This window comes from Streptomyces lunaelactis (genome assembly GCF_003054555.1).
GTDB classification, from domain to species: domain Bacteria; phylum Actinomycetota; class Actinomycetes; order Streptomycetales; family Streptomycetaceae; genus Streptomyces; species Streptomyces lunaelactis.
Genome location: NZ_CP026304.1, coordinates 6830985 through 6888239, shown reverse-complemented (window position 1 = coordinate 6888239; position 57255 = coordinate 6830985). Strand labels below are relative to the sequence as shown.

50 protein-coding genes and 1 pseudogene (2 of these 51 running past the window's edge) are annotated in these 57255 nt (G+C 69.6%); 25 read left to right on the top strand and 26 right to left on the bottom strand.

Annotated features, from left to right (window positions below; genetic code table 11):
• Positions 1-1104, bottom strand: a protein-coding gene (locus SLUN_RS31555; RefSeq protein ID WP_108153356.1) for an IS3 family transposase whose coding sequence is annotated in 2 segments (ribosomal slippage) — positions 1-840 and positions 840-1104 — 1182 coding nt in all; it reaches 77 nt to the left of the window's first position. Because the reading frame shifts where the segments join, the coding sequence is not laid out codon by codon here.
• 72 nt (positions 1105-1176) lie between these two features.
• Here SLUN_RS31555 and SLUN_RS31550 point away from each other — a divergent pair.
• The 5 genes from SLUN_RS31550 (at position 1177) to SLUN_RS31530 (ending at position 8125) form a co-directional block, all read left to right on the top strand.
• On the top strand, positions 1177-2340 hold the full coding sequence (locus tag SLUN_RS31550) for a metallophosphoesterase family protein (protein ID WP_257153830.1): 1164 nt from the start codon (positions 1177-1179) through the stop codon (positions 2338-2340).
• Between the two features lie 286 nt (positions 2341-2626).
• The gene (locus SLUN_RS31545) at positions 2627-4516 is read left to right on the top strand and encodes an ATP-binding cassette domain-containing protein (RefSeq protein ID WP_108153354.1); all 1890 of its coding nucleotides are present in this window, start codon (positions 2627-2629) and stop codon (positions 4514-4516) included.
• 229 nt (positions 4517-4745) lie between these two features.
• Positions 4746-5102 carry a VOC family protein gene (locus tag SLUN_RS31540; RefSeq protein ID WP_108153353.1) on the top strand — a complete coding sequence of 119 codons (357 nt, stop codon included), beginning with the start codon at positions 4746-4748 and terminating at the stop codon, positions 5100-5102.
• Positions 5099-5551, top strand: a complete 453-nt coding sequence (locus tag SLUN_RS31535) for a pyridoxamine 5'-phosphate oxidase family protein (RefSeq protein WP_108153352.1) — start codon at positions 5099-5101, stop codon at positions 5549-5551. The genes SLUN_RS31540 and SLUN_RS31535 overlap by 4 nt, the downstream gene beginning before the upstream one ends.
• 165 nt (positions 5552-5716) lie before the next feature.
• Positions 5717-8125: an ATP-binding cassette domain-containing protein gene (locus SLUN_RS31530; RefSeq protein WP_108153351.1), complete on the top strand. Its 2409-nt coding sequence runs from the start codon at positions 5717-5719 to the stop codon at positions 8123-8125.
• Positions 8126-8228: 103 nt separating this feature from the next.
• Here SLUN_RS31530 and SLUN_RS31525 read toward each other — a convergent pair whose 3' ends face one another.
• Complete coding sequence (locus SLUN_RS31525; RefSeq protein ID WP_108153350.1) at positions 8229-9149, bottom strand: aldose 1-epimerase family protein; 921 nt, start codon at positions 9147-9149, stop codon at positions 8229-8231.
• Positions 9150-9648: 499 nt separating this feature from the next.
• Here SLUN_RS31525 and SLUN_RS31520 point away from each other — a divergent pair, with 499 nt between their 5' ends.
• Complete coding sequence (locus tag SLUN_RS31520; RefSeq protein WP_108153349.1) at positions 9649-11229, top strand: GMC oxidoreductase; 1581 nt, start codon at positions 9649-9651, stop codon at positions 11227-11229.
• 39 nt (positions 11230-11268) lie between these two features.
• Here the strand turns inward: SLUN_RS31520 and SLUN_RS31515 are convergent, their stop codons facing one another.
• From SLUN_RS31515 to SLUN_RS31500, 4 genes are all read right to left on the bottom strand, one after another.
• Positions 11269-12312, bottom strand: a complete 1044-nt coding sequence (locus SLUN_RS31515; RefSeq protein ID WP_170146626.1) for a cytochrome d ubiquinol oxidase subunit II — start codon at positions 12310-12312, stop codon at positions 11269-11271.
• A complete protein-coding gene (locus SLUN_RS31510; protein ID WP_108153347.1) occupies positions 12309-13793 on the bottom strand; it encodes a cytochrome ubiquinol oxidase subunit I in 1485 nt (494 codons plus the stop codon). Before SLUN_RS31510 ends, SLUN_RS31515 begins: the two co-directional genes overlap by 4 nt.
• Before the next feature lie 95 nt (positions 13794-13888).
• Positions 13889-15229 (bottom strand): NAD(P)/FAD-dependent oxidoreductase, encoded by a 1341-nt coding sequence (locus tag SLUN_RS31505; protein ID WP_108153346.1) that lies wholly within the window; start codon positions 15227-15229, stop codon positions 13889-13891.
• A gap of 6 nt (positions 15230-15235) precedes the next feature.
• A complete protein-coding gene (locus SLUN_RS31500) occupies positions 15236-16075 on the bottom strand; it encodes an SDR family oxidoreductase (RefSeq protein ID WP_108153345.1) in 840 nt (279 codons plus the stop codon).
• A gap of 1047 nt (positions 16076-17122) precedes the next feature.
• Here SLUN_RS31500 and SLUN_RS31495 point away from each other — a divergent pair.
• Complete coding sequence (locus tag SLUN_RS31495) at positions 17123-18274, top strand: hypothetical protein (RefSeq protein ID WP_108153344.1); 1152 nt, start codon at positions 17123-17125, stop codon at positions 18272-18274.
• On the opposite strand, the gene SLUN_RS31490 is transcribed toward SLUN_RS31495, so the two are convergent.
• Both SLUN_RS31490 and SLUN_RS31485 read right to left on the bottom strand, forming a co-directional pair.
• Positions 18255-18935: a tetratricopeptide repeat protein gene (locus SLUN_RS31490; protein ID WP_257153829.1), complete on the bottom strand. Its 681-nt coding sequence runs from the start codon at positions 18933-18935 to the stop codon at positions 18255-18257. The genes SLUN_RS31495 and SLUN_RS31490 overlap by 20 nt on opposite strands.
• Before the next feature lie 82 nt (positions 18936-19017).
• A complete protein-coding gene (locus SLUN_RS31485) occupies positions 19018-21054 on the bottom strand; it encodes an APC family permease (protein WP_108153342.1) in 2037 nt (678 codons plus the stop codon).
• A 253-nt stretch (positions 21055-21307) separates the two neighbouring features.
• Here SLUN_RS31485 and SLUN_RS31480 point away from each other — a divergent pair, with 253 nt between their 5' ends.
• Complete coding sequence (locus SLUN_RS31480; RefSeq protein ID WP_108153341.1) at positions 21308-22249, top strand: nucleoside hydrolase; 942 nt, start codon at positions 21308-21310, stop codon at positions 22247-22249.
• Between the two features lie 78 nt (positions 22250-22327).
• Here SLUN_RS31480 and SLUN_RS31475 read toward each other — a convergent pair whose 3' ends face one another.
• Positions 22328-23701, bottom strand: a complete 1374-nt coding sequence (locus tag SLUN_RS31475; RefSeq protein ID WP_108153340.1) for a pyridoxal phosphate-dependent aminotransferase — start codon at positions 23699-23701, stop codon at positions 22328-22330.
• A 455-nt stretch (positions 23702-24156) separates the two neighbouring features.
• On the opposite strand from SLUN_RS31475, the gene SLUN_RS31470 reads away from it, so the two are divergent.
• The 3 genes from SLUN_RS31470 to SLUN_RS31465 are packed head-to-tail and all read left to right on the top strand — an operon-like array spanning position 24157 to position 25212.
• Positions 24157-24516: an HflX-like GTP-binding protein gene (locus tag SLUN_RS31470; RefSeq protein ID WP_257153828.1), complete on the top strand. Its 360-nt coding sequence runs from the start codon at positions 24157-24159 to the stop codon at positions 24514-24516.
• A 17-nt stretch (positions 24517-24533) separates the two neighbouring features.
• Positions 24534-24704 (top strand): hypothetical protein, encoded by a 171-nt coding sequence (locus SLUN_RS39650; protein WP_159100356.1) that lies wholly within the window; start codon positions 24534-24536, stop codon positions 24702-24704.
• A gap of 10 nt (positions 24705-24714) precedes the next feature.
• Entirely contained in the window at positions 24715-25212 is a 498-nt protein-coding gene (locus SLUN_RS31465) for an SRPBCC family protein (RefSeq protein WP_257153827.1), read from the top strand.
• Between the two features lie 119 nt (positions 25213-25331).
• On the opposite strand, the gene SLUN_RS31460 is transcribed toward SLUN_RS31465, so the two are convergent.
• The 5 genes from SLUN_RS31460 to SLUN_RS31440 all read right to left on the bottom strand — a co-directional run bounded on the left by SLUN_RS31460 (position 25332) and on the right by SLUN_RS31440 (position 32154).
• Complete coding sequence (locus SLUN_RS31460) at positions 25332-26468, bottom strand: XdhC family protein (RefSeq protein ID WP_108153339.1); 1137 nt, start codon at positions 26466-26468, stop codon at positions 25332-25334.
• A gap of 53 nt (positions 26469-26521) precedes the next feature.
• On the bottom strand, positions 26522-28003 hold the full coding sequence (locus SLUN_RS31455) for an NCS2 family permease (RefSeq protein WP_108153338.1): 1482 nt from the start codon (positions 28001-28003) through the stop codon (positions 26522-26524).
• A 274-nt stretch (positions 28004-28277) separates the two neighbouring features.
• Positions 28278-30686, bottom strand: a complete 2409-nt coding sequence (locus SLUN_RS31450; RefSeq protein ID WP_108153337.1) for a xanthine dehydrogenase family protein molybdopterin-binding subunit — start codon at positions 30684-30686, stop codon at positions 28278-28280.
• 5 nt (positions 30687-30691) lie between these two features.
• A complete protein-coding gene (locus SLUN_RS31445) occupies positions 30692-31276 on the bottom strand; it encodes a (2Fe-2S)-binding protein (RefSeq protein WP_108153336.1) in 585 nt (194 codons plus the stop codon).
• Entirely contained in the window at positions 31267-32154 is an 888-nt protein-coding gene (locus SLUN_RS31440) for an FAD binding domain-containing protein (protein WP_108153335.1), read from the bottom strand. Before SLUN_RS31440 ends, SLUN_RS31445 begins: the two co-directional genes overlap by 10 nt.
• Positions 32155-32444: 290 nt before the next feature.
• Between SLUN_RS31440 and SLUN_RS31435 the strand changes: the two genes are divergently transcribed.
• From SLUN_RS31435 to SLUN_RS31425, 3 genes are all read left to right on the top strand, one after another.
• Positions 32445-34187 carry a PucR family transcriptional regulator gene (locus SLUN_RS31435; RefSeq protein WP_108153334.1) on the top strand — a complete coding sequence of 581 codons (1743 nt, stop codon included), beginning with the start codon at positions 32445-32447 and terminating at the stop codon, positions 34185-34187.
• 569 nt (positions 34188-34756) lie between these two features.
• Positions 34757-35545 (top strand): hypothetical protein, encoded by a 789-nt coding sequence (locus SLUN_RS31430; protein ID WP_175314469.1) that lies wholly within the window; start codon positions 34757-34759, stop codon positions 35543-35545.
• Positions 35546-35950: 405 nt separating this feature from the next.
• On the top strand, positions 35951-36463 hold the full coding sequence (locus tag SLUN_RS31425; RefSeq protein ID WP_108153333.1) for a protein-tyrosine phosphatase family protein: 513 nt from the start codon (positions 35951-35953) through the stop codon (positions 36461-36463).
• A 141-nt stretch (positions 36464-36604) separates the two neighbouring features.
• Here SLUN_RS31425 and SLUN_RS31420 read toward each other — a convergent pair whose 3' ends face one another.
• Positions 36605-37384 (bottom strand): GntR family transcriptional regulator, encoded by a 780-nt coding sequence (locus SLUN_RS31420; protein ID WP_108153332.1) that lies wholly within the window; start codon positions 37382-37384, stop codon positions 36605-36607.
• Between the two features lie 181 nt (positions 37385-37565).
• On the opposite strand from SLUN_RS31420, the gene SLUN_RS31415 reads away from it, so the two are divergent.
• On the top strand, positions 37566-38411 hold the full coding sequence (locus SLUN_RS31415; RefSeq protein ID WP_108153331.1) for a (2Fe-2S)-binding protein: 846 nt from the start codon (positions 37566-37568) through the stop codon (positions 38409-38411).
• 210 nt (positions 38412-38621) lie between these two features.
• Positions 38622-39725 (top strand): DUF2637 domain-containing protein, encoded by a 1104-nt coding sequence (locus tag SLUN_RS31410; protein WP_108153330.1) that lies wholly within the window; start codon positions 38622-38624, stop codon positions 39723-39725.
• Between the two features lie 65 nt (positions 39726-39790).
• Here SLUN_RS31410 and SLUN_RS31405 read toward each other — a convergent pair whose 3' ends face one another.
• The 3 genes from SLUN_RS31405 to SLUN_RS39645 all read right to left on the bottom strand — a co-directional run bounded on the left by SLUN_RS31405 (position 39791) and on the right by SLUN_RS39645 (position 42244).
• Positions 39791-40249 carry an ATP-binding protein gene (locus SLUN_RS31405; RefSeq protein WP_108155042.1) on the bottom strand — a complete coding sequence of 153 codons (459 nt, stop codon included), beginning with the start codon at positions 40247-40249 and terminating at the stop codon, positions 39791-39793.
• A 234-nt stretch (positions 40250-40483) separates the two neighbouring features.
• Complete coding sequence (locus tag SLUN_RS31400) at positions 40484-41968, bottom strand: protein phosphatase 2C domain-containing protein (RefSeq protein WP_108153329.1); 1485 nt, start codon at positions 41966-41968, stop codon at positions 40484-40486.
• Between the two features lie 123 nt (positions 41969-42091).
• A complete protein-coding gene (locus SLUN_RS39645; RefSeq protein WP_159100355.1) occupies positions 42092-42244 on the bottom strand; it encodes a hypothetical protein in 153 nt (50 codons plus the stop codon).
• A gap of 234 nt (positions 42245-42478) precedes the next feature.
• On the opposite strand from SLUN_RS39645, the gene SLUN_RS31395 reads away from it, so the two are divergent.
• From SLUN_RS31395 to SLUN_RS31380, 4 genes are all read left to right on the top strand, one after another.
• On the top strand, positions 42479-43468 hold the full coding sequence (locus SLUN_RS31395) for a helix-turn-helix transcriptional regulator (RefSeq protein ID WP_108153328.1): 990 nt from the start codon (positions 42479-42481) through the stop codon (positions 43466-43468).
• A gap of 23 nt (positions 43469-43491) precedes the next feature.
• Positions 43492-43974: a DUF456 domain-containing protein gene (locus SLUN_RS31390; RefSeq protein ID WP_108153327.1), complete on the top strand. Its 483-nt coding sequence runs from the start codon at positions 43492-43494 to the stop codon at positions 43972-43974.
• Positions 43947-44303, top strand: a complete 357-nt coding sequence (locus tag SLUN_RS31385) for a hypothetical protein (protein WP_371413933.1) — start codon at positions 43947-43949, stop codon at positions 44301-44303. Before SLUN_RS31390 ends, SLUN_RS31385 begins: the two co-directional genes overlap by 28 nt.
• A 78-nt stretch (positions 44304-44381) precedes the next feature.
• Positions 44382-44747 (top strand): PPOX class F420-dependent oxidoreductase, encoded by a 366-nt coding sequence (locus SLUN_RS31380; protein WP_108153326.1) that lies wholly within the window; start codon positions 44382-44384, stop codon positions 44745-44747.
• A gap of 126 nt (positions 44748-44873) precedes the next feature.
• Here SLUN_RS31380 and rsgA read toward each other — a convergent pair.
• The 3 genes and pseudogenes from rsgA to SLUN_RS31365 form a co-directional block, all read right to left on the bottom strand.
• Positions 44874-46008 (bottom strand): annotated as a pseudogene (gene rsgA, locus SLUN_RS31375) (ribosome small subunit-dependent GTPase A); the annotation flags it as partial.
• A 297-nt stretch (positions 46009-46305) separates the two neighbouring features.
• Positions 46306-47025 carry a DUF4190 domain-containing protein gene (locus SLUN_RS31370; protein ID WP_257153826.1) on the bottom strand — a complete coding sequence of 240 codons (720 nt, stop codon included), beginning with the start codon at positions 47023-47025 and terminating at the stop codon, positions 46306-46308.
• Positions 47026-47525: 500 nt separating this feature from the next.
• The gene (locus SLUN_RS31365; RefSeq protein WP_257153825.1) at positions 47526-48542 is read right to left on the bottom strand and encodes an agmatine deiminase family protein; all 1017 of its coding nucleotides are present in this window, start codon (positions 48540-48542) and stop codon (positions 47526-47528) included.
• A 219-nt stretch (positions 48543-48761) separates the two neighbouring features.
• On the opposite strand from SLUN_RS31365, the gene SLUN_RS31360 reads away from it, so the two are divergent.
• Complete coding sequence (locus tag SLUN_RS31360; RefSeq protein ID WP_108153322.1) at positions 48762-49337, top strand: TetR/AcrR family transcriptional regulator; 576 nt, start codon at positions 48762-48764, stop codon at positions 49335-49337.
• Between the two features lie 111 nt (positions 49338-49448).
• On the opposite strand, the gene SLUN_RS31355 is transcribed toward SLUN_RS31360, so the two are convergent.
• Positions 49449-50066 carry a hypothetical protein gene (locus SLUN_RS31355; protein WP_108153321.1) on the bottom strand — a complete coding sequence of 206 codons (618 nt, stop codon included), beginning with the start codon at positions 50064-50066 and terminating at the stop codon, positions 49449-49451.
• 477 nt (positions 50067-50543) lie between these two features.
• A complete protein-coding gene (locus SLUN_RS31350; RefSeq protein ID WP_108153320.1) occupies positions 50544-50963 on the bottom strand; it encodes a ricin-type beta-trefoil lectin domain protein in 420 nt (139 codons plus the stop codon).
• 317 nt (positions 50964-51280) lie between these two features.
• Between SLUN_RS31350 and SLUN_RS39640 the strand changes: the two genes are divergently transcribed.
• The 3 genes from SLUN_RS39640 (at position 51281) to SLUN_RS31335 (ending at position 53008) form a co-directional block, all read left to right on the top strand.
• A complete protein-coding gene (locus SLUN_RS39640; RefSeq protein ID WP_159100354.1) occupies positions 51281-51577 on the top strand; it encodes a hypothetical protein in 297 nt (98 codons plus the stop codon).
• Between the two features lie 136 nt (positions 51578-51713).
• A complete protein-coding gene (locus tag SLUN_RS31340) occupies positions 51714-52013 on the top strand; it encodes a hypothetical protein (RefSeq protein WP_159100353.1) in 300 nt (99 codons plus the stop codon).
• A gap of 578 nt (positions 52014-52591) precedes the next feature.
• Positions 52592-53008, top strand: coding sequence for an SHOCT domain-containing protein (locus SLUN_RS31335; protein ID WP_108153318.1), 417 nt, complete (start codon positions 52592-52594; stop codon positions 53006-53008).
• A gap of 15 nt (positions 53009-53023) precedes the next feature.
• Here SLUN_RS31335 and SLUN_RS31330 read toward each other — a convergent pair whose 3' ends face one another.
• Positions 53024-54337 carry a cation:proton antiporter gene (locus SLUN_RS31330; RefSeq protein WP_108155041.1) on the bottom strand — a complete coding sequence of 438 codons (1314 nt, stop codon included), beginning with the start codon at positions 54335-54337 and terminating at the stop codon, positions 53024-53026.
• A gap of 386 nt (positions 54338-54723) precedes the next feature.
• A complete protein-coding gene (locus SLUN_RS31325) occupies positions 54724-55008 on the bottom strand; it encodes a hypothetical protein (RefSeq protein ID WP_108153317.1) in 285 nt (94 codons plus the stop codon).
• 392 nt (positions 55009-55400) lie between these two features.
• Here SLUN_RS31325 and SLUN_RS31320 point away from each other — a divergent pair, with 392 nt between their 5' ends.
• Positions 55401-56819, top strand: a complete 1419-nt coding sequence (locus SLUN_RS31320) for a DUF2252 domain-containing protein (RefSeq protein ID WP_108153316.1) — start codon at positions 55401-55403, stop codon at positions 56817-56819.
• Between the two features lie 141 nt (positions 56820-56960).
• On the opposite strand, the gene SLUN_RS31315 is transcribed toward SLUN_RS31320, so the two are convergent.
• On the bottom strand, positions 56961-57255 hold the final stretch of the coding sequence (locus SLUN_RS31315; RefSeq protein WP_257153824.1) for an urease accessory protein UreH domain-containing protein. 992 nt of this gene lie beyond the right edge of the window; only the last 295 of its 1287 coding nucleotides appear in the window; its start codon lies beyond the right edge, outside the window; its stop codon occupies positions 56961-56963.

Below are 57255 nucleotides of genomic sequence, written 5' to 3'. Positions count from 1 at the left end.
GTTTGCGATTATACCAGAATTCGATGTAGCGAGTGATGTCCTGCCGGGCGGCCTCGCGGGTCAGGTAAGTCACCCTTGATACACGCTCGTTCTTCAGGGAGCCGAAGAATGATTCGGCCATGGCGTTGTCGAAACAGATCCCGGTGCGGCCGGAAGATCTGCGGAGCCCGAACCGGTCGAGCGTCTTCCCGAATTCGGCTGACATGTAGTTGCTTCCGCGGTCGGAGTGAAATATCGCGCCGGCCGAGAGGTTCCTGTTCCGTGCCGCGTTGCGGATCGCCCTGGATATCAGTGGGGTTTGGTAGTGGTCGTCCATCGCGTAACCGATGACTTCCTTCGTGCAGCAGTCGATGACCGTTGCGAGGTACAGCCAGCCTTCCCCGGTCGCGATGTAGGTAATGTCGCCGACGAGTTTTTCGCCGGGTGTGTCAGCGGTGAAGTTGCGGCCGACGAGGTCCGGCACCTGGCCGACTGTGGCCTGGGTGAGGCTGAACCTCTTCGGCCGCGGCTGGCAGGGCTCAAGGCCCAGCTCGCGCATGAGCCGGCGGACCAGTTCCAGGCCGGTGGTGATGTCCCAGCGGTCCAGCTGTGCCTGGATGCGCCGGTGGCCGTAGGTGCCGTCGGACATGTCGAAGGCTTTCTCGATGAGCAGTTTCAGTTCGTCGCGCCGTTGGGCCGTCGCGGATTCCGGGCGGGATCGCCAGTCGTAGTAGCCGGATCTGGATACGCCGAGTCGGCCGCACATGAACTCGACGCTGTATGCGTACTCCTCGGTGTCGAGCCGCATCTCGTCGATGAACTCGTACTTGCTTGCTACCGGGGATCCTTCGCGAAGTACGCTGCGGCTTTTTTCAGGAAGGTAACTTCCATCTCCAGCTCGCGGTTGCGTCGTTCGAGTTCCTTCAGACGCGCCCGCTCGTTCACCGTCAGTTCCGCGTCGGGAGCCGGTTCCTGCTGCTTCTGGTGCTTCTTGACCCAGCCGCGTAGCGTCTCCGGGTTCAGCTCAAGCTCCCGGGCGACTTCGGAGATCGTCTTGCTTGACCTCAACGCGATCTGGACGGCTTCCTCGCGGAACTCCGGCGAGTACTTGCTGGGTGGCGCCACTTCTTCCTCGTTTCCTGTTCAGGACAACCCTATTGGGTCCCTGTCCGGAAACTTCGTGGCCCCTCACACTATGTGGAGCTGACCGATCTGGAACCCGGCCAGATCTACTACTACCAGGCCCGCTCCCGGGGTTCGGCGGCCACGCCCACACCACTACACCTCGTGAAGGGCAACGCCGTGGGAACCTCCCTCCACGGGTTCGGCTCGCGCGGCGGCCCCTACTCGTTCACGACGCCGCAGCCACCGCCGGGCCGCCATCTGCTGTCGATCGCGCTCTGCAACGACCTGCACCTCGGTGAGACCACCGCCGGGCTGGTGGCCGGTGTCCCGCTGCTGCGCGGTGTCTCGCAGCGGCTCGGCCTCGCCCCGTATCCGGAAATCATGGGCAGGGCCCTGGTCGACGAGGCACACCGACGCGGAGCCCACCGTCTGCTGGCCGCGGGGGACATCTCGGCCGGTGGCGCGCCGCGGGATCTGACCGAGGCCAAGCGGATCCTGGACGGGTTCGGCACCCATGGGCAGGACTACTTCGCCGTACGCGGAAACCATGACCGGCCCAGGCCCCACAACAGCCATGGAGGGTTCGGTGACGGCTTCCGGGACGGCTTCCTCGGCGGCGACAGGCCCGCGTACTTCGCCCGTGACCTCGGTGGTCTGCGGATCGTCGGACTGGACACGTACGAGAAGAGGGGGAACGGCGGCGACGCGGGCGGACTCTCACCCGACCAACTGTCATGGTTTCGAGCCCAGTTGAGGGAGCACAAGGAGCAGCCCACCGTGGTCTTCGGGCACCATCCGCTGACCGTACGCAACTCCCTGTTCCCCGTGATGAGCGGGCAGCGCCTCAACCGCCGCCAGGCGCGTACGATCCTCGACTCCTACGCCGCCGCCCCCGGCGTCTTCCTCCACCACGCGGGTCACACCCACCGCAACAAGCGCACCGTCCTTCCGCAGGCGCGGCACGTCACGCTGCAGGAGGTCAGTGCCGTGAAGGAGTACCCCGGCGGCTTCTGTCTGCTGCGGATCCACACGGGCGGCTACGCCCTCAACTACTACAAAACCAGCAGTGGACCGGCCCGGGAATGGAGCGAGCGCAGCAGACATGTGGCGGCGGGCCTCTGGCCGCAGCACGCCCTCGGCCGGTCGGTCTGCGACCGCAACAGTGTCGCTGCGCACGACCTCTCCGGCATCACTCCGCCCGCATCGCGGCCAACGGATTCCCTACCGGTTCACTGAGCCGCCCGGGACTCCGCAGCGCACCGGGTCGTGGACCGGCCGACCGCCAAGGGTCCGTCGAACATCACCGGCTGCCTGTCCCCTTGCCGAGCCTCGGCGTTTCGGCCACCGACGGGTCAGAGGTCGCCCCCTACGCCCCAACGGTGGTTGCACCGCGCACCTTGCCCGTCCCGCGCCCTCATGCGGAATCCACTCCGGCTCAAACACGTGTGTTCGATATCGCTGCCCTCGTCGTTGACCCCGGTGGCACCGAACCGATGACAACGACCGTGCAGGAGATGTGCAGTTGACTTCAGCCGATACCCAGGACGCGCAAGCCGTACCGCCTCCGCCGCCGCCTCCTGCCGAGATCACCTACGCGGGGGAATACTCCGTGAACCCGCTCGGCGAGGTGTCCTTCCGTAAGCTGTGTGCGCAGCTTCCCTCGGTCCTGCGCCGGATCGCCAGGATGTCCTGGGACATCGACCGCCGGGCCGTCCTGCTGCTGCTGGTCTGCCAGTTGGCCACCGGTGTGGCAGCCGCGGTGCTGCTGACCGCCACCGCCAAGGCGATGCGTCCGATTCTCGGAGGCGGTGCCGTCTCTGACCGGTTGCACCAGGCGCTGCCCGCCCTCCTCGTCGTGGCCGGTGCGACCGCCCTCAGCCGCGGCGCGGGCGCCCTGGCCACGTACGCCGAGCGGCGGATCACGCCCAAGCTGACGACGGTGACGGACACCGCCCTGGTTGAGGCGGTCTGCCGCGTCGAGGCGTCGGCCTATGCGGTGGACGGGTTCGCGGACCGGCAGGAGGCCGCGGAGATGGGGGTGCTTCGCACGCATGTCATGGTGATCGACGCCCAGCGCTTCATGTCGGCCCTGGTCAGGATGGTCACGGCCAGTGGCGTCCTGTCGGTCCTGAATCCGCTGATGCTGCCTCTGCTTCTCCTTGCAGTGCTCCCGGCCGGCGTCGGCGCGGTGCTCACCGCCCGGGTCGACTACGAGATCCACTACGCGAACATCGCCGACCGCAATGTGCGGGGCATGATGCGGTGGTGGTCGACGACCCCCAAATACGCCGATGAGGTCCGCGCCAACGGCATGACGGACTACCTGCTGTACTGGTACCGGTCCCTGTCCGAGCGAGTCGACGAGCGCACGCTGGCCGCGGCCCCTCGGACGCTGCGGATCGCGTTGGTGTCCTCGCTCGTGGGCGGGGTGTTCCTGGTCGCCACGTGGGTGGCCCTCGCCTGGCTGGCCGTGACCGGCCGGGTCGCACTCGCCATCGCAGCCACGGCGGTCGTCGCCGTCCAGGCAACACTGGCCGCACTGTCACAGGTCATCATCAACGGGGCCGCGGTGTTCCACACGAGCCTCTACCTGAGCGACATGCAGGCGTTTCTCGACGACGCCGACGAGCGGGCGCCCAAGCGCGGCAAACTGGCAGTGAGTGCGCCGGTGGAGGAGATCCGGCTGGAGGAGGTCACCTACCAGTACCCGGGGAAGGACAAGCCGGCCGTCGACGGCGTCTCCCTGACGCTGCGGCGCGGGGAAATCCTCGCGATCGTCGGGGTGAACGGCTCAGGCAAGTCGACCCTCACCCGGCTGATCACCGGGATCTACCTCGCCGACAAGGGCCGGGTGACCTGGAACAGTGATGATCTCGCCTCAGTGGACCCGGCCACCGTCTGGGCCTGCACCGGGCTGGTCCCGCAGATCTTCGCGCAATGGCCGCTAAGGGTCCGCGAGAACGTGACGCTGGGACAACCCCGCACCCTCGACGACGGGCCGGTGTGGGAAGCGGTCGACGCGGTCGGCATGCGAGAAGCCGTGGAGGACCTGTCGAACGGCCTCGACACCCTCCTCGCCCGGGAAGTGTTCGGCGGGGCGGAACTGTCCGGAGGACAGTGGCAGCGCCTGGCCTGCTCCAGGGCCCTCTACCGACGCCCGCCCCTGCTGATCCTGGACGAGCCCACCTCGCAGATGGACCCCCGCGGCGAACACCAGATCTTCGAGGAGATCAAGGCCATCGCAGGCGACCGCATCACGATCGTCGTCACGCACCGGCTCGAGAACACGAAGGTCGCCGACCACATCGTGGTCATGGAGCAAGGCCGCATTACCGAACAAGGCCGGTACGACGACCTCGTACACGCGGGCGGCACCTTCGCCGAACTCCTCGAACTCTCGCAGGACCGGTAGCCCTGAAGATCCACTGTTGCAGGGTCCTCGATTCGATGGGGAGGTGACCAGACCGATCAGGAATCGAGAAGCGCCGGCCCCGAGCCGCAGCTAGCGTGACCGCCATGGCGACGACGAGCGCCGCACCATCACCGAGATGACGGCCAAGGGCAATGTCCGGGCTTCCCGTTCGACTTCAATCCCGGCAATCCCACCGGGGGTGATGTGACCCACGACTTCAGGAGTGACCATGACCGGCAATTCCACCCAGGGAATCAAGACCGTGCTGCATCCCGTGTCCGACCTGGCGACGGCCAAGGCGGTGTACGCAGCACTGCTCGGCGTACCGCCGCAGACCGACGAGTCCTACTACGTCGGCTTCGAGGCTGCGGGCCAGCACATCGGGCTGGTGCCGGGCGGTGGACCGCAGAGCATGACCTCGCCGGTGGCCTACTGGCACGTGCCGGACATCGAGGCGAAGCTGGCCGAGGTGACCGCCGCGGGTGCCACCGTGAAGGAGCCCGCGCACGACGTCGGTGGCGGCCGCCTGGTGGCGACCGTCACCGACCCCGATGGCAATGTCCTCGGCCTGCTTCAGGACCGATGAGCGCCGACCCCCGCTCCCGCGCTCAGCGTCGTCGCGACACCGAGCATCGGCTCACCCACGACATCGATGTGTGGGTGGCAAGTGCCTCGGAGGACGGTGCGCCGTATCTGGTGCCGCTGTCCTTCGACTGGGACGGCGAGGCGCTGCTGGTGGCCACGCCGACGGACAGCCCGACCGGCAGGAACCTGGCCGCCACCCGAACCGTTCGGCTGGGGCTGGGCGACACCCGCGACGTGTCCATGATCGAGGGCGAAGTCGAGGTCCTCGAGATCGACGCGCTGCCGCAGGAGCGGGGTGACCGGTTCGTCGCCCACACCGGCTTCGACCCGCGTGCGCCGGCCACGCCGTACCGCTGGTTCCGCATCTCCCCGCGCCGCATCCAGGCTTGGCGCGAGGTGAACGAGCTGCCCGACCGCGAGCTGATGCGCGACGGCCGCTGGTTGGTCTGACGCCTCGGCCGGGCGCGCCGCGTGGCCGGGGAGGTGGACAGCGGACCGTTGCAGCGACCGCGCCGACGAAGTAGAACCAGACGTACTGCTCGCAGCTGGTCAGATCGAGCCAGGCGACGCCGACGGAGACCGCGAAGGCGGCCCCGCCCGACAGATGGAGTCACGATGAGCATGGCCACGAGGACGGACACGCAGTCGCCTGCGCCGCACGTTGCCGACAGCCACGACCTGATCCGCGTGCACGGCGCGCGCGTGAACAACCTCAAGGACGTCAGCATCGAGATCCCGAAGCGCCGGCTGACGGTGTTCACCGGCGTCTCCGGCTCGGGCAAGAGCTCGCTGGTGTTCAACACGATCGCCGCGGAGTCGCAGCGGATGATCAACGAGACCTACAGCACCTTCGTGCAGGGCTTCATGCCGACCCTGGCGCGGCCCGAGGTCGACGTACTCGACGGGCTGACGACGGCGATCATCGTCGATCAGCAGCGGATGGGTGGCGACGTCCGCTCCACGGTCGGCACCGCCACCGACGCCAACGCGATGCTGCGTGTCCTCTTCAGCCGACTCGGCAAACCGCACATCGGCTCGCCCCAGGCGTTCTCCTTCAACGTCGCGTCGATCAGTGGAGCGGGTGCGGTCACCCTGGAGCGTGCCGGACAGACCGTGAAGGAGCGTCGCGACTTCAGCATCACCGGCGGCATGTGTCCGCGCTGCGAAGGCCGGGGCACGGTCTCCGACATCGACCTCACCCAGCTCTACGACGACTCCAAGTCGATCGCCGAGGGCGCGTTCACCATCCCCGGCTGGAAGTCGGACAGCTGGTGGACCGTGCGGACCTACGCCGAGTCGGGCTTCCTCGACCCGGACAAGCCGATCCGCGAGTACACCAAGAAGGAGATGCAGGACTTCCTCTACCGGGAGCCCACCAAGGTCAAGGTCGAGGGCGTGAACCTCACCTACGAGGGGCTCATCCCCAAGGTCCAGAAGTCGTTCCTCTCCAAGGACCGGGGGGCGATGCAGCCGCACATCCGGGCGTTCGTGGACCGGGCGGTCACCTTCACCGCCTGCCCCGAGTGCGGCGGCACCCGGCTCAGCGAGGCTGCCCGGTCGTCGAAGATCAAGGGGATCAGCATCGCCGACGCCTGCGCGATGCAGATCAGCGACCTGGCCGAATGGGTCCGTGGCGTCAACGAGCCGTCGGTGGCGCCACTGCTCGCCACGCTGCAGCAGACCCTCGAGTCGTTCGTAAAGATCGGGCTGGGTTACCTCTCGCTCGACCGGCCGTCGGGCACGCTGTCGGGCGGCGAGGCGCAGCGCGTCAAGATGATCCGCCACCTCGGCTCCTCGCTCACCGACGTCACCTACGTCTTCGACGAGCCCACCATCGGCCTGCACCCCCATGACATCCAGCGGATGAACGACCTGCTGCTGCGGCTGCGGGACAAGGGCAACACAGTGCTGGTCGTGGAGCACAAGCCGGAGACGATCGCGATCGCCGACCACGTCGTCGACCTCGGCCCCGGCGCCGGTACGGCGGGCGGCACCGTCTGCTTCGAGGGCACCGTCGAGGGGCTGCGGGCCGCCGGCACCGTCACCGGCCGCCATTTCGACGACCGGGCCGCCGTCAAGGAGACGGTGCGGAAGCCCACCGGCACGCTGGAGATCCGCGGCGCGACGACGCACAACCTGCGCGACGTCGACGTCGACATCCCGCTCGGGGTGCTTGTCGTCGTCACCGGCGTCGCCGGCTCCGGCAAGAGCTCGCTCGTGCACGGGTCACTGCCACAACAGTCGGGGGCCTCCGGCGAGGGTGTGGTGTCGATCGACCAGGGCGCGATCCGCGGCTCGCGACGGAGCAACCCGGCGACGTACACCGGACTGCTCGACCCGATTCGCAAGGCGTTCGCGAAGGCCAACGGCGTGAAGCCGGCGCTGTTCAGTGCCAACTCCGAGGGCGCCTGCCCCAACTGCAACGGCGCCGGCGTCATCTACACCGACCTCGCGATAATGGCCGGCGTCGCCACCACCTGCGAGGAGTGCGAGGGGAAGCGGTTCCAGGCATCGGTCCTTGACCACCACCTCGGCGGACGCGACATCAGCGAGGTGCTGGCGATGTCGGTGACCGAGGCCGAGGAGTTCTTCGGCGACGGCGAGGCGCGCACGCCGGCCGCGCACCGCATCCTCGGCCGGCTCGCCGACGTCGGGCTCGGCTACGTCAGCCTCGGCCAGCCGCTCACTACGCTGTCCGGCGGCGAGCGGCAGCGGCTCAAGCTGGCCACCCACATGTCCGAGAAGGGCGGTGTCTACGTCCTCGACGAGCCGACTGCCGGCCTGCATCTCGCCGACGTGGAGCAGCTGCTCGGCCTGCTCGACCGGATCGTCGACTCCGGCAAGTCGGTCATCGTCGTCGAGCACCACCAGGCGGTCATGGCGCACGCCGACTGGATCATCGACCTCGGCCCCGGCGCCGGCCACGACGGCGGCCGGATCGTCTTCGAGGGCGCACCCGCCGACCTCGTCGCCGCCCGCTCCACCCTCACCGGCGAGCACCTCGCGGCCTACGTCGGCACCTGACCGAGGCCCTCGCGGACCCCGTGAGGCGAGGCCTCCTTGAACAAAAGGCCGAAGGGTGGTCCTCGGCCCGAGGAGGATCAGGCCGAGGACCATCTCGGCGCCGTCACTCCCCCCACGGCGTGATCCCCCACCGGACCGTGTGCCGCTCGCCGGGGCCGAGGCTGACGAGCGCCGTGCCGCTGCGGAAGGCGCCCGGCGGGCAGGTCATCGGTTCGACGGCGACCGCGCGGCGGCGCTCCCCCGGCGGGAGGGTGTCGCCGGTGAAGAGCTGCACGTAGTTGGCGCCCTCACCGAGCCACACGTCCGTACCGAACGCACCCGACGGGTGGGCCAGGCGGACCATGGCCCGCCCGTCCGCGTCCCGGTCGAGGTCACTGAAGGGGGTGTCGAGTCGGCGCGCTCCGACAGCCTGCGGCGTACGCAGGTCGTACGGCGTCCCGGCGACCGGTTCGGCGGCAACCGGCAGGCCGCGCTCGTCGGTGCGCAGCCACGTACGGGCGGGAACGGTCAGCACCGCCTGGTCGACGACCGCGGTGCCCGCCGTGACGTAGGGATGCTGGCCGAAGCCGTAGGGGGCGGCGCTCGCGTCGAGGTTGCGCGCCGTGACGGCGACCTCGAGACCGCCCTCGCTCAGGGCGTACTCGGCGCGGACGTGGAGGTGAAACGGGTAGCCCGGCTGCGGCCACAGCGGAACATCCAGAACGGCCCGGCGCTCGCTCGCCTCCACGACCCGCCACGAGGTCCACCTGAGCAGCCCGTGGATGGCGTTGCCGCCGGCCGGCTCGGTGAGCGGCAGCTGCAGGTCCTGCCCGTCCCAGCGATACCGGCCGTCCCGGATCCGGTTGGGCCACGGCACGAGGATCTGGCCGCGCCCGCCGGCGATCCGGTCCTGTGCGGCGAATCCGTCGACCACGGCGCGCTCACCGACCGAGTACGACCGGAGCGCCGCGCCCAGTTCGACGACGACGGCAGTATGAGCTCCGTGGCGCAGGGTCAGCTGCCGTCCGGTGCGGCTCTCCTGCACGCGTGGCCTCCTCGGTCCGCCCGGCCGGCGTCCTCGGACGCGGGCGTACTGGTGGGCCTGTGGTGTCGGCCTCCTCGTCGGAAGCGTGCGGGCCCGCAGCGGCCCGGTCAAGCGCCACACGTTCCTGCGGGTGGAGTCGCCCGGCACATTCGCCCACTCGGGTCAGAGGCAGCGTCCGTCGGAATACCCTGTGCCGGTCCCTCCGGGCGGCGCACGGTCGCTTGTGCCGCCTCCCGGACGAGCCCGGGGCCGACCGTCGATGCGGCAGCCGGCGCGCAGGCCGTCGTCGACGAGGCGGCGAACGCCGTGCGGGCGATCGGCTGAATGCGCACCCGTTCGGCTCCCGGCGGGTCGCCGCTGCCGGGACCGCCCGATAGCTTCCGCATGGCACTGAATATTCCGATTGCCCGGGCGCGCGTGCGACGCAGTGCAGCACAGGGGCCATCCGGGCGCGCGCTACGGCCAGGACAGCCATCGACTCCTAGAACGGGATCTCCGCATGGCCGACGATCACCACTACGACGTCATCATCATCGGTACGGGAGCGGGCGGCGGTACGCTCGCCCACCGGCTGGCCCCCACCGGCAAGCGGGTCCTGATCCTGGAGCGCGGCGACTACCTGCCGCGGGAGCGGGACAACTGGGACTCCACCGCCGTCTTCGTCAAGGGCAAGTACCGTGCCCCCGAGTTCTGGTACGACAAGCACGGCAACGAGTTTCCCCCGGAGGTGAACTACTACGTCGGGGGCAACACCAAGTTCTACGGCGCCGCGCTCTTCCGGCTCCGGCCCGAGGACTTCGGCGAGCTGCGCCACCACGATGGCATCTCACCGGCCTGGCCGATCCGCTACGAGGATCTGGAGCCGTACTACACGCAGGCCGAGCAGCTCTACCTGGTGCACGGGCGCCATGGCGAGGACCCCACGGAGGGTCCGGCCAGCGGCCAGTATCCACACCCTCCGGTGGAGCACGAGCCGCGCATCCAGCAGCTCAGCGACGACCTGGAGAAGAGGGGACTGCACCCCTTCCACCTGCCCATCGGCGTGAACCTCACGCAGGACGAGAACGGCCGTGCCACCCATTCCAGCGTCTGCATCCGCTGCGACCGGGTCGACGGCTTCCCCTGCCTGCTGGGCGCCAAGTCCGACGCACAGGTGATCTGCGTCGATCCGGCGCTGAAACACGACAACGTCACGATGGTGACGGGCGCCAACGTGCAGCGCCTGGAGACCGACCCGGCCGGACGCACCGTCACCAGGGTCGTCGCCGAGCTCGGGAACGGAACGACCGAGGGATTCAGCGCCGACATCGTGGTGGTCGCCTGCGGCGCGGTCAACTCGGCCGTCCTGCTGCTCCGTTCGGCCAACGACAGACACCCCGGCGGCCTGGCCAACAGCTCGGACGTGGTGGGCCGCCACTACATGCGGCACAACAACCTTGCGCTGATGGCGGTGTCGAAGGAACCGAACCCCACGAGGTTCCAGAAGACCCTGGCGCTGAACGACTGGTATCTGGGTGCGGACGACTGGGACTTCCCGCTCGGCGGCATCCAGATGCTCGGCAAGTCGGACGCCGACCAGATCCACGGCGAGGCGCCTCGCTGGGCCGGCGCGGTCTCGCCCGACATGCCGTTCGAGATGCTGGCGCACCACGCCGTCGACTTCTGGCTGTGCGGGGAGGATCTCCCGCTGCCCGAGAACCGCGTCACCCTCGACAAGGACGACGACATCCACCTGGCTCTCGACGAGAAGAACAACACGGCCGGCCTGAAGCGGCTCCAGCACAAACTGCAGGGAATGCTGGGCCACCTGGGTATGCACGAGCATCATCTGCTGTCGCACAGCATCTATCTGCACAAGGGCATGCCCATCGGCGCCACCGCGCACCAGGCCGGTACGGTCCGTTTCGGCGACGACCCGAACAGCTCCGCCCTGGACGTCAACTGCAAGGCCCACGACCTCGACAACCTCTACGTGGTCGACACGAGCTTCTTCCCGAGCATCGGCGCGGTCAATCCGTCGCTGACGGCCATCGCCAACGCTCTGCGGGTCGGCGATCACATCGCCGCCCGGCTGCGCTGACGGGGTGTCGCACGCGGCGACGGAGCAGGCGGAGTGCCGCTACAGGTTGTCCCCGGGTGTTCTGGCGGCCCGGGTGTCGGCGTCGGTGAGCGGCTCCAGCTCACCCAGTGTGTCGAGCCGGTAGAGCAGCACCAGCGCCGGGCCGACCAGCACGATCGCGATGACCGTGACGATCGCCAGCCAGCGCAGGGTGTGAGCAGCGCCGGCCGCCTGGGCCACCGTCAGCGAGGTGGGCAGTAGGTAGGGCCGCTGCGCGAAGCCCCAGGCGCCGACGGTCAGGGCGACGCTTGCCACCGAGGTGTAGCGGGACCAGCCGTAGGACCGGCGCAGCAGAGCCAGCACCGTGGCCAGACCGCAGACTGCGGCCAGGACGATCAGCAGCAGGCCCAAGCCCCCGGTGAGGCCCTCCCAGACGTACGGGGCGTCGCTGTGGGTGACGGGCAGTCCGATGAGTGCGAGGAGGACGACGGCGGCGAAGGCGAGCAGCGCCCGCAGTCGGAAGTAGTCGACGAGGTCGTCGGCGCCGAACCGCCGGGCGTCGGAACAGAGGAACACCGCCCCGAGGAACGCGGTGGCCGCGATGGCCAGCAGACCCGCGAGGACGGAGGTCGAATTGGCCCAGGCGTCCGCGGAGGCGGTGGTCCCGACCGCGACCCGACCGGAGGCGATGCCGCCGAGCGCCGCCCCGAGGAAGAACGGCGTGAGCAGCGATGAGATGGCGAACATCGCACCGTAGATCCGTCGTTGGGCCAGACGGCGGGTCGGCTTGCGCAGGGCGAATCCGGCGCCGCGGAGCACCAGTCCGACGGCGGCGAGGGCGAGCGGCAGCCACAGCGCGGCGAAGACGGCCTGGAACATGGTCGGGAAGGCTGTCCACATGATGATCAGGACGAAGATCAACCAGACGTTGTTGACCTCCCAGACCGGGGCCATGGCGTGGTCGATGAGCCAGCGGGGCCGCTTGCCCCGCTCCGCCCCTCCGGCCAGGAGGTCCCAGAAGCCCGCGCCGTAGTCGGTGCCCCCGGCGCAGGCGTAGGCGGCGATCACGAGCACCATGACCCAGGCGATGAGATCGGCCATCATGACGCACCGCTCGAGGTGCGGTCGGACCCGCCGCCGGGCGCGGCCCCGGCGGCTGTGGGCTCGGGCTCGCTTCTGGGCCCGTAGGGGGTGTCGCTCTCAGGGGGCAGTGCGGCGCGCGCGGAGGCCGAGCCTTCATCCGCGATGCGCCAGCGGGTGCGCATCTTCAGGATGACCGCGAGAAACGCGCCGAAGACGGCTACGTAGACGGCCATGATGATGCCGAGCATCGCCCACAGGGATCCGGCGCGGGTGTCGGTCACCGCCTCCGAGACCCTCATCTGGTTGTAGACGATCCAGGGCTGGCGGCCGACCTCCGTGGTGATCCAGCCGCACTCCACGGTGACCAGGCACGCGACTCCGGCGATTGCGGCGCAGCGGAAGAACCAGCGGCTGCGAGGGAGGTCCCGATGTCGCAGCCAGGACCAGGCGTACCAGAGCGCGAGCAGGATCAGCAGGCTGCCGACGGTGACCATGATGTCGAAGGCCCAGTGGGCGATGGTGGCCTGGACCGCGGTGGGGCGGTCGGCGGCCGGCACCGAGGTCAGCCCGGTCACCTGGGTGCTGGGCTTGAAGCCGGCGAGGATCGAGTCCAGTTGGGGGATCTTGAGTCCGCCGGAGATTGTCCCGTCGGTGTTCAGTCGTCCGAACAGGTACTCGGGCACGTGGGTGTCGGTCTTCCAGACGATCTCCATGGCGGCGAACTTGACCGGCTGCTTGTGGAAGACGGCGCGAGCGGCGGAGTCGCCGAGCATGAACTGGACCGGTGTGAGGATCGCGGCAACGGTGAACGGCAGGGTGAAGCCGAGCCGGTGGTAGCGGTCGCGGCGCCCGCGCAGCCAGCCGACCGCGTACACGCCGGCGACCACGTATCCGGCGGTCATGAACATCGCGACGACGAAGTGCCAGTACTCCGGGCCGAACATCGGTGTGAAGATCGCCTGCCGTACGTTGACGTCGACGGGATTGCCCTGGGCGTCGAGGCGGAACCCCTGTGGGGTGTTCATCCAGGAGTTGGCCGCGATGATGCCGAACGCTCCCATCAGGGCGGTCAGCGGCAGCGGTACGGCCAGCCAGAAGTGCGTCCAGGGCTTGAGCCGGCGCCAGCCGTAGAGGTAGATCGCGATCAGGACGGCCTCCAGGAAGAACGCCCATGCCTCGATGCCGAACCCGAGGCCGAAGACGTCGCCCCAGCGGCCCATCATGCCGGGCCAGAGCAGGCCGAGCTCGAAGGACAGCACGGTGCCGGTGACGACGCCGATGGCGAACTGGACGGCCATCACCGCCGACCAGCGCCGCGCGAGCTGAAGGGCGACGGCGTCGTCGCGGCGCAGCGCCCGGTGGTGCATCAGCAGCGTGATGAGCGGCAGTGCCACGCCGAACGGGACCAGCAGGATGTGCGAGGCCAGGGTGAAGGCCATCAGCTCGCGAGCAGGCAGGAGTTGGGGCGGGGTGTTCGCCAGAAGGGCCGCTGTGCTGAGCATGTGCGCCTCGATGGTCTGCCCCGCGGGGAGCGGGGGCTGAGGAACGACAGGATGCGGAGGGGTGACGGCAGGGAGGTGCCGGCCTGCTGACGTCGTCAGGGAGGCGACAGGGGCGGCTTCGGCCCGGGCGCCCGGCCGGCCGGCGCGTCTGCGTCGGGCTGCGTGAAGGCGCGTTCGCGTCGCGAGCTGGTGGCGAAGGCGACGGACCAGCTGAGCACCGCTCCCAGCCTGCTGCGGAATCCGGTGAGGAAGGCCAGATGAATGAAGAGCCAGGCCAGCCAGCCGGTCGCGCCGGACAGGTGCAGCGGGCCGGCCTTGACGACGGCGCGGCCGCGGGCGATGTACGCGGCGCTGCCGAGGTCCCAGTACTTGAAGGGCTTCGGCTGTTTCGTCCGGCCCTCCACGGCGTGGCGCACGACCCGGCCCGCATATGCGCCCGACTGCATGGCGACCTCGGCCAGCCCCGGCAGCCGGTTCAGGCTCATCACGTCGCCCGTGACGCGGATCTCCGGATGGCCGGGGATGGTGAGGTCGGGTTCGACGGCGATGCGTCCGGCCCGGTCCTGGGTGACGCCGGTTGCCCGGGCCAGCGCGGCGGCGATGGGCGGCGCCTCGACGCCCGCCGTCCACAGCACGGTGCGTACCTCGAACCGGGTGGTCGCGCCGTCCCGGTCTTGTACCGTCAGGCCGTGCGCGTCGACGTCGGTGACCTTCGTGCCCAGATGCAACTCCACGCCGAGGCTCTGCAGGGTTCGGGCCGCGCGATGGGCCAGTGGGCGGCCGAACGCGCCCAGCACCTCGTCGGAGCCCTCGAAGAGCAGCACCCGGGCCTGGGCGGAGTCGAACGTCTGGAACTCCCGCTCGAGCGTGTGGCCGGCAATCTCCCGGATCTGTCCCGCGAGTTCGACGCCGGTCGGGCCGCCGCCGACGAGCGCGAAGGTGAGCCACTGCTGCCGCTCCTCGGCGTCCGGGGCCGTTTCGGCCATCTCGAACGCCCGGTAGAGCCGTCGGCGGATGTCCAGCGCGTCGTTCAGGGTCTTCATGCCGGGGGCGTGCGCGGCGAACTCGTCGTGCCCGAAGTAGGACTGGCGCATGCCGACCGCGACGATCAGATCGTCGTAGGGCAGCGCGAGGGCTCCGCCGTCCGGTCGCCGGGCGTGGACCAGGCGGGCTTCGACATCCACGTCGGTGGCTTCGGCGAGCAGGCAGCTCACGTTGTGGTGGCGTCGCAGGACCGCGCGGAGCGGTTGCGCGATCTGGCCCTCGGACAGGATTCCGGAGGCGCACTGGTAGAGCAGCGGTTGGAAGAGGTGGTGGGCGCGGCGGTCGATCACGGTCACGGCGACCGGTGACCGCCGTAGGGCGCGGGCGGCGAACAGCCCGGCGAACCCCCCGCCGAGGATCACCACCCGGCGGGGTGTGACATGGTCCTGCATCGGAGATCAGCCTCCGGTGGCGAAGCCGGGGAAGAGCGTCATTCCGCCGTCGACGAAGAGCGTGGCGCCGACGACGTAGTCGAGCAGGTCGGACGCCATGGCGACGACGGCGTTGGCGATGTCGTCCGGGTCGCCCACGCGGCGGTACGGGATCAGGCGCAGCAGGTCGGCCTCGGCCTCGGGCGTGGACCAGGCGTCGCGGTTGATCGGCGTGCGAATAGCTCCGGGTGCAACCGCATTGACCCTGATCCGCTGGGGAGCCAGCTCCTGGGCGAGGGTCTGCATCAGCATGCCCACACCGCCCTTGGAGGAGGCGTAGTTCACGTGCCCCGCCCACGGGATGATCTGGTGGACCGAGCTCATGCAGATGATCTTCCCGGCAGAACGGGACACCTCCGGCACCACACCGCGCCGCACGAACTCCTTGGCGGCCTCCCGAGCGCAGAGGAACTGGCCGGTCAGGTTGACGTCGATGACCTTCTGCCACTGTGCGAGCGTCATCTCCGCCAAGGGCGCGTCCCGCTGGAGGCCCGCGTTGGCGACCATGATGTCGATGGTGCCGAACTCCCTCACCATCTGCGCGACCATGGCGGCCACCTGGTCCTCGTCGGACACGTCGGCCTCGTGGGCGTAGGCACGAACCCCGAAGTCCTTGATCTGCGCCACGACCTTCTCGGCCTCGTCCGCACCGACGACGTAGTTCACCACGACGTCCGCTCCGGCCCGGCCCAGCGCAATGGCGGTGGCCTTGCCGATGCCCGAATTGGCACCGGTCACCAGCGCCCTCTGGCCCTTGAGGAGCTGCGCGGTCGTCGTCCCGCGGTTCTCGTCGACACTTCCTGCCACCACGATCTCTCCTTCGGCGTTTCGGGGCGGCGCGCCCGCCGCCCCGACATACCGACGGGCGTGCCGCCGGGAACGGGCGACGCATACGAGGGAGGCCCAGCGTCGGCCGGCCCACCAGGGCGGGCACGAAAGCCGTCGCGTGCCCGGCCCCCAGACGAAAGCACCCTGTGCTGCGGGCAGGACGGACCGGCGCGCCACGCAACCGTGTTTCGGCCGGGCACGTCACTCGGCCGGGCTACGGTCTGCACCGAACCCTCCCCGGTCGAGACGGGGGCCGGTCAGCGTCCCGGGCAAACGCGCGCGTTAGGCTTCGGCAGCCAATTCACCAGCGACGTCACCACGGCAGGATCCCTTCGAACGCGCCGGCGCCTTCCACCCTGCCGACGCTCGTCGCAGCCACGGGGGCCAAACCGAGGAATGGTAAGGCGCGGACACCAAGGGACACTGAATGGGCGAGGGACGGACCGACTGGATACGCGTCCCGGTCGGCGATGACGCCGTTCGGTGGGCGACTCGGGGCCGGTGCCAAAGGGTGCTGTTCGTAGCGCACAATGTCACCTCGGCCACGCGGTTGCTGGACGTTCTCCCGCTGTTCCACGACGACTTGCGCGTACAGCTGCTGGCCACCTGTCCTGGATCATCGGCGTTCCGTGCGGGAGTCGCTGAACTCCTCGCGGACACTGGCGTGCCGGTACTGCCCTGGGATCAGGCGTGCGAGACACCGGTGGATCTCGCGATCTCGGCGAGTTTCGGAGGTCAACTGCGGGCGCTGCCAGGGAAGTTGCTCGTGCTTTCGCATGGTATTGGATACACTAAGAGGCTCGCGAAGCCGGAAGCCGGAAGCCGGAAGCCGGAAGCCGGAAGCCGGAAGCCGGAAGCGCGCCTGTCTTTGGGCTCTCCCCGGAGTGGCTTCTGTCGGAGGAAACCGGTCTTCCCTTCGCGGACGCCCTGGTTCTCTCCCATCCCGAGCAGCTGAATCGCCTGCGTGCCGCGTGCCCTGAGGCTGTCCCTACGGCCGTGCTCGCCGGGGATCCCTGCTTTGACCGGATGTTGGCGGCTCGTCCGTACCGGGAGCGGTTCCGCAGGGCATTGGGTGTGCGGCGTGGGCAGCAGCTCGTCGTGCTCAACTCCACCTGGAACCCGGAGTCGCTCTTCGGCGACAGCGGCGATGACGTTCTGCCATCGCTGCTGCCACGCCTGAGTGCCGAACTCCCGGCGGATGAGTACCGTCTCGCCGCCATCCTGCACCCGAACATCTGGCACGGGCATGGTCCGGGTCAGGTTCGTGCCTGGCTCGACCGGGCCCGGCGCGGCGGGCTGGCGCTGATGGATCCGCTGGAAGGCTGGCGGCAGGCGCTGATCGCGGCTGATGCCGTGATCGGCGATCACGGAGCGGTCACTTACTACGCGGCGGCCCTCGGCACTCCGGTACTGCTGGGTGCCGCTCCCTTGTCCGGGCTCGACCCGCTGTCACCTGCTGCCGATTTCGTTCGAAGGGCGCCGCGCCTGGACCCGTGCGCCCCGGTGCTGCCTCAGCTGGTATCGCTGCGTGCGGAGCACAGTCCGGTGCCGGGTCCGCAGGAGTTCACCAGCTCACTGCCCGGCGAGTCCGCGGTCCGGTTGCGTGAGCTCTTCTACGACCTGATGGATGTTCCCGAACCCTCCTGGCCTGCGCTCCTGGAGCCGCTGCCGCTGCCGTTGTACGAGCCGGTCTCGCGCACTGCGCCCTTGCGTGTTCTGACGCGGTTGCCGGGGGCGTGCGAGGTTGTGGTGGAGCGCTATGCCGGTGCGGCGTACGAGCCGGAAGGCGACGGCGAGGTGCATACGGCTGTTCATGAGGACACCCGTGACCCGGACGCTCTCGCCCTCGCCGATGTCATCCTCCGGTACGGCGCCCCCGACGACCCCCGCCTCGGCTCCCCGGCACAGTGGTCGGCCGAGGTGCTGGATCTGCACCCGCATTGTGCCCTCGCCGCTTACGTCACCGGGCCCGACGCCTGCACGGTCCGCCTCCGGGACGGTCGTCTCCTGCGCCTGGCTTCCGGCCCTGGAGCGGACGTCGATCCCGCGGCCTGCGCCTCCGCGGTGCATGCGTGGCTGGCCGCCGGCAATCCGCCGGACACGCTCGTCGCACAGGGACTGATCGTCCGGACCGGCACCGCCGGTCACCGCATCACTGTCACCCCGGGAACCGGCTGAGGCAACGCTCACGCATGGCCCGCAGGTGGACGAGGTGATACTCGGCCCGTTCGCCCGCGAGTTTCGCGATCGCTTCGTCGACGAGCGGCAATGCGGCGGCGTGGTCCTGTACGTCGAGGCAGGTCTCCGCCAGATCGGTCAGTACGCGTGCCGAGTTGTACGCCTCCCCACTCTCCCGGAACCACCGCAGCGCGCCCTCCAGATGCTCGCGCGCCTCCTGGTGTCTTCCCATGCCGCGCAGCGCCCGGCCCCGGTGCCGTTCGAGCAGGGCACCGGCGCGGGGAAGGTCGGCCGCGCCCTCGTCGTCGGGCCCGATCGCATCGTAGATCTCTCCCGCTTCGTCGAAGCGGGCGTACGCCTCGTCGAAACGCCACTGTCGCAGTCGCAGCAGCCCGAGGAACTCGACCGCTGAGGCATGTCCTCGCACGTGGCCGGCTGTGCGCTCATCCGCAGCCGCCGCAAGCGCCAGGGCCTCTGCCTCCTCGTAGCGCCGCAACTCAGTGAAGCTGTGGGCAAGTTGTGCCTTCAGCGCTCCCGCGGCGCGGGTGCCGGGCTTGCGGGCGGTAGCCGTGCTCGACGCGAGCTGCAGCGCGGACAGCAATTCGTCGTGGTGGCCGGCCTTGAGCTGCAGCGGCCACAGAGCCCGGCCGAACGCGCGCACCGAGCACCGCATCCGCCATCAGGCCCCAACGGTAGCTGCTGCGGCGGTCGAGCACCCCGCCGCCGAGCCCTCGCTGCCGCTACTACCGGAGCGTGCCGGCGTCGTCGCTCGTGCGCGTCTTGACGGGTTCCCCGCGGCGGACTGAGCCCGGGGCGCGGGCGGCCGGGTGGTCGGCGATGGCGGAGGAGCTCAGCTGCCAGGGGACGCTGGTCACCATGACGCCAGGGGTGAACAGCAGACGGCTCTTGAGCCACAGCGCGGACTGGTTGTGCAGCAGGTTCTCCCACCAGTGGCCGACGACGTACTCGGGGATGAAGACCGCGATCACGTCCCGAGGGCTTTCACGCCTTATGGAGCGTACGTACTCCAGGACCGACCCGGTGATCTCGCGGTACGGGGAGTCGAGGATCTTGAGCGGCACAGGGATCTGGTACTCCTCCCACTGCCGTTGGAGCGCGACGGACTGGTCGCGGTCGACCGCGACGGTGAGTGCCACCAGCTGGTCCGGCCGGAAGGCGCGGGCGTAGGCCAGTGCCCGCAGGGTCGGCTTGTGAATGGTGGAGACCAGCACGATGGCCAGCACCCGGGAGGGCGGCACCATCTCGCTGCGCGGGTCGGTGACCGCCAGTTCGGCCGCGGTGGAGTCGTAGTGACGGCGGATGCCGCGCATCATCACCCACAGCACGATCGCGGCGAGCACCGCGAGCCAGGCACCCTGCGTGAACTTGGTGGCCAGCACGATGACCAGGACCAGGCAGGTGACGACCGCACCGGTCGCGTTGATCACCCTCGCCACCTGGTGCCGACGGCGAACGACGGGGTCGGTCTCCGTGCGCAGCTCACGGTTCCAGTGCCGGACCATGCCCGTCTGCGAGAGCGTGAAGGAGGTGAACACGCCCAGGATGTAGAGGTGGATGAGGCTGGTGACATCCGCCTTGTACGCCCACAGCAGGGCTCCGGCCACGACCGCCAGGGCCAGGATGCCGTTGGAGAAGGCGAGCCGGTCACCGCGGTTGTGCAGCTGGCGCGGCAGATAGCGGTGCTGGGCGAGGATCGAGGCGAGCAGCGGGAAGCCGTTGTAGGCGGTGTTGGCGGCGAGGATCAGCACCAGGGCGGTGGCGGCCTGGATGAAGTAGAAGCCGAAGCTGTTCTCGCCGCCGAAGACCGACGCCGCCAGCTGGGCGATGACGGTGCGCTGGGTGTACGTCTCGCAGTCGCCCGTGAGACCGGTCAGCCGGCAGGCGTCCTCGACGATGTGCACCTTCGCGACGATCGCGAGGGTGGTGACGCCGACGAACATCGTGATGGCGGTGATGCCCATCACGGCCATGGTGGTCGCGGCGTTCTGGGACTTGGGTTTACGGAAGGCCGGCACACCGTTGGAGATCGCCTCGACGCCCGTCAGGGCCGTACAGCCGCTGGAGAAGGCGCGCAGCACCAGCATCACCAGGGCCAGGCCCGTCAGACCCACGTCCCCGGGCTCCGCCTCGATGCCGTACTTGGCGCTCTCGGCCACCGGCGCGTCACCGAGCAGGTAGCGGAACAGTCCCGTGCCGACCATGATCAGCACGCCGCCGATGAACAGATACGTCGGGGCCGCGAACGCCTGGCCGGACTCGCGTACGCCGCGCAGGTTCATCGCGGTCAGGAGGGCGACGAAGATGAGTGCCATCAGCACGCGGTAGTCGACCAGTGAGGGCAGCGCCGAGATGATGTTGTCCACCCCGGAGGCGACCGAGACCGCCACGGTCATGACGTAGTCGACCAGCAGCGACGCGGCGACCACCAGACCGGCGGACGGACCCAGGTTGGTCGAGGCGACCTCGTACGATCCGCCGCCGCTCGGATAGGCGTGCACGACCTGGCGGTACGAGAGCACCACCACGGTCATCAGCGCCACGACCGCGCCCGCGATCCACGGCGTGAAATGCAGGTACGCCAGTCCGCCGAGGGTGAGGACCAGCAGGATCTCCTGGGTGGCGTACGCCACCGAGGACAGCGGGTCGGAAGCGAAGATCGGCAGGGCGAGTCGCTTGGGCAGCAGCGTCCCGCCCAGTTCCTCGCTGCGCTTGGCGCGGCCGATTACCAGCCGTTTGAGTATCCCGGTCACGTTGAGCACGGCGCGAGCGTATGTCGCCTCACCTGGTCGGCAGCACGACTGCGAGGCCCCATGGGGCATTAAGAACTCGTTAGGATTCCGCCACGCGGCGTACATATGGCGCAATTGACCGCACAGCGGCCCGCTGAAGCGAGTACCCGCGAGCGTCGCGCAGGAGTCCGCGGCCGGACTCACGGCTGCGGTCACGGGTTGCACGGCGGAGCCCCGGAGCAGACTGGACAGCGCGGAACCATGACACGACCCGAGGAGCATCGTGCCCGTCCCCATCATCATCGACTGCGATCCCGGGCACGACGACGCCATCGCCATCATGCTCGCGGCGGGCGATCCCGCGATCGACCTGCTCGCCATCACCACGGTCGCCGGCAATCAGACCGTCGAGAAGACCACCCTGAACGCGCGCCGGGTCTGCACCGTCGCCGGAATCACCGGGGTTCCCATCGCGGCCGGATGCGCACAGCCGCTCGTCCAGCCCCTGCTGGTGGCGGACGACGTCCACGGGGACTCCGGCATGGACGGTCCGCAGTTCGCGGAGCCCACCGTGGACGTGGTCCCGGAGCACGCGGTGGATCTCATGTACCGGATCCTGACCGAGCATCCGGAACCCGTCACTCTCGTTCCGACCGCGCCGCTGACCAATATCGCCCTGCTGCTGACCCGGTACCCCGACGCCGCCGAGCACATCCGCGAGATCGTGCTCATGGGCGGCTCCACCGAACGCGGCAACAGGACCCCGGCCGCCGAATTCAACATCCACGTCGACCCCGAGGCCGCCGACATCGTCTTCCGCAGCGGTGTTCCGGTCACCATGTGCGGGCTCAACGTCACCCACCAGGCGCTCGCCACACCCGAAGTCCTTGCCCGCCTCGAAGGGCTCGGCACGGAACTCGGCCGTACGTGCGCCCAGCTGATGACCTATTTCGCGGCCACCTACCTGCGGCTTTGGGGCTTCGCGTCCCCGCCGCTGCACGACCCCGTCGCGGTGGCCCGTGTCATCGACCCGGCGATCGTGCACTGCGTCGACGCGAGCGTGGCAGTCGAACTGCGCGGACAGCACACCCGCGGGGCGACCGTGGTGGACCTGCACCAGTACCTGGACCGGCCCGTGAACGCGCGGGTCGCGGTGACCCTGGAACCTGAAATGTTCTGGGACCGGGTGATCGCCGCCGTGGAGGTGCTCGGGAAGCGTACGTAACACGACGCCGGACACCGCTGCCTGGCCGCGTGCGTCTCCGGTCACCTGATGCGACGCTGACGACAACCTCCAAACCTCCTATGCCTGGCCGATCAGGCGGTCCACCGCCGCCGTTCCCGAGGTGTAGCCGCCGGTCCCCCCGGAGAGGGCGGAGGCCGGTTCCATCGGCGTGGGCCGGTCCTGGCCCCGGGCCAGGCCGCGGGCGGACACCGGCTGCTGGGCCAGGGCCAGCCGCTGGGCCTGCGGCTGCGGCTGCGCCGCGGGCATCGGCCCCGGCAGCTGGGCGAGCATCGGGGCCAGCGGCTGCGGGGGCGGTTCGGGAGCCTGGGTGCGCTGCCCGTACAGCACCTGCTCCATCGCCGACAGCAGCCGCAGCACATCCTGCTGCGGCCGCACCACCAGCCGCAGGAAGCGGCTCGAACTGCCGATCTTGTTGCTGCACTCGCGCACCAGCACGCCGTGTTCGGCGAGCAGCCGGTCCCGCAGGACCGACCCGTCCACGCCCTCCGGCAGGCGTACATAGAGGAAGTTGCCCTGTGAGGGATAGACGGTGAGGCCCGGCAGCTGGGAGAGGCGGTAGGTCATCTCCTGCCGGTCGCGGCGGGCCTGCAGCAGGCTCTCGGCGTACTCCTGCCGGTGCTCCTTCAGCATGAACACCACTGTCTCGGCGAAGGAGTTGAGGTTCCACTTCGGCAGCGCGGCCCGCACTTTCCCCGCCAGGCTCGGGTTCGAGACGAGATAACCGAAGCGCACTCCGTGCAGACCGAAGTTCTTGCCCAGGCTGCGCAGCACGATCACGTTCGTCCGCAGTACGGCCTCCGCGGCGACACTCGGATCCGATTCGGCGTCCGCGAATTCGAGGAAGGACTCGTCGACGACGATCAGATCCAGGTCCTGGAGGGAGTCGAGAAGCGCGAGGAGCTGCTGTTTGGGCAGGTAACCGCCGTCAGGATTGTTGGGGTTGCAGATGACCGCCGCGCGGGAGCCGCGGGTGCGGACGAACTGCACGAAGGACGCCGGGTCCAGCCCGAAGCCGTGCGCCTCGGGCAGCAGCAGCATGTCGACGCGCTTGCCGGTCTCCATCGGCTGGTCGGTCCACCGGCCGAAGGTGGGGACCGGTACCGCCAGCGACTCCTTGACCAGCAAGTGGTCGATCCAGGTGATCAGTTCGGTGGAGCCGTTGCCCATGGCGACGGTCTGCGGATTGAGCCCGAGCACCTGGCACAGCTCGGCGGTGATGGTGTCCGCGCTGCTCGGGTAGTACGTCAGGATCTCGCGGAGCCGGCCGCCGAGCTCGTCGAACATCGCGGGGGTGGGGAAGTACGGGTTGCAGGGGATGCAGAAGTCGGTGATCTCGCCGGATGCGCCGCCGGATGCCCGGCTCAGGGTGAAGTACGAGGGGCTGTGCGCGGTGGACGCACGGAAGAGTGCGGTGACATTGCTGCCGGCCATAGATCTGCCTCCCCTGCCGGAACAGCCCATGCGGACGCGCATGGACCGCCCAGGTATACGGGCGGCGATGGGGCAGCGTTCAACGGCCGGGGCGTGCGGGACGCATGGGGATGATCAGCCGGGGTCGTCCGGTCCTGTCGTGCGATGGACGAGGTTCGACTGGTCGCCGTAGGAGAAGGCCCGGACGCGGACGGACGCGGTCTTCCCGCTCGGCAGGGTGATCACGCCCGCGGACTCGATGTCCGGGGCGAGGACCGCGGCGACCCGGACTGACCGGGGGATGGAATTCCAGCCTCGCCGGGTTAGCTTGTCCTTTGACCTCGGGCAGTGAGATAACGCGTATCGCTGCAGGTGGCGCGACGTCTAGCCTGTGGGTCATGTATCAGCTCCGAAGGCGCGACCGGCGCCCAGCTCGCCGCGTGGGACCGAATCCTGCCGAGCGCCAGGCTTCGCCCGTGGAGGTCGCGGGGGCCAGTGTCATGATCGTTGGCTACTTCTCCGCGAAGGAGAAGAACTTCGTCGCGCTCATGGATTCGGCGGCCGCGGAACTGACAGCGCGCGGTGCTCGGGTCGTCGGGCGGATCGTGCAGCGGCGTGGCGTCTCGGACGGCGGGGTCAGGAAGATGGCTTTGCCGTATTCCTCGCGGACTCTGCTGAGCTACGGGAAGGTCCGTGAAGTAGCCGCGGCCTGTGAAGGGGCCGATGCTGACGTAGTGGTCTTCGTTGCCTCTCTGACGGAGCGCCAGCAGCGTGTGCTGACAGGGATACTCGGCTGCCCCGCCGTGAGTCTCTCCGAGACCCTCGCCGCTGACTGACCGCGCACTTCGCGACGATGTGCTCCCGCGAGCACCTGGCCGAGTTGGTCGAGCAGCACAAACGGCGCCCGTTCGTGGACGCGGAGCTGTGGGCGGGCAAGATCGCCCGCGTGAAGGACCAGCATCCGGACGGCCGCAGCGCGGAGGCCCTGACCAGCGAGATCGCGGCCTACAGCTGGAGTACTTAGGATAGGTGCGGTGGTCAATCTCGACGCCTTCGGTTGGAGGAGGTTCGTGATGACGCACGATGGCGGGCTGAGGCTGCATCTGCAGCGTGTCCTCCGCGCACGGCGCACGGTCGTATTCCGAGCCTTGACCGAACCGCAGGAACTGGCCAAGTGGTGGGGCCCTGACGGATTCGTCACTCCTGGTGTGGAAAGCGACCTTCGGCCAGGAGGTGGTTATCGGATCGCGATGCAGCCTCCGGAAGGCGATCTGTTCTACCTCGTGGGGGAATTCCTTGAGGTCGACCCTCCGGCACGCCTGTCCTACACCTTCCGGTGGGAGGATCCCGATCCCGAGGATCGGGAGACGGTGGTGACGCTGTCGCTTCGCGATATCGGCGGTACGGGGGCCGAGTTGGCCGTCAGCCAGGGCGACTTCGCCACTGAGCGGCGCCAGGCTCTCCACGAGGAAGGCTGGACTCAGAGTCTCAACAAGCTGGAGGAATTGATGTCGTCGGCTGCGTCGGCCTGAGATTTTTGCCGCAGGGGAGGGGGCCCTGCCGTGGCCGCACCTGTCTTCACTTCGCCCTGACCAGCAAGATTGCGATCTACGGCTGGAGTACCAGGGCCTCTCGTCCGAAGCGAAAGACCCTAGGCGACCGAGCCTATGCGGCCCACCTCGGCCTGCTGAGGGTCGTGGTGGATCGGGGTGTGCGCTCCCGTCAGGGAGACTCCGGTGCCGCCCCGCCTGTTCGCCACTATCTCCGCGCCGATCGACAGCGCCGTCTCCTCCGGCGTACGCGCGCCGAGGTCCAGGCCGATCGGGCTGCGCAGCCGCGCCAGTTCGAGTTCCGTGACGCCGACGTCGCGCAGGCGCCTGTTGCGGTCCTCGTGCGTGCGGCGGGAGCCCATCGCGCCGACGTACGCGACGGGGAGCTTCAGGGCCAGCTCGAGCAGCGGGACGTCGAACTTCGCGTCGTGGGTGAGGACGCACAGGACCGTACGGCCGTCCACCTCCGTCGACTCGAGGTAGCGGTGCGGCCAGTCGACGACGATCTCGTCCGCCTCGGGGAAGCGGGTCCTCGTCGCGAAGACCGGGCGGGCGTCGCACACCGTGACGTGGTAGCCGAGCAACTTGCCGACCCGGACCAGCGCGGACGCGAAGTCGATCGCGCCGAACACGACCATCCGGGGGGCCGGGACGCTCGACTCGACCAGCAGCGTGAGGGGTTGGCCGCAGCGCGAACCGTCCTCGCCGATCTCGACCGTGCCCGTACGGCCGGCGTCCAGCAGCGCGCGGGCCTCGCCCGCCGCCGTGCGGTCCAGTTCCGGGTGGCCGCCGAGGCCGCCCTCGTACGAACCGTCGGGCCGGACCAGCAGCGCGCGGCCCATCAGATCGGCCGGGCCCCCGGTGATTCTGGCCAGGGCCGCCGACTCCCCAACGGCGGCGGCCGCCAGAGCGGCGGGGAAGACCCCGCCGCGTACCGGGGTAACAAGAATGTCGATGATTCCGCCGCAGGTCAGGCCCACGGCGAACGCGTCCTCGTCGCTGTAGCCGAACCGCTCGAGGACGGTGTGACCGTCCTCGAGCGATTGCCGGCACAGTTCGTACACCGCGCCTTCCACGCACCCTCCGGAGACCGACCCGATCGCCGTGCCCTCGCTGTCCACAGCGAGAGCCGCGCCCGGCTGCCGGGGCGCGCTGCCGCCGACCGCCACCACGGTGGCGACAGCGAACTCGCGGCCCTGCTCGACCCACCGGTTCAGCTCTTCGGCGATGTCCAGCATGTCGGTCTCCTCAAGGTGTGTGTACGGCAGCGGGGAACCAGGCCCTGTCCGGACTAGTTGACTCCCAGCCAGCCCTCGATCGGGTGCAGAGCGAAGTAGGCCAGGAAGACGACGGACAGCACCCACATCAGCCAGCCGACGTCGCGCGCCCTGCCCTGGACGGTCTTGATCAGGACGTGGGCGATGACACCCGCCGCGATGCCCGCGGTGATGGAGTACGTGAAGGGCATCAGGACGGTGGTCAGGAAGACCGGGATGGAGGTCGCCTGGTCGTTCCAGTCGATGTGCTTGGCATTCGTCAGCATCATCGCGCCGATGACGACGAGCGCCGCGGCGGCCACCTGGGTGGGGATGATCTGGGCGAGCGGGGTGAAGAACAGGCAGAGCGTGAAGGCCAGACCGGTGATCACGCTGGCGAAGCCGGTGCGCGCACCGTCACCGACACCCGCGGTGGACTCGACGAACACCGTCTGCCCCGACGCGCCGGCGATGCCGCCGAGCGCGCCGCCCGCGCCGTCGATGGCGAGCGCCTTGTTGAGGCCCGGCATCTTGCCCTTGTCGTCGGCGAGGCCCGCCTGCTGGCCGATGCCGATGATGGTGCCCATGGCGTCGAAGAAGCCGGCCAGCACCAGGGTGAAGACGATGACGCCGACGGTGATGCCACCGACGCTGCCGATGCCGCTGAAGGAGACGCTGCCGAAGAGACCGAAGTCCGGCGTGCTGACGATGGAGCCGGTGATCTCGGGGGCGTTCAGTCCGCCCCAGGCCTTCTTGTCGAGGCCCGCGAACTGGTGGACCGCCGCCGCGAAGACCGTGCCGCCGACGATGCCGATGAGGATCGCGCCGGGGACCCTGCGGACCTGCAGCATGAAGATCAGCAGGACGGTGACGGCGAAGCAGAGCACCGGCCAGCCGGTGAGCATGTCGCTGGTGCCGAGCTGAATGGGCTTGGCTCCGGCGATGCCGCCGTCTCCGGGCATGGAGGTGACGAAGCCCGCCTGGACCAGGCCGATGAGGCAGACGAACAGGCCGATCCCCATGGTGATGGCGTGCTTGAGCGCCAGGGGGATGGCGTTCATGATCAGTTCACGCAGGCCGGTGACGACCAGCAGGACGATCACCAGGCCGTAGATGACACACATGCCCATCGCGTTTTCCCAGGTCATCTCTGGGGCGACCTGGAAGGCCATGACGGCGGAGACGCTGAGTCCCGCCGCGAGGGCCAGTGGCACATTGCCGATGAAGCCCATCACGATGGTGGTGGCCGCGGCGGCGAAGACGGTCGCGGTGGTCAGCTGATCACCGTCGAGCTTGTGGCCGGCCGCGTCGGGCACCGACAGAATCACCGGGTTGAGCAGGATGATGTACGCCATCGCCATGAAGGTGGTGATGCCGCCACGCACCTCCCGGCCGACGGTCGACCCTCGCTGGGTTATGTGGAAGTACCGGTCGAGCCAGGACCGTCCGGCGGGCTGGCGCGAACCCGCGCCGGCGTCCTCCGCCGTGGTCTTGGTCTCAAGGGACTGCTGGGTCATGGTGCCTACTCCCAAGGTTCACAGGGGCACCCGCGTGGGGACTGGAGCTGCGGGATTTGGGATGGTGCGCTGGGCTGCACGACCCGGGGGACGGCCCGAGACGAACTGGGTGATTCCGTGTACTGCTGGGGTGCTGCTGGGGTGCTGCTGGTGGTGCTGGGTGGTGCCAGGACCGCGAGCGGTGCGGTACTGGGGTTCTCCGGGCGGCGCGACGGGCGGGCGGGAAGTGTGACGTTCCTCGGAGCCGCGGCTCACCGCCCGGAGAGTTCGTGGATCAGGTGCCGGTGAGGTGCTCGGGGCGTACCGGCGTCCTGTTCAGCTCCAGACCCGTCGCGTTCCGGATCGCCGCGAGGACGGCCGGGGTTGACGAGAGGGTCGGGGCCTCGCCGACGCCGCGCAGTCCGTACGGCGCGTGGTCATCGGCCAGCTCGAGTACGTCGACGGGGATGGTCGGCGTGTCGAGGATCGTGGGGATCAGGTAGTCCGTGAAGGAGGGGTTGCGCACCTTCGCGGTCTTCGGGTCGATGATGATCTCCTCCATGACCGCGACGCCCAGGCCCTGGGTGGTACCACCCTGGATCTGGCCGACCACGGACAGCGGGTTGAGCGCCTTGCCGACGTCCTGCGCGCAGGCCAGCTCGATGACCTTGACCAGGCCGAGCTCGGTGTCCACCTCGACGACCGCGCGGTGCGCGGCGAACGAGTACTGGACGTGGCCGTTGCCCTGGCCGGTGTGCAGATCGAAGGCCTCGGTGGGACGGTGGCGCCACTCGAGCTCCAGGTCCACCGCCTCATCCTCGAGCACGTCCACCAGGTCGGCGAGGACCTCGCCGCCGTCGGTGACGACCTTGCCGCCTTCGAGCAGCAGCTCGGCGGTCGCCCAAGCGGGGTGGTACGAGCCGAACTTGCGGCGGCCGATCTCCAGGACCTTCTCGCGGACGTTCTCGCAGGTGTGCTTCACCGCGCCGCCCGTGACGTACGTCTGACGGGACGCGGAGGTGGAGCCGGCCGAGCCGACCTGCGTGTCGGCCGGCTGGATCGTCACCTGCGTGACGCCGAGCTCGGTGCGGGCGATCTGCGCGTGGACGGTGACACCGCCCTGGCCGACCTCCGCCATCGCGGTGTGCACGGTCGCGACCGGCTCGCCGCCGACGACCTCCATGCGCACCCGCGCGGTGGAGTAGTCGTCGAAGCCTTCGGAGAAGCCGACGTTCTTGATGCCGACCGCGTAGCCGACGCCGCGGACGACGCCCTCGCCGTGCGTGGTGTTGGACAGACCGCCCGGCAGGGCGCGGACATCCGCCTCCTCGCCGGCGGCGAGCCACTGCTGCTCGGGCGGCAGCGGCCTGGCCTTGACACGGCGCAGCAGCTCGGCGACGGGCGCCGGGGAGTCGACCGTCTGACCGGTCGGCAGCAGCGCGCCCTGCTCCATGGCGTTCAGCTGGCGGAACTCGACCGGGTCGATACCCAGCTTCGCCGCGACCTTGTCCATCTGTGCCTCGTAGGCGAAGCACGCCTGGACCGCGCCGAAGCCGCGCATGGCACCGCAGGGCGGGTTGTTCGAGTAGAGCGCGAGCGCCTCGATGTCGACGTCGTCGATGACGTACGGGCCGACGGAGAGGGAGGCGGCGTTGCCGACGACCGCCGGGGAGGCGGAGGCGTACGCCCCGCCGTCCAGGACGATCCTGCACTTCATGTGCGTGAGCTTGCCGTCCTTGGTGGCGCCGTGCTCGTAGTAGAGCTTCGCCGGGTGCCGGTGGACGTGTCCGAAGAAGGACTCGAACCGGTTGTAGACGATCTTGACGGGCTTGCCGGTACGGAGGGCGAGCAGGCAGGCGTGGATCTGCATCGACAGGTCCTCGCGGCCGCCGAACGCACCGCCGACGCCGGAGAGCGTCATCCGGACCTTGTCCTCGGGCAGGCCGAGGACGGGGGCGATCTGGCGGAGGTCGGAGTGCAGCCACTGGGTGGCCACGTACAGCTCGACGCCACCGTCCTCGGAGGGGACCGCGAGGCCGGACTCCGGGCCGAGGAAGGCCTGGTCCTGCATACCGAAGGTGTACTCGCCCTTGACGATCACATCGGCGCGCCCGGCGGCCTCGTCCGCGTCGCCGCGGATGATCGGCTGGCGGTGCACGATGTTCGGGTGCGGGACATGACCGATGTGGTGGTCGTCGCGGCCCTCGTGGATCAGGATCGCGCCGGGCGCGGTGGCCGAGGCCTCGTCGGTGATGACGGGCAGCTCGACGTACTCGATCTTGATCTTGGCGGCGGCGCGACGCGCGGTCTCCGGGTGGTCCGCGGCGACCAGGGCCACCGGCTCACCGTGGTGGCGGACCCTGCCGTGGGCGAGAACCGGGGTGTCCTGGATCTCCAGGCCGTAGTTCTTCACCTCGGTGGGGAGGTCGTCGTAGGTCAGTACGGCGTAGACGCCGGGCATCGCCACTGCCTCGCCGATGTCGATCGACTTGATCTCGGCGTGGGCGACGGTGGAGCGGAGCGTGTGGCCCCAGAGCATGTCCTCGTGCCACATGTCCGAGGAGTACGCGAACTCACCGGTGACCTTGAGGGTGCCGTCGGGGCGCAGCGTCGACTCTCCGATGCCGCCCTTGGTCTTCGAACCCTGGGAGATGTTCGTGGGGGTGCCTGCCGGAGCGGCGGCGACCCGTGGATGCAGCGCCATGATTCTCAGACCGCCTCTTCCTGACGGGCGGCCGCGAGGCGGACCGCGTCGAGGATCTTCTCGTAACCGGTGCAGCGGCAGAGGTTGCCGGAGAGCGCCTCGCGGATGTCCGCGTCGGACGGCTCGGCGTTGCGCTCGAGCAGCTCGTCGGCGGCGACCAGCAGACCGGGGGTGCAGAAACCGCACTGCACGGCGCCGGCGTCGATGAACGCCTGCTGGATCGGGGAGAGCTCGCTCTGCTCACCGGTCCGGCCATCGGAGGGCCGGGCCTCCCACTGCTTGGCCTGGTCCAGGGTGGTGCCGCAGGCGCCGGTGGCGCAGCCGCCGTGCTCGGCGCGCTGCTTGGCGTAGTCCGCCAGGCCCTCTACGGTGACGACCTCGCGGCCCTCGACCTGACCTGCGGCAACGAGGCAGGAGCAGACCAGGACGCCGTCCAGGCGGACCGTGCAGGAGCCGCACTCGCCCTGCTCGCACGCGTTCTTGGAGCCCGGCAGGCCCATGCGCTCACGCAGTACGTAGAGAAGGCTCTCGCCCTCCCACACGTCGTCCGCTTCCTGCTGACGACCGTTGACCGTGAAGTTCACGCGCACTGTGCGCTCCTCTCGTTGCCCCGGAAGGCCTCCCAGGTCCAGCCGAGGGTCCGGCGGGCCATGATGCCGACCGCGTGGCGGCGGTAGCTCGCGGTGCCGCGTACGTCGTCGATCGGGTTGCAGCCGCCGGATGCGAGCTCCGCGAACTGCCTGGCGATCGACGGCGTGATGATCTCCTTGCTGTCCCAGAAGCCGCCCTCTTCGAGCGCGGCGTTCAAGAACTCCTCGGCCGCCTTCGCCCGGACCGGAGTCGGGGCGGCGGAGCCGATGCCGGTGCGCACCGTGCGGGTCTGCGGGTGCAGGGCCAGCCCGAAGGCGCAGACCGCGATGACCATCGCGTTGCGAGTGCCCACCTTCGAGTATTGCTGCGGTCCGTCGGCCTTGCTGATGTGGACGGCGCGGATCAGCTCGTCGGCCGCGAGCGCGTTGCGCTTCACGCCCGTGTAGAACTCGTCGATCGGGATGAGGCGGCTGCCGCGTACGGACTCGACCTCGACCTCGGCGCCCGCGGCGAGCAGGGCCGGGTGGGCGTCACCTGCGGGGGACGCGGTGCCGAGGTTGCCGCCGACGCCGCCGCGGTTGCGGATCTGCGGGGATGCGACCGTGTGCGACGCGAGGGCCAGACCGGGCAGCTCGGCCCGGAGGTGGTCCATGATCTGCGTGTACGAGACGGAGGCGCCCAGTCGGACCGTCTCCTCGCCGACCTCCCACTCGCGCAGCTCGCCGATGCGGTTCAGGTCCAGGAGGTACTCCGGCCGGCGGTGGTCGAAGTTGATCTCGACCATCACATCGGTGCCACCCGCAATAGGGACAGCGGTGGGGTGCTCGGCCTTGGCGGCGAGCGCCTCCTCCCAGCTGGCGGGGCGAAGGAAGTCCATGAGTGGCTCTCTTCTTCTTCATCGTGGTCGTTCGTCACAGCGGGCCCGGGACGCGTGGCCCTCGACTACTTGTTCATGCACTTATTCATGTGCTGTTAACGCGGTGTGGCCCAAGTACACAAGCCGTGCTCCGCCTGGGTGCAGTCACCGAAACCATGAAGGAGTTGGCTGGTCGCCTCTCTTGTCTTGTAGATTCGAACGAAAGGCGAGGCTGAGCAACCTCACCGTTTTCCCCTGGAAACCGTGGCCACAGGTCACCGGCAACAACGAGACAGATCGGCGGCGACGAGATGCGGCTGCGCGCACTGCTGGAAACCGAGGCGCTGGGGCTGCGGCTGCTCGGCGGCGACGACGAACTCGACCGCGGCGTACGTGGCGTGATGACCACCGACCTGCGGGACCCGAGCCGATATCTCTCGGGCGGCGAACTGGTACTGACCGGGCTCGCCTGGCGGCACACGGCCGCCGACTCCGAGCCGTTCGTCCGTATTCTCGCGAGCGCGCAAGTCGCCGGTCTGGCGGCGGGCGAGGCCGAGCTGGGGGACATTCCCGGCGATCTCGTCGAGGCCTGTTTGCGCCATCGGCTGCCCTTGTTCGCAGTCAACGAGTCCGTTGCATTCGCAACCATCACCGAGTACGTGGTGCGCCAGGTTTCCGGGGAACGGGCGGGGGATCTCGCGGCTGTCGTCGACAGGCACAGGAGGCTGATGACCTCCGGTCCGACGGGCGGCGGGCCGGAGGTGGTCCTCGATCTTCTCGGCTCCGACCTCGACCTCCGGGCCTGGGTGCTCTCCCCCACCGGCCGCCAGATCGCGGGCGCGGGTGACCCGCTGCCGGGCGCGGTGAGCGCCACGCTCGCGGGTGAGCATCTGGCCGCCACCCGCACCGGGCGCCGCGGACCGCACCGGGCGACGGTGGGCGGAGTGACGTACTCCCTCTTCCCGATCCGTAACACCGGGCGCGGCGCCGCGCCCGCCGCGTCCAGGGACGTACGCGAGACCGTCCTGTCGGACTGGCTGCTGGCGGTCGAGGCGGACGCGAGCGACTGGCCGGCGGCGCGGCTGGATCTGCTGCAGGGCGTGACGCAGCTGATCTCCGTCGAACGCGACCGGCGCGAGGCGGCTCGTACGGTACGGCGACGGCTCGCCCAGGAGGTCCTGGAGCTGGTCCAGACGGGCGCGGCACCGGCGGAGATCGCGGCGAGGCTGCGGGTGGCCGCGCCGGTGCTGCTGCCGGGGCTGGGGGCGGCGCCGCACTGGCAGGTGGTGGTGGCACGGGTGGAGTGGGGCGATGCGGTTTCGGGTGCGGCGGGGGCGGCGGGCATCCCGGGCACTTCCGGTACTTCCGATACGGCCGTCGAGGCCGGGCCGGTCGCCCAGTCGCTGCTGGAGGAGATCCTTGTCGACCCTGCCGCGGCCGGCCCCGACTCCGCCGACCGGATCGCCGTCGCCCACGGGGGCGACGAGGCGATCGCGCTGGTCCCGCTGCCCGCCGTGGACGTCGATCCGGACGCCCCCGAGGCCGGCTCCTTCGACGCCGGGCTGCACGCGGACGCGCTGCTCCTGTCGGTGCGCGAGCCGCTCTCGGCCGGTCTCGCCGACGACGGCCGGCTGACGCTCGGCGTCAGCGCGGCGGTGAGCTCGGCGGAGGGCCTGCGCGGCGCCCTGGAGGAGGCCCGCCACGCCCGCCGGGTGGCAGCGGCCCGCCCGGGCCGCGTCTGCGCGGCCGGCCACCACGAGCTGGCCTCGCACGTGCTGCTGCTGCCGTTCGTACCGGACGATGTGCGGCGGGCGTTCACGGCGCGACTGCTGGACCCGCTGCGCGACTACGACCGCCGCCACCGCGCCGAGCTGATCCCGACGCTGGAGGCGTTCCTGGACTGCGACGGCTCATGGACGCGGTGTGCGACGCGGCTGCACCTGCATGTGAACACACTGCGGTACAGGGTGGGCAGGATCGAACAACTGACGAGCCGCGACCTGTCGCGCCTGGAGGACAAGCTGGACTTCTTCCTGGCGCTGAGGATGAGCTGACGCGGCTCGCCTCCGGCGGGGGCGCGGGTACTTGTTCGGTATGCACGGGTGCGGGGTCCTGTCCGGCGCGGGTTCCGGGGCCCCTCCGGGCTCGACTCCTCGGCGTCGGCGGCATACAGGAACATGTATCGCTCACCCCGTGATTGCCGCCAATCGCCCTCCGGTTCGCCGGTGGAAACCACCCCCCGGACAGCAACCACCAACGCCCCCGGCCCACGCCCGCCACAAGACCGGGTGAGTGCGGGGCCGACCCTGCACGGCCCCGGACCGGGCTTCGGCAAGACCGGCGCGCTGGGGTGCCCGGTCTTGGGCGGTGCGGGTTCCGGGTTCGCCGGAGGAAACCACCCACGGACAGCAACCACCAACGCCCCCGGCCCACGCCCACCACATGACCGGGTAAGTACGCCACCGGCCCACGGCAACCACATGACCGGTGAGCCCATCGTCCCCTGAGCGATTGTGAATTCATTCACCTGACCCCTTGGCCAGGCATACCTATCCATGCTGAGATGCGCATGACCCAACAGCTCAATGGCGTGCTCGGGGAGGGCAATGTGGCGCATACCGCCATGTCTGGTTCCGGAACCACTGCAGGTGACGATCCCCTCCAGACCGCGGTATGGCGGCTGCGCTCGCGCGGCTGTTGGACCGATGCAGCGGCTCTGCTCGAACCCCATGCGGCGGATCCCGCCGCCGCGCTGGAGCGGGCCGGACTCCTCGTCGAGCGCTGTCTGTTCAGCGGCGACGGCTGGGCGGACGCCGAGGACGCGCTGCGTACGGCGGAGGCCGTCGCCCGCGACGACGACGAGCGCGGCGGCGCGGCCTGCGAGCGCGGCCGACTCGCGTACGCGGCGACCCGCCTCGGCGTTCGCGACCGCGCCGACGAGGCCCGCTCCGCGCTCGGCAGGGCGGCGGCACTCCTCGCCCCCACCTCGCCCGGACGCCCCCTGCTCGACTTCCGGCGCGGCCTTGTCGCCGAGCACATCGCCGACTCGCCGGAGGCGGCCGGCGCCGCGTACCAGCGGGCCCACGCCGGTGCCGCCGCACAGGGCGACAGCCTGCTGCTCTCCTTCACCTGGCACCACCTGGCCGGACTCGCCCTGCGCGAGGGGGAGTTGGTGGAGGCCCGGCACGGCTTCTCCGAGTCGTTGCGGATCCGCGAGGAGCTCGGCTATCTGATCGGTACGGCGCCGGTGCTGGCCGCGCTCGCCGACTGCGAGCCGGAACCGGAGGCGAGCCGGCTGCGGGCGGAGGCGGGACGGCTGTTCCGTCTGCTGGGCGGCGTACCGGTCTGGCTGGCGGCTCAACTGGCCCCGGCTGCCTCCACCGTGCCGGCCCAGCCCGAGCCCGCGGCATGAGCGGCGCGCGGGGCCGATCGGTCAGGTAGCGACGTCGCCCGGGGCGGCTGCCGCCCTCTCCAGCTCGGCCGGCGACCCAAGCTCGTGATCGTCAAGGCGTCGTCCAGGGGTTGAGGCCTGGCCAGGCGCCCCTCCGGGCCGGGCGAAGTGGCCTGTCGTACGACCGGACGGACAGGGCCTAAGCGGTGTCGGGGAAGTCCGGGTGGGTGAAGGTGGGGGTACCTCCCGTGCCCGCAGGGCTACGGGGGAGGGTCGAGGGCCGAGTCTGGCAAGGCGGAGGAAGGAGTCCACGCGGAGCGTCGGCGACTGACGACAACGCAGCCAGGCGACAGCCATCGGCCCGCGACGCCGCCCGGACTTCCCCGGGGCCGCTTAGAGTTGACGTCCCCGCGGTAGGGAGGGCCAGTGAAGGCACGTCGCACGGACCACCACATCCCTGATCCCCGATCGCCCTGGGACGAGATCACGACCGGCCTCTGGATGGGCGGCCACGTCTGGGAGGACGACCGGAACCGCCACCGGAACGCCGTCGTGGACCGCGAATTCGACCTGGTGATCAGCCTGTTCACGCGCGACGGCCACGGCCCGCCCGAAGGGGTCGAGCACCATATCGCCCCCATCCCCGACGACTGGCTGACCTCCCCGCAGATCGACCGGGTCCGCCTGCTGGCCGTCATCGCCGCCGAGGCGATACGCGCGGGCCGCACCGCGCTCGTGCGCTGCTACTCGGGCTACAACAGATCGGGCCTGGTGGTGGCCCAGACGTTGATCGAGCTCGGCCATGACGGCCCGGGGGCGATAGACCTGGTCCGGCGCCGGCGCTCCTCGTACGCCCTGCACAATGCCGCCTTCGAGCAGTACCTGCTGACCGGGCTGGACATCGCCTCACTGCTGACGGGCCTCGAGGCGCCCTCCTGATCCGGCTACGCGTCCGCACGGCCGCACGGATTAATGCAGCCGTGGCCGGAGGTCAGCGGCGGGTTGGGGCCGCGCGCGAACTCCGCGCGTACGGTCGAGCTCCGGATCATGCGGATCCAACTCCCGGACCGCGCAGGACCGTCAGCCCTCCGCGCCGGTGAAGTGCTCCCGTACCAGCGACTGCACCACCGGCAGGTCCTGCGCGGTCAGCGCCTCCAGCAGCGCCATGTGCTCGGCCGCGTCCGCGACCAGGTCCGCCCTGCGGATGACCGGGGCGCCCGTCAGGGGCCACTGGGAGCGGCGGTGGAGGTCGTCGGCGACCATCACCAGTTGCTGGTTGCCGGCCAGTGCCAGCACGGCGCGGTGGAAGGCGCGGTCCGTCTCCGCGTAGCTCGCGCGGTCGCCGACCGCTGCCGCCGCTGCCGTCGCCTCGGCCAGCGGGCGCAGCGCGCACCAGCGGGCGGCCGGGATCGTACGGGCCAGGCGCAGCATGACGGGGACTTCGATCAGGGCGCGGACCTCAGCCAGCTCGGCGAGCTCGCAGGGAGTGCGTTCGGATACGCGGAAGCCTCGGTTCGGGACGACCTCGACCGCGCCCTCGACCGCCAGTTGCTGCATCGCCTCGCGTACGGGGGTCGCCGAGACGCCGAAGCGCTCGCCGAGCACGGGGGCGGAGTAGACCTTGCCGGGGGTCAGCTCGCCGTCGACGAGCGCGGTCCGCAGGGCTTCGAGGATCTGGCCGCGGACCGAGTGGCGCTGCACTGTGCGGGGGGCGGGGGGCTCGCTGTGGGTGTGCTCGCCGCGCGCCTGCTCCGGTACGCGGGCCTGTGCGCCGGGCTGTCGAGGACCCGCCTGCCCGAGGACGTGCGCGGACGCGTACGGCTGCGGCGCTGCGGTATCGCGCGCTCGGGCCTGCTCCACTCGGGTCCTCCTCCGGCCAGGTGCCGGGCCCGGCACGTGTACACACGGCCCCAGTGCACGACAGGCGGCCCGGGCTGCTTGGGGGGTCCGGGCGTATCCCACCAGAGGATACGGTAAACATCGATCGCGTCGGGTAAGGTAAGGCTAACCTGCCAACGATCGCGATTCGGTGGTCCCCTGCATGACCGTTCCCGCTCTGCAGCCCGCTCTCGCCTCGCCCGTCGAGGACGCGTACACGCGCCTGGCCGAGGTCTTCCCCGGGCTGCGCGTACGGGAGCTGACGGACGCCGAACAGGCGCCGGTCGGCGGTGGCTGGGTGGGCGCGGGCGAGCTCGCGGCCGGCGGAGATGCCCTCGATGCCTTCCTCGCCTGGGACAACGCACAGGTCCTGCGGGACTACGGGCAGCAGGCCCGCCCCGATGTGATCGCCGGCTTCGGTCTGCACCGCTACGCGTGGCCCGCCTGTCTGCTGATCACGGTGCCGTGGTTTCTGCACCGCCGGGTGCCACGGGTACCCGTCGAGGACGTCGCCTTCCAGCGCACGCTGGGCCGGATGACGGTACGGGTGCGGGAATTCGCCTGCCTGCCGGACGACCCGGCCGCCCAGCTGCCGGGTGCCCGTGTCGTGGCGGACGAGGAGGCGCTGCGCGCCGGGGTGCGCGCCGCCGTCGCCGAGCACATCGAGCCCGTCCTGGACGGCTTCGGGCCGCGGATGCGGCGCGGGAAGCGCGCTCTGTGGGGCATGGCGACCGACGAGATCGTCGAGGGCCTGTGGTACATCGCACATCTTCTCGGCGAGGAGCAGCGGGCCGTAGCGGAGCTGGAGCAGCTGTTGCCGGGCGCCACCAGGCCGTACGTCGGGGCGGCCGGTTTCCGTGAGCTCACGGGACCGAACGGCGAGCTGCTGCCGACCCGTGACCGGGCGAGCTGCTGCCTCTTCTACACGCTGCGGCCCGAGGACACCTGCGTCACCTGTCCGCGTACGTGCGACGCCGACCGCGCGGGGAAGCTTCAGCCGAGCACCTGATCGCCCGCGCGCCCGGTCTCACGCCACCCGCCCCGGTGACGTAAATCGAACTCAACCCCCCGTGCACATACAGGAGTTCGACCAGATCGCACCTATCTGTATGCCATGCGGTCCCGTTGGCGTTCTCTTGCCCCGAAACCCCCTGGGCGCACTGGGACTTCGGCCAATATGGCGGCCGAACGCCGTACCGCGATGCAAGGGACACCGCACATGAGACTGACCGACATATCGCTGGACTGGCTGCTTCCCGGCGGCGTGCTGCTCGTGGGAGTCCTGGCGGCGGTGGTGGTCGCGCGCGGCAAGCGCACGAATGGCAAGGCCGCGCCCGACGATTCCTGGGAACGCAGCGAGGAGCGCCGCAGGCGCAAGGAGGCCGTCTACGGTACGGCCTCGTACGTACTCCTCTTCTGCTGCGCGGCGGTTGCCGCGGCCCTCTCCTTCCACGGCCTGGTCGGCTTCGGCCAGCAGAACCTCAACCTCTCCGGAGGCTGGGAGTATCTGGTCCCCTTCGGCCTCGACGGCGCGGCCATGTTCTGCTCGGTGCTCGCGGTGCGCGAGGCCAGCCACGGTGACGCGGCCCTCGGCTCGCGGCTGCTGGTGTGGACGTTCGCGGGCGCGGCCGCCTGGTTCAACTGGGTACACGCGCCACGGGGGATGGAACACGCGGGCGCCCCGCAGTTCTTCGCGGGTATGTCGCTCTCGGCGGCGGTCCTGTTCGACCGTGCGCTGAAGCAGACCCGCAGGGCCGCGCTGCGCGAGCAGGGCCTGGTGCCCCGCCCGCTGCCGCAGATCCGGATCGTACGGTGGCTGAGGGCGCCCCGGGAGACCTTCGGCGCCTGGTCGCTGATGCTCCTCGAGGGCGTACGCACCCTGGACGAGGCGGTCGACGAGGTACGCGAGGACCGGCGCGAGCAGCAGCAGAACCGACTCCGCAGGCGGGGCCGCGAGAAGCTGGAGCGGGCACAGATCAGGGCGCTCAACCGGCAGCACCGGGCCTGGGGGCGCGGGCACGGTGAGCGCCGGGCGGAGCTGCCGGCTCTCGGTTCGGCCGCTTCCGCCGCTTCGGTCGGCTCCGTCCATTCCGCAGCGGGCACCGCGCCGGCGGTCGGGGCTGTCGGGTCCGCCGCGGAGCCTGCCATAGCAGAACCGGGACAACTGCCGCTTCGGCCATGGCCCTCCCTTCAGGCCGTGAACGGAAGCGCCGGCGCCGAGATGCGCACCGTGGATCTCACCACCGAGGACGACACCCTGGCGCTGCCGCGTCTCGACTCCCTGGAGCGGAAGCTCAAGGATCTCGAGCAGCAATTCGGGTGAGCGCCGGTGAGCCCGGCCGAGTAAACACCGAGGCCGAGTAGACACCGAGGGCCGGTCTGCGACTGTCAGGCCGGCCCTTCGTACAGCTCGAACCAGACCACCTTGCCCACGCCTTGCGTCCGTACGCCCCAGGCGTCCGCGAGGCTCTGCACCAGGACGAGCCCTCTGCCGTTCGCACCGAGGTCGGCGGTCGGTACGCGCGGCACGGGCAGTCCGGCGACAAAGTCCCCCACCTCCACGCGGAGTGTGGAAGCGGCGACGGTGGCGGTGACCACCGCTCCATGATCTGTATGGATCAGCGCATTGGTCACCAGCTCGCTCGCGAGCAGTTCGGCCACATGCGCACGATCCGGTTCTCCCCAGTGCCGCAGCAGCTCCCGCAGCGCACGCCGTACCTCCGGAACGGCCGTAAGGTCCCCGCACTCTAATCGGCGGAGCAGCCGGCTCCCCGGGTCTCCCGCCGCCCCAGGATTCCGGCCGTGCCCGCTCGCGGCAGGCCCGACCCCTCCCTGACGCCCAGTCATCATCCCCACCCGCACGTCGAAACGAACCCTTCTCCCGAATCCCCGGAACGATCCTTCCCTCGAACGTGTTCACGAGATGCATGCCCCACGCGGGCCATGCCACTCATGTCCATTCATCAACCGGACAAAGTCCGGGACTTCACGGCCTCGGCACATTCCGCAGATTGGATCGGGCCATCTGAACCATGCGGCCCACGCCCCCGCCCAGCACGATCCTGCTCGCGGCGGGCGCGGTTACGCCTCCCAGACCGCGACAGCCGTACGGTCGTCGGCGTATCCCTTCACCCGCAGCTGGGTGTCGGCGAGGAACGCGGCCAGGCCGGGGGGCTCGGCGGTGGCCCAGCGCTCGGCGAGCTCTTCGGCGAGCGCGGCCTCACCCCGCAGCGGCTCGGCCAGGCCGCTGCTGCACAGCAGCAGGGTGTCGCCGGGGCGGGCCACGGAGGCGCGGAAGCGGAATGGTTCGGCCGGTGGCGGGGGCGGGGCCTCGATGTACGGCGAGGGGGCCGTCGCGATCCCCAGGTCCATGGTGAGCCGGTCGCCCTCGGGGGTCTCGGAATTCGGGGAGCCGAAGCCGACGACAGGGGCGCCGGTGACGGCCGCGGGCTCGGGGACCAGCGGGTCGATGTCCTGCCAGGCGCCGTCGCGGAGGCGGAAGAGACCGCCGCCGCCGACACCGAAGAACACGCGGGTGCGGCAGTCGGGGTCGGCGGAGAGCAGCAGGCACCGGAGGTTCGCGGTGTACTCCTCCGGCTCCACGTCGAGCTCGGCGGCGTGGGCCCGCAGTTTGCCGAAGCTGCGGTCGGTGAGCCGGTGCAGTCCTGATTTGAGGTCGCCCCGGCGGCCCGCCCTTATGTCCTCGGAGAGCCGGGCGTGGCTGCGGCCGACGGCCCCGCCGATCCAGCGGCAGGCGTCGGCGGCGGCCAGATGCGCGCCTTCCGCGGCCCGGGCGCCGCTGGCCACGGCGACCAGGACGAGCGCGGCCTCGCCGTTGCCGAAGCGCGCGGTGAGCAGCGCGTCGCGGCGCGGCTCGCCCCGGTAGCGGGCGGAGTCCCCGCGCACGGAGGCCGCGCGCAGCGTGTACGTCCCGTAGCGGGCCCCGTCGAGCACGGTGTCGGCGATGAGCGCGTCCAGCTCGTGCGGCTGGGCGACGGGCAGCGCGGTGGGCTCGGCGTCATAGGTGGGCGGCCCGCCGCCGACGTACGCGACGTGGGGGCGAGGGATCGGGGGCGGTGGTTCGGTGGGGACTTGAGGCGGTACGGGCGCGGGCGGCGGCTCCGCGGCGGCGAGGGGCGGTACCGGCCCGGTTTCGGGTGCGGCGACCGGCGCCGCACCCGGTACCGGAGGGGGTTCCGGCGCGGCAGCGCCAGGCGCGTCGTCGAAGTGCCCGTCCGGGACCGGTACTTGCGCGGGCGGCCCCTCGGGGCGGGGCGGCTCGGGCGGTGGTTCCCACCGTGCGCTCCGGCGTGGCGGGGTCGGTGGGCGGGCCGGGGTGGCCCGCTCGGTGGCGGCCGTGGGGTGCCTCTCCCACCAGGCCCGTGGGCGTCCCGGGTCCGGCGGCTCCGGCGGATTCCCGGCGGCCACCGCATCCGTCGCGGAGTCGAAGTGGTCGTCCAGTGTGTCGCCCGCGCTCGCCGCGGGACCCGTGTCCGGCGCGGACTCCTCGTACAGCCGGTTCCACCATTCGTCCTCGGTGGCGGGCCTCTCCCCCTGCTGACTCATGCCCTTATTGTCCACCGCGCGGGCCGTGCGAAAACGGGGCATCCCGAAAAGAAAAATGAAGCAAGTGGTCCGCCGGGCGGCCCAACCCCCCACGGGAAGGACGCCCGGCGGACTGTTTCGTGGTCAGCGCACGGCGTATGCGCCGGCCACGAGCTGGGTGACGGAATTGCCGTTGGCGTCCGTCAGTTCGGTCTTCAGGGCGACCGGCTTGCCCGCCGCGCGTCGCTGCCGGCCGGCGGTCGCCGTCCCCAGTGCCGTACGCGTTGCCGGGCGCATCGCTCTCCCCATCTGAACCCATCTCAGCCGTATCCGGCTCAGCCGAAACCGGACCGCCAGAAGGCAACAAAAAGGCGCGAAATGGGCTGTCGCCGGAGGTTGTTGGTTCTGCAGTGGCGCCACATTGGCAGAGGTACGGGTGGTGCAGGGATGATGTACGAGGCGGTAATACGCCGTGGCCTTTTTCCGCCACTGCGGCCGAAGACGTGCACGTCCGGGGAGGGGTGGGGTCAGGTGCTGGGAGCAATAGGTCTCGATGAGCGCCAGGAGTCGGCGTACCGCGCGCTCGTCGCGCTGGGGGCGGCGGAGGTCACGGATCTCGCGCACCGTCTCGCGCTGCCGGAGACGGATACGGAGCGCGCGCTGCGGCGGCTGGAGCAGCAAGGTCTCGCCGCGCAGTCCTCGGCCCGCACCGGACGCTGGGTGGCGGCGCCGCCCGGTGTGGCGCTGGGCGCGCTGCTGACCCAGCAGCGGCACGAGCTGGATCAGGCGGAGCTGGCTGCCGCGCTGCTGGCGGAGGAGTACCGGGCGGACGCCGCCGAGCCGGCCGTGCACGATCTGGTGGAGGTGGTGACGGGCGCAAGCGCGGTCGCGCACCGTTTCGTACAGCTGCAGCTGGGCGCGACGGAGGAGGTCTGCGCCCTGGTCACCGGCAATCCGGTCGTGGTCACCGGGACGGACAACGAGGCGGAGGAGAAGGCGGCGACGCGCGGGGTCGCCTACCGCGTGGTGGTCGAGCGCTCGGTGTTCTCGCTGCCCGCCGGGATAGCCGAGCTGAGCGCGGCGCTGGGCCGCAACGAGGAGGTACGGGTGGTGGACCGGGTGCCGACCAAGCTCGTCGTCGCCGACCGCACCCTCGCGATGGTGCCGCTGACGGGCCGGGGCGCGGAGCCGGCGGCCCTCGTGGTCCATGCGAGCGGGCTGCTGGAGTCGCTGATGGGCCTGTTCGAGGCGGTGTGGCGGGAGGCTCTGCCCCTGCGGCTCGGCGCGGGCGGGATCTCCGAGGAGGCGGCACCGGGTCCCGACGCGACGGATCTGGAGATCCTTTCGCTGCTGCTCGCCGGGATGACGGACGCGAGCGTGGCCAAGCAGCTGGATCTGGGGCTGCGGACGGTTCAGCGCAGGGTGAAGGGGCTGATGGAGCTGACCGGTGTGACGACCCGGCTGCAGCTCGGCTGGCATGCGTACGCGAAGGGCTGGGTGGCTCGCGACCTGCGGGAATGATCAGGATCCTGCACGCTGGGCAGATGGGCGCATGGCAGCTCCTGATGGTCGGCCTGGTGATGCTGCTGGGCCTGGTCGGGGTGCTGCTGCCCGGCGTGCCGGGGCCGTGGCTGGTCTGGGCCGCGATGCTGTGGTGGTCGATGCATGTGCAGTCGGGGCTGGCCTGGGTGCTGCTGGTGGGCTCGACCGTGGTGCTGCTGGTCAACCAGGCCGTGGTGTGGCTGCTGCCGCCACGCCGGGTGCGAGGGGTGGGGGTCACCCGGCGGATGGCGGTGTTCGCGGGTGCGGGGGCACTGGTCGGCTTCTTCCTGCTGCCCGTGCTGGGCGCGATACCCGGATTCATCGGGGGGATCTACGGTTCCGAACGGCACCGGCTCGGCGGGCACGGCCCGGCGGTGACCTCGACCAGGGCGGTGATGCGGGCGGTGGGGACGAGTGTGCTGGTGGAGCTCTTCGGGTGCCTGCTGGTCGTGGGGGCGTGGCTGGGCGCGGTGTTCTGGGGCTGACGGCGCGCCCTGACCTCCCGAGCGATGAGCCCCTTCACGCCACGCTCTCGGCGGCCCAGTCGCTGCACGACATGCTCTGCCAGTCGTGGGGCGGGACGGTCAGTGTCTTCCCGGCGGTGCCGGCCGCGTGGGCCGACCTGGTCGTCCACAACTTCCGTACACAGGGGGCGTTTCTGCTCAGTGCGGTACGGGAGGGGGGCCGGGTCCGCTGGGTACGTCTGCGGAAGGGCGAGTCGGCCCTGATCACGGCGCGGGGCGACCGCCCGGACCTGCGGATCCGCCCAGTCGTGGCGAACGCGCCGGCCCCGGCGTGGGGTCTGCCCGCCTGATCGACCGGACAGGGCCTGGGACCGGTTTCGGTCCAGCACCCGATGCGGAAGCGGAGGTACGCGTGTGAGGCTGCGTTCATGACCGAATTCAACGAGGCCGAGCGCGCGTACCTCAGGTCCCAGCGCCTGGGACGACTGGCGACCGTCGACCCGAAGGGCCAGCCGCAGGCGAACCCTGTCGGCTTCTTCCCGCAGGACGACGGGACGATCCTGGTCGGCGGCTACGCCCTGGGCACGACGAAGAAATGGCGCAACCTGCAGGCTAATCCGAAGGTGGCGCTGGTGATCGACGACATCGTGAGCTACCGCCCGTGGAAGGTACGGGGCGTGGACATCCGCGGCGAGGCGGAACTGCTGACGGGCCCGCACGAGCTGGGCCCGCACTTCAGCGAGGAGCTGATCCGCATCCACCCGAAGAAGATCCACAGCTGGGGCCTGGAGTAGACATTGAGCCCGGGCGGCGCCCATTTCAGCCCCGCCGGCGATTGAGGGGCGGGCGCGGGGCGGAGCCCCGACAAGAACCCCGCCCCCGGGCGTCACCCGCCCCAAGCCCCGCTTCACCGCACCCGCCCGCTTCGCCCGCATCGCCGCCCGCCCTCCGCCCCTTCTGCTTCCAGTCCCGCAGGATCTCCGTCCGCAGCCGCGCATCCGTCTTCGCGACGATGCGCCGGTTCTCCCGCAGCAGTTTCCGGTAGCTCTCCAGCCGCCGCTCCGCCAGCGACCCGTCCTCGATCGCGGCGAGCACCGCGCAGCCCGGCTCCGACTCGTGCGCGCAGTCGTGGAAGCGGCACTCCTCCGCGAGCTCCTCGATCTCCGAGAAGACCTGGCCGACGCCGGCCTCCGCGTCCCAGAGCCCGACACCGCGCAGCCCCGGGGTGTCGATGAGCACTCCCCCACCCGGCAGAACGAGAAGGTTGCGGGTCGTGGTGGTGTGCCGGCCCTTGCCGTCGATCTCACGGATGGCCTGCACCTCCATCACGTCCTCGCCCAGCAGCGCGTTGGCGAGGGTCGACTTACCCGCGCCGGAGGTCCCGAGCAGCACGCTCGTCCCACCCGACACGACCGCCGAGAGCACATCGACGCCCTCACCGGTCGCCGAACTGACGGGCAGCACCTGCACTCCGGGCGCGGTCGTCTCCACGTCCTGGACGAGGTACGAAAGACCGGTCGCGTCCGGCACCAGGTCGGACTTGGTGAGCACGACGAGCGGCTGCGCGCCGCTCTCCCAGGAGGGTGCCGACTCATGGAGCAGCGCATCGCCGCTTGAGCTGGACATCGCGAGGGCGAGGAACCGCTCGATCCGCCCGAGGTCGAGTTCGACCGCGAGCGACACACAGATGACGACGTGATCGATGTTGGTGGCGAGTACCTGTCCCTCGGAACGCTTGGACGAGGTCGAGCGCACAAAGGCCGTACGGCGCGGCAGCAGCGTCCGTACGTACCGCGGATCGCCGCCTTCGGGGTCGACGGCAACCCAGTCCCCCGTGCACACGACCTTCATCGGATCACGGGGCACGACGAACTCGGTGTCGGCACGCACAGTGCCAACTGGGGTGACCACGTCACACTGACCGCGGTCGACACGAACGACACGGCCGAGCAGCAGGCCCTGCGCCTCGTACGGGGCGAATTCGGCTTCCCAGCCCTCATCCCAGCCGTACGGGGCGAGAGGGTGCGAAGGCGCCTGAAAAGAAGAGAAAGACAAGGGGGAACCCTTCGAAGGGCGGCCCCGGCAGCGCACTGAGCGCGCAGACGTCGAGTGGCTGTCAGCCGGAGACCGCAGGGGTGTTGATGAAGTCCTGAGAGAGGGCAGTGCCCTGCATGACGGCAATCATCGAAATCCACCTCCTGCTTTCCGTGTCTGTGCGTAGGTACCTGCTTGCGATCCAGAGCGTACGGGAGTGGGGTGCCGGGACACCACGCCTTTTTCGCGGCACCCGCTCGGCCAACTGCCCCGCACCCACCCGATGAACCACGCCGTCAACGCGGACCGGCGGCTTCATCAGCTGGTGGGGCCGCTCCAGTAGGCGTCGTTCCATCGCATCGCATCGGGGCTGAACTCCACCTCGATCCTGCCGGCCGCGTCGGGCGGGAGGGAGAAGGCGTACTTCCCGACAGCTTCCTTGCCGGGCAGGAGGTATCCGGTGATGACCTTCTGTCGCCCGCTTCCATCGATCACCAGCTCGGCGGAGGCCCCGTTGGCGTCGTTGACGTCGGGAAGCCCCGTCTTGACCGAGACCCGCGAGGTGCTGGTGTTGATGACGGTGACCGTGACCTGGACCGCCTTGTTGCCTTTGGCGTGACCGTACGCGTATTCATCGGGCGTGAAGGGCTGCGGCGCGGCGACCGTGACCTTCAGGCCGTTCTCGTACGTGTATGTCTCGCCGAAGGACAGGTGCCTGTCCTTCTCCGCCGACGAGGCCGAGGCCTTCGCTTCGTCGGCCTTCGCGCGGGTGTCGTCGGCGGAGCGCTTGACCATGGTGACGGCGAACACGCCGCCGCCGACGGCGATCAGCAGACCCACTATGCCCAGGATGGCGCCGGTCAGAGCCATGGCCCTGTTGTTCGCCAGCCCTTTGCGTACCTGGCTCAGACCGATGAAGCCGAAGACTACGGCCAGCAGCGCCGGCAGCCAGGACATCCAGAACAGGAAGATCACCAGGCCGAGGACCACACCGGTGATGCCGAGCACAAGGGCGGTGATGCCCATGCCGTTGCTCACGGGGGCCACTGGGGCGGGCAGCATCGGGTGCGGCGGAAAGTGCGCAAGGGCCGGCCCGGACGGGGGCGGACCCCAGGGGTCCTGGCCGGCCGGCTTGTGGTCTGCGGGATTGGGCTGGTCGGGTGGGGCGGGGATGGTCAAGGGAGATCCTTCGGACGGTTCGAGTTGACGGTGCGATGAGGTCACCAGCTGCCGTGAGTGGGAGTCGGGGTGAACTCATTCCGGGACGGTCAAGTCCTGTGTCTGGGGTGGTGGTTGGGCACACAGACAGGGTGTCCAAGATCGTTCTGTGACGAATGACCTGGACACCCTGCTGACGGCATTTTACGAGGCTCACCACGGTCCGGCGGACAGTCGGCCGTTGAAGGCGCCAAAGGCGGTCACCGTTTGAGGCCCAGTGCCTGTTACGGCGCTGAGTCCGCCCCTCTACCGCCTCCTGGACTTCCCCGTAGCAACAGGGTCTGCGTCACGAGGCTATGGATGTGCAGCCCGCGATATCTTCAGGTGGTCCTGGGGAGTTGCTGGGTGGAGCAGTGGATGCCGCCCCCGCCCTCGCCGAGGGTGTCGACGGGCAGTTGCACGACCTTCCGCCCCGGGTACAAATCGCGCACGATGGACGCGGCATGACTGTCGGCCTTCTTGTCGCCGAAGCCGGGCATGATGACCGCACCGTTGACCACGTAGTAGTTCACGTAGCACGCCAGGAATCCGTCCCCGCGGCGGCCGATGTCGACCGGTTCGGGCAGCTCGACGACTTCGAGCCGTTTGCCCCGGGCATCCACGGCCCTGTCCAGGACCTTCCGCGCCTGGTCGTAGGCGCCGGTCCAGACGTCCCGGGGGGCCTCCTCGTCCGGTGTGCTCATGACCACGACGCCAGGTTCGGAAAACCGCGCCAGCGCATCGATGTGGTAGTCCGTGATGTCCTCGCCCCTGACGCCGTCCACCCAGATCACCGTGGTGATGCCGAACAGGGCCTTGAGCACCTGCTCGATGTCGTCGCGTGATGTGCCGGGATTGCGATTCCCGTTGACCAGAGAACTCTCGGTCGCCAACAGGGTGCCCTTCCCGTCGACCTCGACAGCGCCGCCCTCGCCGATGATCGGCGCCTTGATCCTGGTGATGTGCTCGTCGTCCAGGATTGCCTGTGCGACCCGACTGTCGCGGCCGCGGATCTGCTTGTTACCCCAGCCGTTGAAGTTGAGGTCGACTCCGGCGATGCCATCGGGTCCGAGCACGAAAGTCGGCCCGATGTCGCGCATCCACAGGTCGTCCACCGGAATCGGTACGACCTCCACCCCGGAGCCGCAGGCCTTCCGAGCTGCCTTCACATCCTGGGCATTGGCCAGGAGGACCACCGGCTCGAACTCGGCAATCGTCCGCGCGATCCGCGCGACGTCCTCACGCACGCCGTAGATGTCCGACTTCCAGATCTGCCGGGTGGGCCATGACATGTAGGTCAGCTCGTGAGGGTGCGCCTCGTCGGGCATCCGCCATCCACCGGCCGGCGTCGCCCCCACGGGAGCAGCATTTCCTCTGCCCTGCGCGGGCCGACTGCCGTCCTGGGCTCTGCACGCACTCAGCGCCACGCCGACGGCGGCGAGGGCCCCTGCCTGCAGGGTCTGACGTCTGGACATTCGCACGATCCAACCCCCTGACTGAAAATTTGGTCAGCCCGATAGTAGGGCATGATCAGACCCGAGCCACATGTTTATCCTTCAGGCAGTTGGGAGCACTTGATGCCGGACAGGTCTACCCAGATCCTCGAAGCCGCAGCCCGACTGATCGCCCGACACGGCGTGCGCGGGCTGCGCGTCGAGGAAATTTCCGCAGAGGCCGGCGTCTCGACCGCACTGATCTACTACCACTTCAAGGACCGCGCCGGGCTGCTGCGCCGCACGCTGGAGTTCATCAACCAACGCGCCGTGCGCTACACCGACGCAGCCCTGGACCCCTCCGACGATCCGCGAACTCAACTCACCGAAATGCTGCTCCTGGAACTGCAGGACACCCCCCAAGTCAGGGAGAACAGTGCGGCCTGGGGCGAGTTCCGCGCCACCGCGGTCTTCGACCCCGACCTGCGGGAACAGCTCGCCGCCTCGACCAGAGAATGGATTGAGGACCTGGCGCACCTGGTGCGCCAGGCCCAGGCCGCCGGTCTGGCCGGCCCCGAGATCGCCCCGAGTGCCGCGGCCGAACGCCTCACCGCCCTCGTCGAGGGCCTCGGCGAACGATGGCTGAGCGGGACCACACCACTCCAACGCGCCCACGAGCTGCTCCGTGACGCCATCGCCATGGAACTCCGCCGGCCATGACTCACACCGCGGCCTCAGCGGAATACGAGACCACCGCAGTCGCAGCCTGACCACCACACCGGAGGCGTCGAACACATGCCCGGCGGGATTGCCGGCATTGGGTGGCTACGCTCAGAGGTACGGGCCTGCAAGAAGCATCCACGGAACGCCTACGGCGAACGGCATCAGGCCCAGGACCCACGACATCTGGTGCCGAGGCTGTCGGGAGAAAGAGAACGACAGCACCGCCGCGCCCGCGACCAACGCCGCATATCCCACGTACCACCCGCGCTCTATGGCGTCACGCCCCCACAGACTGATACCGGCGCTCTCCAGTTCCTCGTAGATCGCGGCCCCGGTGTACTGGTCGCCCCACGCAGCCGTCACGGACGCCGCCTGGCAGGTCGCCAAGCCCACGAGAGAAAGGAGCAGGAGTGTGGGGACGCGTTCCTCCAGCGCATGACGTGTGCGCCACAGCAGGTAAACCACCACGGAGACGATCGCGGGTGAGATTGAACCGAGATAGGCCGCCGTATAGAGCTTCGTGTACGCCGCGTCTCCGGCCGACGCGGAAGGCGTGCCGCTGATGGCTGCCGCGCCGAGCATTTCGGCGCGGTCGAGGAGTTTCCATGTCTCGGGGATCACCACGAACAGGAGCAGTAGCCATATTCCGATCGCCGCACCGACGAGCCACCGTTTCGCCTTGACGGTGAAACGGCCGAGATCCAGCATCTGGCCAGGCGTGTCCATGAGCGGATGATAGCCAGGGTGTTGGCCTGCGATCCGGGTCGGGACCACGTCCCCGTGGCGGCGTAGCAGTGCAGTACCGCAAACCCAGGAGGCTGAGAGTGGCCACTACGAAGTCTCGGCTTCACAGTGCGTGACAACGACAAAGAGCCGGACCCAGTGGGACTGGGTCCGGCTCTTGAAGTCTGGCACTTCCGCAGGTCAGCGAGTTGATCACGCTGATCCGGATGAAGTGCCCCCGGGCAGGATTCGAACCTGCGTACACGACTCCGGAGGCCCCTTGGGTCCCGGACGTCTGCGCAGGTCACAGCCTTGCGAGTGGTCGATGGGCAGTGGCCGGTCCATGAACAGTCCGCGCGCAGGAGCTCGCCGTCGTGCGGCTGGCGGCACCGCCGCGGCTCTGGGGCCTCCCGTTTGGATCGTGCCCGGCTCGCGTGCCCTGGCGCGCACGCTCATCCGGCCTGATCCAAAGGAAAGACCCTAGTAGTCGACGGGCTGGAAGGTCCAGGCCTGGTAGGGGTCTCCGTACTCGGGGGCCAGCGCGACACGGGGCGGGAAGATCCTCAACAGGCTCAGCCCCAGTCGCATGGGGGCGTCCGTCACGCCGATGAAGTAGGTGCCGGGCTTCATGCCGGGGATGAGGCGCCACTCACGGGACTCCGGAAGGACCAGGGCCGGCTCGTGCATGTCGGGCTCGCCGTCGAAACTCACGTACGCGTCAACGTCAGGGATGCGGACGGTGTGGGTGCCGTTGCCGTTGCCCCGCACCTCCCATTCCTCCGAGAGGCCGGATCCCGGAGGCAGGAGCACCAGGGGTGCTCCTGGCCCCGGCTCCACCGCGGTGAGGAACTGCTCATTGGTGAACGCGATCCGGTAACGCCCGTTGGGCAGGCCTGCCATGTCTACTCCGCTTCTGCTTCGTCCGGCGCCGGGTGGCACCTCGGTGAGCGAAGCAGGACCGCACCGCAGTGGACATGCAAAACGGCTCCAAACGACACGAAAGTATGTAAGTTGCGCATGCATGTGGGTGGATGCAGGCATCGGGGCGACCGCGCACTGCGGAGTGGTGGCGCCAAGATCCTCCCCCAGCGCGACCGCTGGGAATGGACCGTGAACGCGCCGAGGATGCCGGAGTTTGCCGCCGCGGATGTCAGCCCTCGCGGTTGCGCGCACCGTGGAGCAAACGCACAACCTGCGCTCACTGGCGGGCCAGGTGCATGCGCATCTCGCTCTCCGCGTCGGTGATGAGCTCGCCCGACAGGTCGATGGTCACGCTGTGGAGCGTTCCGGTGAACCGGAACGGTGAGTGGCACCGGGTCCGTCGAGGAGACCGTGTAGAGGGCTCGTCGGACGTAGTTGTGGACGTATGTCAGTTTGCCGTCGTTGATGGGGAAGCTCCAGCCGTCGGCGCTCGTGCCCTGGCTGATGAGTACGCCTTCGACTCCGTCGGCGGGGATCTCCACATCGGCGGTGATGCTGTGCGGGCGGTTGAGGTCCGCTCCTTGGTGATCTGAGGGCGCTCCGTCATCATCCGTGCGAGGGTGCTGCCGTCGACCGGCAGCCGATACGGCGGTCGCCCATCACGCGCGGCGGGATCCGCCGGGGAATCTGTGGAGGGTTCGGATGGTGCGGGAGGCTGCCTTGGACGACGTGCGCGTGCGTGCAGTCGACGAGTCGCTGAGCCCATACGCCTGGCGGAGGTTCACCCCCGAAATGGTCAGCCGTCGCGCACTCGCCGCGATTGACGGGCACGGAGCGGCCGACGGGGCACTGGCGGCACGGTACGACGAGCGGATCGGAATACTCGTCGAATTCCTAACTCGCTGCCGGTGGCGCTCGCTGACCGCCGACGCCTTGAGCCGCCAACTGGTGACCGTCCTGGACGCGTGGCGGCACGAGAGCCAATGGCTTGAGGTCGAGCTGCGCCGGCTGCTGGACGACGACAGCTGACCCGCACGCCCTGACGGCCCAGATGACGGACTGTCAAAGAGTCTGACAGCAACGCCGGTTCTCTGTTCCGTTCCTGCTCGGACCCCAGATCAGCCGGGGCGTCCGCGCCCAGGCCGCTGACTCGGTGCTGCCTGATCGAGGCTTTCACAGAGAGCCTCGAAGCGGTGGCCGAGATGCCCGCCGGTGCAGAGTGTGGAACCGTGGGACAGGGCCCGGAACGGGGCAGGTGCCTCACTGGGACGCTCCGTCCAGGAGGTGGCTCATGGCCGACCATGGGAGAACCACCCATGACCGAGAACCGGACCCTTAAGAGACCTTCGGTGCGCTCGCCGCAGGCGACGCGCCGGTGTTCGAGACCCTCGTCCAGATGACGCATCGCCGCGCTCGTGGCGCTCGACGCCGCACCCGCTTCCTACCTCCTCAATGTCGGAGCGGCCGGTGAGATCGGCGTCCCCGGAAAAGGTGGGGGGGGAACACTCGTCGCGGTCGCGCCCGTAGTCGGCAGCGCCCGGATCGTGTCGGCCGCGAGTCAAAAAGACTGTCGCGCCGCGAGGCACGGCGGAGGCAGGAGGACAACGATGAGCAGCAACCAGTTCCTGGCGTACGACTATCCACTCCTGGGCGCGTTCTGGACGATGATGTGGATCTTCCTGTGGATCCTGTGGATCATCCTGCTGTTCCGCGTCATCGGCGATATCTTCCGCGACGACTCGCTGAGTGGCTGGGCGAAGACGGGATGGACCTTCTTCGTGATCATCCTGCCGTTCCTCGGTATCTTCGTGTACCTGATTGCCCGGGGACGTGACATGGGCAAGCGCGAACAGCAGCACGCCAGGGCACAGAAGGAGTCGGCCGACGCGTACATCCGGGAAACCGCCGGAAGTGCGGGCACCAGCGATGCGGACGAGTTGGCCAAGCTCTCCGAGCTCAAGAGCAGGGGCGAGATCAGCGAGGCGGAGTTCCAGCAGGCCAAGCAGAAGGTCCTGACGTCCTGACCTCGGCCCGGTCGGCTACGTCTCGGGCCGGTCGAGGGGACCGAGCCTGTGGCGCCCGGCGGACTCGGGTGCGGGTGTCCCCTCGCGCAGATCACGGGCGGTGGCCGTGGCCTTCTCGTGCCAGCGGCCGTACCGCTCGGCGAGGGCTACGGCCGAGACGCCGTGCAGGAGGACGCTGAGGCCGACGGTGATCGCGACCACGCTGCCCAGCAGTTCCACCCCGTGGACGTGTTCCTCCACCACGAGCAGTGCCAGCACGACGGACGCGAGACCGCGTGGCCCGAACCATCCGACGTACGCCACCGTGGGCGGCCGCAGCCTGCTCCCGGCGAGCGCCAGGGCCACCGGCACCATCCTGACGACGGTGAGGCTGAGCACCGCGTACAGGATGATCCGCCAGCTCAGGTGCTCCAGCGCAGGGCCGAGCAGCACCGCCCCGAAGACCAGAAGGCTGATCGACGCCAGGAGTCCTCCAAGGTTCTCGGCGAACTCGGCCGTGCGGTACGGGCCTTCCTTCTCGCCGACGGTCCGGTAACGGCGCAGGGCGAACCCGAAGGCGAATCCGGCGACCCAGGCGGCGATGAAGCCGCTGCCGTCCGTCAGGACGCCGAGTTCGTACGATGCTCCCGCGACGGCCAGCACATAGACCTGCCGCCACTCCCCGGTGACCCATCCCCTGGCCCGGGACCACTGCAGCAGCCGGCCGCCGAGCCACCCGATCAGCAGACCCAGCGCGGTGCTCAGCACGAGTGCGCGCCAGAAAACACCCTCGACGCCCTCTTCCGAATAATGCGTGCCCGGGATGGCTGCCAGGAACAGGACGAAGAACGGGAGCACCATGCCGTCGTTCAGGCCGCTTTCGACATTCAGCCCGTGACGTACGAGCGCCGGGACCCGGGGATGGGAGATGGCGGTCTTTCCGAGGGCGGCGTCGGTGGGGGCGAGGAGGGCGCCGACGAGTGCGAGCTCCCACACCGTCAAACCCGGCAGCAATGGCCAGGCAAGCAGCCAGCCCAGCCCGATACTCAGTGGCAGTCCGATGCCCAGCAGACGGCCGGGCAGAAAGCCGCCGGTCGCCAGGTCGCGTCTGCGGACCGTCATGGCGTCGGTGAACAGGACGAGCGTCAGGGTGGCTTCGAGTAGCGTGATGATCGGTGCGGCGTCGTGTTCCAGGTCGACGAGGTCGAGCACGGCCGGCCCGAGGAGGATTCCGGAGCCGACGAACACAATCGCCGACGAGAGCGGCGTCGAGGACAGCCGACGCGAGCCCAATGCGTACGCGGCGATGACTCCCGCCACAGCCACACCGGTCCAGGCGCCACTGCTCATCTTCGGGCCCTCCGGATCCACCGCCGGACAGTTCCGGCGGACTGTCGGCTCCTGCGGCGCTGCGGAAGTCCCGCTGGTCCCGCATGAACGCGCCGTTCGCCTCCTTTACGGAACGCGTCAGTCAGCACCCGGATCCGGTCCGGAGAACCCCCGTAGTCCCTGACAGGAGGCATCGCTCCACCCACCGGGCCGGGGACCCGGTGGGTGGAGCGGCTTCGCCGGACCTAGGGTCTTTCGTTTGGATCAGGCCGGATGAGTGAGCGGGGTCGGGTGCGTGCGATCGCAAGGCGGAGGAGGGAGGCATGGCGGAGCCATGCCGACCGACGACAACGCGGCGAGCGTGCGTGCCAGGGCACGCGAGCCCGGCAAGATCCAAACGAGAGGCCCTAGCGGGCGGGCGCCCCGTTCTGGGCGCCGGACGCGGACTGCCACGCCTGCATGCCCGCTCGGGACGCGTCCTTGGCCTGCTGCCACTTCATGGCCGCCTGCTGGGCGGGGGGCACGTCCATGTCGCGGATCATGCGCCGACCTGCCGTGAGCACGGCGAAGGCCGCGATGGCCATGCCGGAGCACGCCACGATGGCACCGACTGCGGTGAGCACGGCACCGGTTGTGACGAGCCGGGTGTCGATCTCGATCGTCCGCTGGGACTGGTGGTGGTGATGGTTCATGACTCCACCATCCGACGGGGGGAACCACCTCGCATCCCGGCCAACGGCTCATGACGCCGGCCCACCCGGGTGGTGGTACGTGTAGCCGTGGCGTCGGGCGAGGCGGCTGAGTGGCCCAAGTCGCCCGGAGCACCATCCGGAGATACGTTGTCAATAGAGATCAATATGACAATTTAACCCGTCGGGACCGCCGAATGCTCGCTCCGAGGACAGGGGCTGCCTCGTGCGTGGTCGGCACGGCGAGGATCCGAGCGAGGAACCCACAAGCGCCCGGCGGCTGAGCGACGACCTCGAGAGACAGGGGCTGCACCGAGCATTGGAGCGGTCAATCCGTCCCTGATGGGGCTCGCCAACGCCCTGCGCGTCGGCCACTAAATCGTGGAGCGTCCGCAATGACCGAGAACCACCTCTCCGGCGACGAGACACGGCACCTCACCCCGCAGGAGCGGTTCGCCCGCGGCAAGGCCGCGCGATCCGACGCACCCCGGTCCAGCCACGCCGAGTTCAGGCCCCCGCCGAAGCGCACGGACCCGGTGGACATCATCGAGAAGCAGTCCGCGACGCGGGTGCCGGAACTCGTACCGATCCGCTACGGCAGGATGAGTGAGGCGCCGTTCCGCTTCTACCGCGGGGCCGCCAGCATCATGGCCGCGGACCTCGCGGAGACGCCGCGCAGCGGGATCAGGGTGCAGTGCTGCGGCGACGCGCACATGCTGAACTTCCGGTTGCTGGCCTCGCCGGAACGCCGCCTGATGTTCGACATCAACGACTTTGACGAGACACTGCCCGGACCGTGGGAATGGGACGTCAAACGGCTGTCGGCCAGCCTCGTCATCGCGGGCCGGGCGAACGGCTTCAGCTCCAAGGAGCGGGCGACGGTGGTGCGGGCGGCCGTGCAGTCCTACCGTGAGCGGATGCGGAGCTTCGCCGGACTGAGCAATCTCGACGTCTGGTACACCCGCTTCGACGCGGACGAGCTGCAGCAGCAGTTCGCCCCGGTGCTGAGCGGCGGGGTGCTCGATCGCTGGGAAAAAACCCGGGAGCGGGCCCGTGCTCATGACACCCTGCAGGTCTTCGACAAGCTCACGCACGTCATCGACGGAAGGCGTCAGATCGCTCCCGATCCACCGCTGCTGGTACGGCTCCAGGATCTGCTGCCGGACACCGAACGCGGCGCGCTGGAGAAGGAGATCAGCCGACTGATCGAGCGCTACGGCCAGACCCTGCAGACGGACCGCCGGTTCCTGCTGGAGAGCTACCGCCTCGCCGACATCGCGCGCAAGGTCGTCGGCGTGGGCAGTGTGGGAACCCGCTGCTGGATCATCCTGCTGCTCGGCAAGGACAACGAGGATCCCCTCTTCCTCCAGGCCAAGGAAGCCGACGAGTCGGTTCTGGCGCCCTACGTCGGTGGCAGCACATTCGCCACGCAGGGCGAGCGCGTCGTCGCCGGCCAACGGCTCATGCAGGCCACCAGTGACATCTTCCTGGGATGGGAACGCGTCCAGGGCATCGACGGCAAGCGGCGGGACTTCTACGTACGCCAGCTGCGGGACTGGAAGGGAATCGCTGTCGCCGAGAACCTGTCACCGAAGAGGATGGGCCTGTTCGGGCAGCTGTGCGGTGCCACACTGGCCCGCGCCCACGCCAGGTCGGGTGACCGGATCGCCATTGCCGCGTACCTGGGCGGCGGTGACGTATTCGACCGCGCGCTGGCGACGTTCGCCGAGCTGTACGCGGACCAGAACGAGAATGACCACCAGGCCCTGGTCGACGCCATCCAAGCCGGACGGGTCCCTGCCGAAGCGGCCTGACGAGAGACTGAATTCTGAATCCGGCACGCGTGGCCGTCTCGTACAGCGCTGGTCCGCGCGGCTTGCCCTCGTGGCCCGCAACCGCGGCGGTAGTGATCCCGGCCCGACGCGCCGCGGCCAAGTATGTTTCGCGACCGGCCGCTACGGAGCCAGAACCCGCCCCGCCGCCAGCGCCGAGGCCACCGTGCCACCCGCGACGACCGCGGAGGCGGCGACGATCGGGACGCGCCGGCTCCACGTGCGCAGGGTCGGTGAGCCGGCGGCGCGGGCGAGCAGGGCGTCGCGGCCGCGCAGCACGATCAGGCCGACGCCCGTCAGGGTCAGCGCCATGCCGACGCCGAAGGCCGCGACCATCGCGGCCGCGGTGCCGACGCGTCCGGTGAGCAGGCCGGTGAGGAGAACGAGGAACGCCGACGGGGAGGGCAGCAGGCCGCCG

What these genes read in the sequence shown, in the direction of transcription:
- SLUN_RS31535 (WP_108153352.1), top strand. Translation starts at nt 5,099, where the DNA reads ATGAGCGCCGACCCCCGCTCCCGCGCTCAGCGTCGTCGCGACACCGAG.
- SLUN_RS31325 (WP_108153317.1), bottom strand. Translation starts at nt 55,008, where the DNA reads ATGAACCATCACCACCACCAGTCCCAGCGGACGATCGAGATCGACACC.
- SLUN_RS31400 (WP_108153329.1), bottom strand. Translation starts at nt 41,968, where the DNA reads ATGAGTCAGCAGGGGGAGAGGCCCGCCACCGAGGACGAATGGTGGAAC.
- SLUN_RS31335 (WP_108153318.1), top strand. Translation starts at nt 52,592, where the DNA reads ATGAGCAGCAACCAGTTCCTGGCGTACGACTATCCACTCCTGGGCGCG.
- SLUN_RS31515 (WP_170146626.1), bottom strand. Translation starts at nt 12,312, where the DNA reads ATGATGGCCGATCTCATCGCCTGGGTCATGGTGCTCGTGATCGCCGCC.
- SLUN_RS31505 (WP_108153346.1), bottom strand. Translation starts at nt 15,229, where the DNA reads ATGCAGGACCATGTCACACCCCGCCGGGTGGTGATCCTCGGCGGGGGG.
- SLUN_RS31530 (WP_108153351.1), top strand. Translation starts at nt 5,717, where the DNA reads ATGAGCATGGCCACGAGGACGGACACGCAGTCGCCTGCGCCGCACGTT.
- SLUN_RS31495 (WP_108153344.1), top strand. Translation starts at nt 17,123, where the DNA reads ATGTTGGCGGCTCGTCCGTACCGGGAGCGGTTCCGCAGGGCATTGGGT.
- SLUN_RS31350 (WP_108153320.1), bottom strand. Translation starts at nt 50,963, where the DNA reads ATGGCAGGCCTGCCCAACGGGCGTTACCGGATCGCGTTCACCAATGAG.
- SLUN_RS31415 (WP_108153331.1), top strand. Translation starts at nt 37,566, where the DNA reads ATGACCGTTCCCGCTCTGCAGCCCGCTCTCGCCTCGCCCGTCGAGGAC.
- SLUN_RS31320 (WP_108153316.1), top strand. Translation starts at nt 55,401, where the DNA reads ATGACCGAGAACCACCTCTCCGGCGACGAGACACGGCACCTCACCCCG.
- SLUN_RS31520 (WP_108153349.1), top strand. Translation starts at nt 9,649, where the DNA reads ATGGCCGACGATCACCACTACGACGTCATCATCATCGGTACGGGAGCG.
- SLUN_RS31440 (WP_108153335.1), bottom strand. Translation starts at nt 32,154, where the DNA reads ATGGACTTCCTTCGCCCCGCCAGCTGGGAGGAGGCGCTCGCCGCCAAG.
- SLUN_RS31405 (WP_108155042.1), bottom strand. Translation starts at nt 40,249, where the DNA reads ATGACTGGGCGTCAGGGAGGGGTCGGGCCTGCCGCGAGCGGGCACGGC.
- SLUN_RS39640 (WP_159100354.1), top strand. Translation starts at nt 51,281, where the DNA reads ATGCGCATCTCGCTCTCCGCGTCGGTGATGAGCTCGCCCGACAGGTCG.
- SLUN_RS31450 (WP_108153337.1), bottom strand. Translation starts at nt 30,686, where the DNA reads ATGGCGCTGCATCCACGGGTCGCCGCCGCTCCGGCAGGCACCCCCACG.
- SLUN_RS31460 (WP_108153339.1), bottom strand. Translation starts at nt 26,468, where the DNA reads ATGCTGGACATCGCCGAAGAGCTGAACCGGTGGGTCGAGCAGGGCCGC.
- SLUN_RS39645 (WP_159100355.1), bottom strand. Translation starts at nt 42,244, where the DNA reads ATGCGCCCGGCAACGCGTACGGCACTGGGGACGGCGACCGCCGGCCGG.
- SLUN_RS31455 (WP_108153338.1), bottom strand. Translation starts at nt 28,003, where the DNA reads ATGACCCAGCAGTCCCTTGAGACCAAGACCACGGCGGAGGACGCCGGC.
- SLUN_RS31390 (WP_108153327.1), top strand. Translation starts at nt 43,492, where the DNA reads ATGGGCGCATGGCAGCTCCTGATGGTCGGCCTGGTGATGCTGCTGGGC.
- SLUN_RS31435 (WP_108153334.1), top strand. Translation starts at nt 32,445, where the DNA reads ATGCGGCTGCGCGCACTGCTGGAAACCGAGGCGCTGGGGCTGCGGCTG.
- SLUN_RS31380 (WP_108153326.1), top strand. Translation starts at nt 44,382, where the DNA reads ATGACCGAATTCAACGAGGCCGAGCGCGCGTACCTCAGGTCCCAGCGC.
- SLUN_RS31360 (WP_108153322.1), top strand. Translation starts at nt 48,762, where the DNA reads ATGCCGGACAGGTCTACCCAGATCCTCGAAGCCGCAGCCCGACTGATC.
- SLUN_RS31510 (WP_108153347.1), bottom strand. Translation starts at nt 13,793, where the DNA reads ATGCTCAGCACAGCGGCCCTTCTGGCGAACACCCCGCCCCAACTCCTG.
- SLUN_RS31355 (WP_108153321.1), bottom strand. Translation starts at nt 50,066, where the DNA reads ATGGACACGCCTGGCCAGATGCTGGATCTCGGCCGTTTCACCGTCAAG.
- SLUN_RS31430 (WP_175314469.1), top strand. Translation starts at nt 34,757, where the DNA reads ATGTCTGGTTCCGGAACCACTGCAGGTGACGATCCCCTCCAGACCGCG.
- SLUN_RS31475 (WP_108153340.1), bottom strand. Translation starts at nt 23,701, where the DNA reads ATGGCCGGCAGCAATGTCACCGCACTCTTCCGTGCGTCCACCGCGCAC.
- SLUN_RS31330 (WP_108155041.1), bottom strand. Translation starts at nt 54,337, where the DNA reads ATGAGCAGTGGCGCCTGGACCGGTGTGGCTGTGGCGGGAGTCATCGCC.
- SLUN_RS31540 (WP_108153353.1), top strand. Translation starts at nt 4,746, where the DNA reads ATGACCGGCAATTCCACCCAGGGAATCAAGACCGTGCTGCATCCCGTG.
- SLUN_RS39650 (WP_159100356.1), top strand. Translation starts at nt 24,534, where the DNA reads ATGTGCTCCCGCGAGCACCTGGCCGAGTTGGTCGAGCAGCACAAACGG.
- SLUN_RS31410 (WP_108153330.1), top strand. Translation starts at nt 38,622, where the DNA reads ATGAGACTGACCGACATATCGCTGGACTGGCTGCTTCCCGGCGGCGTG.